This window comes from Burkholderia cepacia (assembly GCF_001718835.1).
In the GTDB taxonomy this organism is placed as follows: Bacteria; Pseudomonadota; Gammaproteobacteria; order Burkholderiales; family Burkholderiaceae; genus Burkholderia; species Burkholderia cepacia_F.
On the sequence record NZ_CP013443.1, the window covers coordinates 1021045 to 1077429 of the forward strand.

The window sequence follows — 56385 nt, forward strand, 5'->3', positions numbered from 1 at the left end:
TACGGGGAAGGGCGCTATGCTGAATCGATGCGCCGGAGCGCGTCGTGGGCGAAGGTCACCAGCTTGCCGTTGCCGAGGTGCACGGTCGTGCCCTGGGGCTGGATTTGCAGGATCGTGGCGTAGCGTCCGCCGAACCGTAACCCTGCTCCGCGCGGAATCTGAATGCGCATGTCGGCGGCCAGAGGCGGCGCGGGCTTGGTCATGCCGCAAGCAGCTTCATCGCCTCGTCCCAAGCGCGTTGCTTGAGCGTTGCTCCGGCGCCGAACCAGGCTGCGTCGAGACGATGATCATCGCTGCTGGCGCTGCGATGATGGTCGACATACTCGGTCACGGCGTTCAGCAATCCCCACGCTGTACCGGAAGCCGAGGCAAGATCCGCACCCTTGCCACGGCCGGCGTAGAGTTGCCCGACTGCCTTGATCGCGCGCTCGTTGACCGCGACTGTTTCGCGATCGGGCAAACTGGCAGTCGAGTAGGTCAGTACGCGCCGCAGGAATGCATCGGCCGCCGAGTCGGTTACCTTGCGTTCGGACAACGCCTTGGCACGGGCCATGAACGCGTCCCACGTGGAGACGGCGATGCCGAGCTGGCGTTTGACGGCAGCAGCGTCGAATTGCGATCGGTGTGAAACCTTGATTGCGCCGGCGCTGTTTCCCAAGGCGATTTGCAGCGTGTTGTTGCAGACCACACGGATCGACGTGAATTGCGCCGTCGTCGCGAGCGTGCCGTCGCATGCCGTGGCGAGCAGCAGGTAGCCATTCACCTCGTCTTTGTCCTTGAGGGTGCCGGATTGACCCGTGCGTGCAAGTGCCCACAGCTTGCGGCCTTCCTTCAACACGCCGGCCGTCTCGAGTTGGAAACCGCCGATCTCCGTCAGGTCTCGATAAAACTCCAGGATCTCTTCGGGTTGCACGACCTGATAGCGGGCGCTCACAACGCTTAGCGGCGCCTTGTTGTCCGACCGGTACAGCACTTTCTGTTCGGGAAACGCGTGAATTGAACCGAGATTGCGACCGCCAGCGGCGACGTAGCGCACTTCGGCTTCTTCGATGCGCCAGTCCATGCCGGCGGCGTGAGCCCAGACTTCGAGCGGTTGTTTCGGAGCGAGCTTGTTGCCGAGGCCGTGCCACGGCTCCTGACCGACGTAGGCCATAGAAGAAACAAGGTGCATAAAGCCTCCTGAAAAATAGACGAGGACATACAGCCCGGCGATTGCCGGACGCGGAGAGAGGTCGGGGAAGCGAGGTAGAACGAGGGGACCGTTCAGCTTTGCTTGGCGCTGAAAGCGTGGCCGCAAGCGAGGCAGTGGTGATTGTCCAGCACGTTGTCGTCGATTGCGCCACCGACAGCGGACCCGGCCGCGCAGCCCGCGGCGCTGCCGACGAGGCCGGCAATCACTGCGCCGGCGAGTCCGCCGAAGACCGTGCCGATCGGGCCGGCGATCGAGCCCACGACGGCGCCAGTCTCGGCGCCCGCGAGCGCGGCGGCCATGCCGCCCGTAGCCCCCGCAACGCTACCGATGGTGCTGCCGGCTTTGCGGGCGCGATTGCGCGTGTCGATGCGCGACGACAGGCAGCGCGGACAACGGATCGTCGGTCCGGATGGCGATGCGGCGGCCTGGGGCGCCACCGGCTTGTCTGGCTCGCCCATCAACGATTCGATCGTGTCATGCAGGTCACGTCGGGCTTCGGTCGCAGGGGATGCGTGGTCGGATTCTTCGTGTCGACCAAACGGGGGATAGCTGTCGTGCGACTCGATGGTGGCTTCGCGTGCCGCCTGGAAGACATGATCGGGATACGGCGCGAACGCTTCCCATTCGTCGGCTTCATCGACATCGGCGACGCGCGTGCCGGCGGCGCCGCGAACCGGCGAGGGCGTGACGGGGGAAAGAGGGCGTGTCGGTCGGTCCTTGGTCGCAAGCCAGTAGAAGCCGAATCCGAACATCGCGACGAGCGCGAGGCCCAGCCCGAACAGGACAAACGTAGGGGGATGAGAGATCACGGAAACTCCTGAGCGAAGTGCGCCTATGCGGTAGTACAGCGGCGGAGCAGCCGTAGCTGGCCGTGTTCAGGACAGTGATATAGAGCTGAAAGTTTCTTGAATGGTTCGATTTGCGCTTTCGTTTCAGCGCACCAGAGTCGAACTGACAGTTTTGCGAGGCTCTTGTATAAGCCGGATGGCTACCGCTAATCTTCTGATTTTTAAGAAAGGTTACGGGAAAACGATGAACCTGTTCCACGTTGCTCAGTCGGGCTGCATGTGATGGCCCATACCACGCCGCAAAAGAAAATACCGAGAAGCATAAAGGAATCGTTTTCGCCTCGGGGCTGGGCGTGCCGGCTCGGTTTGGCGACGCGTTGGATCGCAGAAATCGACGCGGACATTGTGCATCTACGCGCAGAGAATGATGCCCGTGCGTCCGTGCTTGACGTGTCGCTACGCGCTCAGCGAGGGTGGATCTGGTCGTCGCTGCATATTGAGGGGATGGAGATCCGACGGCTACGCGGACTGTCGCATCCAGATGCTGAGCGATTTGTTGCAGCAATCACCCATGCGAAGGCTGTGGCATTGCAACGGCTGGAAGCCGATCTCGGGATAGACGAGAAGACGCTGGTTCCCTTGTGGCAGGACGTAGTGCGGGAACAGGCTGAGGATCGCTACCTCACAGCACGTGATCGAGCGACTCTCCTTGATCGAATCGCAGCTGAAAAGGAGAGGTTGGATGGTGCGTTTGCACGTAGCCGAAGCCCGCATGCAAAGCGTTTCACGATCAGCGAAGAGTTGAAGCGGGCAATTCTGTATTTGCGCACTTTGAACCACGATGGCGAGCGGTTGCTGAGACAACGCAACGACGAATTCGTGGAACGCGAATTGGAGCGATGGCGCGGATTCTTCGCATATTGCGAAGAGCGGGCGCTGACGGACGAACAGGCGAGAGCGGCAATCACGTTCGAAGAAAATACGTTGCTTATTGCTGCTGCTGGTTCAGGCAAGACATCCACGGTCGTGGGTAAGGTTGCCTATGCCTTGGTGAAGGGCATTGTACGGCCGGAGGAAATCCTGTGCCTGGCGTTTAACAGCAAGGCTGCCGCAGAAATTGCCAGGAGGACCAGGGCGCGATTTCGTGCAATGATCGCTGATGCATGTCCGATTGATCCAGCGATCAAGAGTCGGGTCAGAGCGTTGGTCGACAGTGGCGTAAGGATAGAGTCACGCACGTTTCACTCGCTTGGTCGCACGATTATCAAGCAAGTCGAAGGTCGCAGTCTACGCGTCTCGGAGTCTGTCGAGAACACCGGTCGTCTAAAAAGAGCGGTCGAGCGGTGCAAGAAAGATCCGAAGTTCGCAGCAGACTGGTTGCTCCTGCAATCGGTTGCGCGGTTCCCCAATCCCCCCGAGGCACGTTTCCATTCGGAAGACGAATACTTGGAATACCTGCGCGGCATGTGGCGTCAGCGCAAGCTTGGCTACAAGAACAAGGAATTCGCTGACGGCATTCTCACTATGGGGTGTACGAAACCGGTTAGGTCCTTTGAGGAAGTTGCCATTTCTAATTGGTTATTCCTCAACGGAGTCGATTTCGAATACGAGGCCGCGTATGCAGAAGGCGCAGAAAGACTGTGTTCCGGGGCGACATGGACACCGGACTTCACATATAGCGTGCAGGATGCAGCCGGAGTATCGTTGATTGTTCACGAGCATTTTGCGCTCAATGAGAACGGAGAGGCACCGAATTTCTTCAAGAATCCAAAGGGATACGCCGAGGAAGCGGATAGAAAGAAGCGGGTATTGAGCGAGCTCGACGCCCGTCATTTCTGGACAACGAGCGCTGAGTTCAGGGATGGGACGCTATATGACAAGCTTCGGGTTCGGTTGCAGGCAGCGGGGATCGTGTTACGTCCTCGTTCCTCAGAGGAGGTTCTTGCGAAGCTCAAGGACATCGGCGTATTCGAGGACTTTGAGCTTGTTGCGCGCGCGGTCTCGCAGATTCGTCAGAACGGCTGGAACCAGCAAACGTTGATTGAACGACTTGCCGAACAACGCGAACCCGCTCGTGCGCGATTGTTTTTGCAGGTGGTGTGGCCCATTGCGGTGGCGGTGAACGAATTGCTCAAGGCGGACAAGTGCATCGACTACGACGAGATGATTCGTCGGGCTCTGGGTTATCTGCATGACAGGCCGGATCTGTTGCCGTATCGGTTCATTCTGGCGGACGAGTTTCAGGATACTGCGCCGGGGCGTGGTGACATGATTCGCAAGATGCTACATGCGCGCGAGGACAGTTTGTTTTTTGCAGTGGGGGATGACTGGCAGGCCATCAACCGATTCGCCGGGTCCGATTTGCGTTTTTTCCGCGAATTTGGCACGGCGTTCAACCGCCGCGCGGCGGCGGACAAACAATGTGCCTTAACACAGACTTTTCGAAGCAATCAAGGTATTGCCGACGTCGGCCGAACGTTTGTGTTGCGCAACGTGAGTCAGATGCCAAAGACCGTTGAGGCATACGATCGAACGCGCGAGGGGGTCATCGATGTGCGGACGTACAAGACCGAGCGGGAGCCTGACGCTCTCGTCAACGACGTATTGACGAGCTGGGTTTCACAACACCCACCTGGCAGCAAGCCGTCAGTATTCATACTGGGCCGTTATGGGAGGGACCACGCCGGTGGACTGACTGCACAACAACTCGCGGAATTTGACGAGAAATGGGCTGATCGAATCGAGCTGCTCAAAACAAAGGACAATGAACCGCCGAGTCTTTACACGACGATGCATACGTCAAAGGGATTGCAGGCTGACTACGTGTTGATTGTCGGTATGTATCGAGCCGAGCATGACTTTTTTTGTTTCCCGAGCGAGCGTGAGGATGATCCGCTGCTGCAACTTGTGCTGCCGCCAAAGGAGGCGCTATCCGACGCTGACGAACGCCGCCTCTTCTACGTTGCGCTAACTCGCGCGAAACATCGCGTTGCGTTGTTGACTCAGCAACAGTTTCCGTCGCCGTATGCTTTGGAGCTCTTGCATACTCATCGGGACGGAACGGTGTTGTTCAATGGAACGCCGGATCTGCCGCCGCAGTGCCCTCAGTGTGACCACGGGTTGGGTTTTAAGAAGTACAACCCGAAGACGAAACAGTGGTTTTACGCTTGTACTGATCGATGGGGATGTGGGACGACATGGCCGCTGTGATCTACCGCCAAGCCATTTTTCGGGCGGTCGCGCAGGGTGTGCTCGATACAGTGACAAAAGCGTCCGGCCGGAGATTTGCTATCCTAGTCCCCATCGTTTCGAGCTGAATACGCATGCATTGAGGCGCCCAAGTGGACCCAGGCCGTCAATTTGTCTTTCACAATCCCGAAGCGTTTCTTGCAATGTCCGTACAGGCGGCGCTGAGGGATACGTCCGCGGCAGATAAACCGGACTATGCTCGGTTGCCGCCGCCAGTTCGTTATCGGGCCGCAGGAGCCTTGGATGCATGGGATCGCGTCAGACTGGAGGCGCAGAAGATTTGGCAGTTCGATTTCCAGGCGATGCTGGCCGCGTACCCAATAGACAGGCTCTTCGACGAATTTCCGAGATTCGTGACGACCTGTGTTCGCTCATTGGCAGCCGGCCTGGACCCGCAGGATCTGGAAAACGCCCGCCGCAGCCTGACCTGGCAGATCTACCATGCCAGCAATGGTGCGATGTACGAACCGACCGCCGCACTCCATCGATTGCTGGACGGAGCGTATATTGCGGACGACGTACCGATCGGTCTGGTTGAATTTCCGGCGCCGGCGCTTTGCATCATTCCCAATTCTGCGTGGCAAGGATACAAAGACGATGGTATCTGCGCGATTGCATTGTTCCGGCGTAGGCTCGAATCAGGGACGACGACTGTTGATCAGTTGACGATGGTGACCTGGCAGGAATTCAGCAGCGGTGACTTTCGTACGCAATTGGTCACCTATCCGCTGGATAAGCCTGATCGCACGGTCAAACAGATACTCGAAGATCTAAATAACCAATGTGCTCCAGAGAGGCGCGAGAAGGCTCTTTTCTACTGGCAGCAGGTTTTCGACTACGTCGTAAAACTGATGTTGTATCTGAAGCTTCCGGATGCGCATGTCGAAGCCGATCTTGCCTATAGTCGGGCACCGAGGGAGTTCAAGGGACTGGGGCAGCGCAAACGTCGAGAACGACTCGCGGAGATCGAGTACTTGTACGATCGACATATCGTGGGGCCAGCAGTTCTGGATTGGGAGCCGATCGGTGCGGACGGCAGTGAGGCTGGCGCAACGCATCACGAAAAGAGTCCGCACTGGCGTCGTCCGCATTTCAAGATGCAGCCGCACGGCCCGCAATCGTCGTTGCGCAAAGTCATTTTTGTTGGGCCGACGATTGTGCGCTCCGACAAGCTTGGTTTGTAATCTCTTGGGTGGGCGGGATACCGTGGGATAGTCCCATGTGCGGGACTCGCGTTGTGTATCATCCCGACTGCTATTTGACGAACGAGCGAGCACATTTATGTACAAGGCCGTAGCCTTTGTCGTGATCGGAGTCGGCTTTTTGATTGCAGCGGCGATAAACGTTCAGCTGACGCGTGAATTCATGCGAACGTCGATCATGGTGCCGGGCGAAGTGGTGAAGTTGAACGCGGGCGGCTATCACCCGGAAATCGAGTTCGTGACGAAGGCCGGCGAACACGTGTCGTATCCGCAGGGCGGGATCGTGTCGAAAATGGCTGTCGGCGATCGACCGCAGGTGCGTTATCTCGCTGAGAATCCGATTCCGACTGCGAGGATCGATCGGTTTGATGCGATCTGGGGGAATGCGGTCTTTTTCGCTGCCTTCGGATTGGGCTTCATCGTTTGCGGGTTGATCAACCTTCCCTCACGACAATAACCAGATCATTGGGGCGCGAGCATGTCATTTCTGAGGCTGAGCAAGTGGACCTATAACACCGGAGCAGGCGGAGGCCTGAGCGTTGAGATCGTGATGGCCACGGGGGGCACGATTGTGCTGACTGACCCTCAGAAGCACGATCAGAGCTTCTACTACGGTGGTGTCGGTGTCGGTATCGGTGTGGGCCTGAAGGTACCGAAAATCAAGTTGCCGAAGTTCACGATTCCCGAACTCAAGTTGCCGCCGATCCGAGGCCGTAGCGTCGGGGCGGCGGGCTCCACGTTGGACTTCCCGAGCTACGGCAGCATCTACATGACGAGCGCGTTTCGTGGAACAGAGCTGTCGCGATCGGACTTTCAGGGCGGAACGATTTATGTCGACGGGTCGCTGTCGGCGCTCTATGGCTGGGCGGGTGATGCGATGTTGCTCGGCATGAATCCCGCATTGATGGCAGCCGGGCTATCAAACCCCGGCTTCAGTTGGCTGCTCCAACGAGCAATTTCCGAGGCTCCGGCCGTGTTGTTCATGCGTGGACAAACGGTGGGCTTCCAGGCTGGGGGAAGTATCGGGATACTTGCCGGATATGTTCACTGAGCTAGACCAACGGTTGCGTGCCAGGCTGCGGCACGCACCGCAAAAGCTCCTTGCCGCTCTCGGCCGATAACACGACGAGTTGAACGTAGCTGTTTGACTGAGAGTACGGGCCGAAGAACCCGTCCATAACAGCCGAGAACCGATGCAGGCTGACATCTCGTGTCGCAGCCTCGGAGAACGAAAGCAGGATCTCCACACCGCGAACAAATGACGGGAACTGGTTGTCGAGAGACATCCACTTGATCGCCGGTTTGTAGTCCAGGGATACGATCGCGTCGATGCAACGTTGAGCAACCACGCTGGAACGCGGGGCATGGAAACGGAGAAATTCCTTCAAGGCGGGTAGTCCGATCCGCGTCAGGTCGAGCGGATGCGGCGCCAGTGCCGACAGGACGCGCCAAAGCGCACCGCCCCGCTGCAAGGCTGCCGGCAAGGTTGGGCGAGAGAGCAGCATGATCGGGCACGCGAGTGCCGAACCCTCGTACAGAAGATCGCTATCCGGCGCACCGACCGGTAATCGGGATGGCATTTCTCCGTTGGTTGCCAGTACATCGACATCGACCTGAGGGTGTCGCGGATGAGCGGTTTGACCTTTTAGGTCGACCAACGCCAGTTGCGATTCCGCAAGTGCTCTGTCCGGCGCAGCTTCCGGATCTCGGTAGGTCAACCAATAGATGGCGGACGAATCCGTCGGCCGCGCATGACTGAATCCACGATATGGCCACACCTGTGTGCGGGGCTTCGCACGTGAAGCGATGAGGGCCTTGTCTTCGTCCGATTTCGTCCGCTCGCCCAGATAGACGGCTTCAACCGAATAGACGTTCAGCGGAATGCCGGTTGCCAACGGGATCGGAGTGATCGGATATGTGGCATCACGACTGGTTAGCTGGATTGGTGTAGCCGAGCGTTCGAACACGTTGACGACCGGCGTGCAAAACAATCGGAATGTGCTGGTGCTCAGCGTTGCCAAGATCTGAGCGGCGCCGGAATCATGGGCGGTGCCTTGCACGGCAATGTGAAGCGTCAGTCGTCGAGCTGCTTCGGCGCGCGCGGCGCGACGCATTCGACCCAGGTCGATGTCGACGAAATCAAACTTCTCGGGGAAGGCAAAATACTCGATCAGATGCCGGAACGATTGTGCGCTTGTATCGTCTTCGTTCGGCAACAATCGCTCGCCATCGGCAAATCCGGCCGGCTCAATGGGGACTTTCGACAAGCGGGTCCAGCGTCCGCTTTCGTCCACCTCAACGTAGGCGGCCGATGCACGAAGCAACAGCGTATCGGAAAGCGCGGCGACGAGCGGCCGCTCTCCGGACAGATGTACCCGCACTGGGGCGGACGGAATGGCGTCATCGAATGCTTGCGACGCGGATTCGCTTGTAAAGGTAATCGAAATGATCCCCGTCACTTCTGCCGGGATGCGCGCTGCAGCTGGCGCAAGCGTCGCTGGTGAATAGCGTGCCGAGTGAATACGCAACGGCGACAACGTGGCGTCGTAGACTGTACGGAAGCGGCACGGTGCGACATTGGCGTCCAGCATCGTGCCGCGCGTTATCGTTAGCGGTTCAGTAAGCTGACTGAACAGAACCGACGGGTCGAACGCGGCAACCGCGCATGACGGGACCGTGCGCAGGTACTGAGGATAGGCAATTTCGAGAAGTGCCTCGGTGAATTGCGGGTAATCGTCATCAAGCTTCGCATCGACACGAGCGGCGAGCAACGCGAACGTCTGTGCCATTCGGTCGACGTGCGGATCTTCGACGTGGCCGCCAGTGATGCCGAGGCGTGCTGCAATCTTCGGAAAGCGTCGAGCAAAGTCCGCCAGACTACGTGCAAGCAGTCCGACTTCACGTTCGTAATGTGATAGCAGGTGGTCCATTCGCTGCAAATATTCAATAATCCACAATAATCGGTCCCCACTTTTTGGGAGGATATCTTATCCACATTGCTCGCAGGCATATTAGAATAGCCGCGCCCAACAAAAACCGCCCCCTCCGCTGAGAGATTCCGAGGCTAGATATGCAAATGTCAGAAATTGCGAGCTTCTTCCAGCTCCAAAGCAATCGCCTGTTTACAATTGAAACGCCATTGAAAGGTCGGTCGGATCTAGTCCTTGTCGATTTTCATTGTACCGAGGGGTTATCTCATAATTTCGAGATGCATGTCCGGCTCGCGTCGCAAGACAAGAATATCGAGCTGAAGAAGCTGATCGGCCAACCGGTGACAATCACGTTGCAGTTGACCGATGCGCTCGCCAGTTCCGATGAGCGTTACTTCCACGGATACGTTGCAGCGTTTTCGCATCTCGATACCGATGGTGGTTTTGCGATGTACAGCGCAACGATCCTGCCGTGGCTCTGGATGCTTTCTCGCCGGCAGGACATTCGGATCTTTCAGGAAGAGAACACAGAGGCGATTCTCTCGCGCGTGTTTCGAGAGTACGGCAAGCTCGCGTCGTTCGAGTTCCGGCTCTCGAAGGGAACGAAGAATCGCAGCTATTGCACCCAGTACAGGGAAACCGATCTAGCCTTTGTCGAACGGTTGATGCGAGAGGATGGCATGTTCTATTACTTCGAGCATGCGAAGGATGGGCACAAGCTGATCATCGCCGATAACTCGGTGACCGCAAAGCCGATCGACGGGCGCAGTCCATCGCTGCAATACAACCAGGGCGAGGCGATGGACAATCTTGCCGTCATCACGTCATTTCAAGCGCAGCGTCAGCTTGCACCGGATACGGTCGGACTGAAGACCTTCGACTACAAAATTCCCCATGCCCGGCGATTCGTGTCGGGTGGAACGGAAGTCAATCAAGGCGACGTACCGTCCTACGAGATCTACGACTACCTCGGCGAGCATGGTTTCGCTGACAGTGACCGGGGCGAAGAGCTCGCGCGCTTTCGGACGGAAGCGCTGGCTGCACACAGCAAGACGTTCGTCGGGGTGACGACGGGGCGACGGATGATGCCGTGCCGATACTTCGAGTTGGACGATCACTACGATCACGCCAGTACCAAACAGGAAGACCGGCAATTCCTGTTGCTGACTGTGTCACACACCGGCACGAACAACTATGAGCCCGGTGAGGGGAGTTCGGCGTATTCGTGCAGCTTCACCTGCATTCGCAAGAAAATTCCGTACCGTCCGGCGTTCGAGGGCGAGCGTCCGACGATCGTCGGGCCGCAGACGGCGATCGTCGTAGGTCCGAAAGGCGAGGAGATTTATACGGATAGTCTCGGTCGTGTGAAGGTGCAGTTCCACTGGGATCGTCTCGGCAAGCGCGACCAAGGGAGCTCCTGCTGGGTGCGCGTGAGCCAGCCGTGGGCGGGCAGCGGTTTCGGGATGATTCAGATTCCGCGAATCGGGGATGAGGTGGTCGTGAGTTTCCTGGACGGAAATCCAGACCGTCCCCTTGTGACGTCGCGCGTTTACAACTCCCAGAACATGCCGCCGTGGGCGTTGCCAGCTAACGCGACACAGAGCGGGATTCTGACCCGTTCGACCAAGACCGGTAACGTCAACACGGCCAATGCGATTCGCTTCGAGGATAAGAAGGGCGAGGAAGAGGTCTGGCTGCACGCCGAGAAGGATCAGCGCATCGAGGTCGAGCACGACGAGTCGCACTGGGTCGGTAACGATCGTACGAAGAACATCGACCACGACGAAACGGTGCACGTCGGCCACGACCGAACCGAGACGGTCGATAACAACGAGACCATCAACATTGGAGTGGATCGCACGGAGACCGTCGGCAACAACGAGACGCTGACGGTCGGCGGCAACCGCGACGAGACGATCAAGGGAATGGAGAACGTTCTGATCGCGCTGACTGCAACCGAAACAGTCGGCCTCGCGAAGGCGCTGACCGTGGGCGGCGCGTACACCGTCACGGTAGCCGGCGCGATCAACACCGCGGCTGGCCTCGCGAGTGCCGAAGAAGTTGGTCTCTCGAAGACCACGATGGTGGGCAAGACCTATACGGTGACGGCCGGCGATCGCATTGAGCTGCGAACCGGTAAGGCGTCGATCGTTCTTGAAAGCAGCGGCCACATCACGATCAGTGGCACGAGCATTGACATTCTCGGTTCGGATGCCGTGAAGGTAGACGGCAAGACCGTGGACCTGAACTGAGCGCCACGACTATGGAGTTCCGTAACCTCACGCCCTTGCATGCGATGGCGTTCAATGCCGTCGACGTGCCCGGGAACGAAATTCACGTCGTGGCGCTCAAGGCGGGGTATCGGCTTGAGCCGATGCAATCGCTCGATCCCGATGGCGATACGCATCGTTGCGTGCTGCTGAGCGGCGAAGATGCCGTTCCGTTGGCGATGGCCGACGAATACGAAGGCGAGACGGGCACGGGCAGTGTGAAATGGGAGAGCGATCTTGCGCCGTTCAAGCCGAAGTGCGATGTCCTGGTCCGCGCGACGGCGCACGCCCCGCATGGCACGCCAGCTTCTTCGTGGCCCGCTCGCGTACGGGTCTTCGATGCCGGCACGATGGTCATCGACAAAGGACTTCGCGTAACGGGGCCGCGCTCATTTACGAAGGGCTGGCGAGGGTGGAAGCTCGGTGATCCTCAACCGACGACAGCGGTGCCGGTGCGCTGGGAGCAGGCGTACGGTGGAGCGAGCCTCGTTGCCCTTGCGCCGGGTGCAACGGGAGCGAGCGCGGAACTTGAACTGAACGAAGTCTGCTTCACCAACCCGCTGGGCCGCGGATGGGTGGAGAAGCGTTTCCTCGATCGGGCGACTCATAAGTCGGTCGTCGCCTCGCCGTGCGCGTCATCGATTCCAGTACCGTTGCCGAAGATTGCCGAGATTCCGGCGCCTCAGATCGAGGCATGGGACATTCCAACAACCAGTCTCGACGTTGCCGAGCACTCGGCTTCGGGGCTGGATACCAAGCAGATGAAAGAGGTCGCCGCGAGCTACGCGATGACGCCTGTCGGGTTGGGTGTTGTCGGTCGCGCCTGGACGCCGCGTTTGCAGTTTGCCGGGACTTACGACGAGACATGGCATAAGACGAGATGGCCGTACCATCCGATGGATCACGACTTCCGTTATTGGAATGGTGCGCCAGCAGACCAGCAGATCGAATGGCCCGCACCCGGACTCGCCTTTGAGCTTGCCAATCTCGCGTTGCCGGAGCACACGCGGGCAGGATTTCTGCGTGCCCACCTTCCCGGACATCGCGCGCTTGTGGCGCTTCGCTTCAATAGCGGGGAAATCGTGCCGCTCGAGATGAAGCTCGACACGCTCTTGATCGATACGGAGGACATGCGTGTATCGGCGACGTGGAGAGCGGTTTTTCCGTTGCAGCCGGCGGTACGCGTGTGTGAGGCACGTTTCGAACTCGATCGGCATGCGCCTCTGTTGCGAATGGCCGCCTTGAAAACAACGAGCGAACCGGAGGACGCGTGGCAGACAACGTAATGGCCCGCAAGGATGGCCAGTGGACCATCGTGTCGACGATGCCTGACGTATGCAAAACCCCTATGGGGAGCAGCACGCCACCCGTTCCGTATCCGGTCACGGCGAGCCTGGGCGACAGTCAGATGACGTCGAAGACGGTGTTTGCGAACGGCAATCCGATCGTCCGGTTCGATTCGAGTTTCGCGCCGGAGACGATCGGGGATCAGGCCGGCGTGGCGCATGGCGTCGAAAGTGGAACCGTCGGTGCCAAATGCTGGCCGATCGACCATAGCAAGACTGTCCGGGTCGAAAGCAAGATGGTCGTGCGTCACAGCGACCAGTTCTGGATGAACGGCAATTACGTCGGGAAGGATGCAAAGGCCGCCCGTTGGCGAGGTCGAAAAGCACAAATCGCCGAGGCACGGGAGAAAGCTGCTTCAATGCCACCGGGATCGGAGCGAAGCAAACTCGAAGCGGCGGCAAATCGCTTCGAGCAAAACAATACGGCGGTCGAAAAGGCGCGCTTGGCGGAGAACGTATACCACCCGGAGCAAGCGGCGCCAGAGGGATGGAAGAACGTCAGCAGCGACCCCGCGAAGCTGGCCCAGTTCAAGTTGAAGCCCAACGATTTTTCGATACCGGGAACAAACTTTCGTGCGCAGGTCTACGAACCCGATCCCGCAGTTTTCGGAAATGACTTCAAAACACAGGTGGTCTTTCAGGGAACGGACAAGACGAAATGGTCCGATTGGGCTAACAACCTAGCCCAAGGGGCGAACAAGAATTCTGCTTATTACGATCGTGCCGTCAAGATCGGTCGAGCGCTTCAGAACAGCGGAACAGATGTGGACATTGTGGGGCATTCGCTCGGTGGTGGCATGGGTTCCGCCGCATCGCGCGCAAGTGGATTGGCTGCGACCACGTTCAACTCAGCAGGCCTCAATCCGGCGACGGTAGCGCGCTATGGCGGGACACCGGTGGCGTCTGATATTCAGGCGTACCGTGTCGAAGGGGAGATCCTGACGAAGGTTCAGGAGGGTAGTCACGGCATGATGCCTACAGCGGTCGGTACGCCGCACATCCTTCCTGGAACGGGTGGGGCGGTTGAGCGCCACGGCATGAATCAGGTCATCGACGGCATCGAAGCACAAAAAGCAGCCGACCAGGCCACGATTGTCCAGGAGACTCGTCCTTGAGGACCAACACGACAACTTCGCCGGCCCGAAGGGTGAAGCACGCGGCGCGTTGGCGGTGGATGGCCGTAGCCGCTGTCTCCGCACTAGTAATCATCGTAAGTGGATGCAATATGAGCTCGAATTCACCCAGCAAGTATTTTGACGGCAGCTATCTGTCTGCTGCCAAGGCGATTAGCGATGGCGATGTTGCTCAATTGAAATCGGCGTTGTCCGGGATCGACGTGAACAAGCCTGGGCGACAAGAGATGACATTGCTCTGGTTCGCTATCTCGACCAAGAATTTCCCTGCGATTAGTGAACTGATCGCGCACGGCTCGAAGCCGGACACCCAGATCGCGGAGGGCCTGGGCAGTGCGATGTACTTCGCGATCACCAATGAAGATACTCGGTACCTGAAAGCGATGCTCGATGGCGGCTTGTCGCCGGACACGGTCGATAGCGATGGCACGAGTCTGTTGCAGCGGGCCATGGAAGGCAACGGCGCGATGGAGCGAGTAAAGCTGTTAGTCGAACATCACGCAAACATCAATCATCGCGACAGCATTGGCGGGACCGCACTGGATTCCGCGCTCGACGTCGGCAAGCCGGACATTGCGATTTTTCTCGTTGAGCATGGTGCCGATGTCAACGCCCATACGACGAACGGCGTGAGCGTGGCCTACTCCGTGCAGAAAGACATCGACGCACTGCAACCGGAGGCCAAGCAGGCTACGGTCACCGACATTTCGTTGGATAAGGAGGGACAACCGGTCAGAACGACACAGACGCCCCCCGCACAAGGGTTGTCGCCCGAGGGCAAGGAGCGCTTGGAAAAATTCGAGCGCCTGCGCACGCTGATGATCGAGAAAGGGGCGAAATTTCCTCCCGATCCGCCGGCGAAGGTCCGGGAGCAGATGAGCAAAAAATAAGTCGGGGAGCGCATCGTGGGTGATAAAGGCAATACTGTCGGTAGGCTCTACGGACAAGCAGCCATGTCGAATGTCGCTGCGTCGTCGGCCAATCCACCGGTCGTGGCCGAAACGCCGGCGGAAGCGGGGTGGTTCAGTCAGGCAGTGGGCTACGTTCATACTGGACTGGATGTCCTTGGGGCTATCCCGGAAGTCGGTGCAGTGTTTGACGGTGCAAACGGATTGATTTACGCAGCGGAAGGCGATTACGCGCAAGCTGCAATATCCGGCGGCTCGGCTGTTGCCGACCTTGTGCCGGGCTTGGGTACAGCGGGCAAAGCTGTCAAATACGGGGCGAAAGGCGTAGCTAAACTGGGGGCAAAGGAGGCCGCTGAGCAAGTCGCAAAGCAAGAGGCGAAAGTACTGGCCGAGAAAGAGGCCAAACAATTGGCGGAGCAGGAAGCTAAACAGGCCGCGGAGCAAGCCGCCAAAAAAGCCGAGAAAGAAGCCGCCGAGAAAGCGGAGAAAGAAGCCGCATCGAATGGTGGGAAAGACGGCGGCAAGGTCAAAGGCAAGGGGCGCTGCAACCTTCGTCCTTACCATCCGGATACCTGCAAAGCGGAAGGGAAGACCGGACACCATGTCGTGGCAGACCGAGCGTTTCGTCTGCCGGGCGCGCGTAGAGGATCTGAGCGTCGTCAGATTCCTGGAGGCATTTCCGAAGGCGACGGTTTGGTGATCTGCTTAGAGGGCAAGGATCGTACCCCGACAACTGAGCATGGTAAGGCGCACGCATTGTACGATGCAGCAGAGTTGGCGTTGGGCTTGAAGGGCAATCCGCCTGGTACGACTGAATTGTGGAAACTAGAGGCGGCAGGAGCAGCGTCGGTCGCAGCAGTAACAAAATGTAATCCAGCTTTAATCATGGCTGAGCTTCGAGCGTACCATCAATCAAAGGGAATGGGGCCCAACTTCAAGGTCCGGGCCGATCCTACTGGTGGATTAACTAAGGGTATGGAATTGAAGGATTTTGCCGAACAGATGAAGACTGGTGCAGGGGACTTCTGAGGACGATTTCTTATGGCAAAGCAAAAAACCAAGTTGACATTCGGTACTGGTTGCGCGATTAATCGAGACATGTTCTATCTGTCCAGCACTTTGGACGAGTTAGAGTCTACGGAAGACACTCCTGTTTCGCGGATGGTGTTCTATCAAGGTCAAACGACAGACAAATGGTTTTACCATGACCTTCCTGCGTGGCGTGTCGTGTCGACCTGTTACCCAGAACCCGGTCCCAATAGTGTTCGCAAGGTCTACGCACTGAGCGAGCAGGGGGACGTCGAAAGTTACAGTCGAGAGGGCTCGGTAATCGAAAAAATTGCAGATGCCGGTCTGGCGCCGGCGCCGGCGTCGGCTAACTACGGATACGTTACTCGTATTCGAGAAATTGGCGATCACCTTTATGTTTGTGGATATGGTGGCCAAGTCTATAAGCGCGGCCCTACTGACTGGGCACATATTGATGCTCAGCTCCTCCAGAAAAAGGTTGACATTGGTGGCATCGAAGATCCAAACGAGCTACTTGCGGCATTGACTAAATCTACCGATGAAACGATCGGTCTCGTTGACATCAACGGCCTCGATGAAAAATCAATCTACGTCGTCGGTAATGATGGATACATGGCATTTTTTGATGGTGCGAGCTGGATAAAATTGCCGAAAGCAACAGCGGCTCATCTCAATTGCGTCCTACCTGTCTCAGTGGATAGCGTTTGGATCGCTGGAAGCAAAGGGACCTTGCTAAAAGGCAACTTTCAGGCTGGCTTCAGTGCAGTGGCCCGGAAGAGCCTCAGTACAGACTTTTATTCGCTAGCGTGGTTTAACGATCGGCTCTTCATCGGTGCCGGCGACGGAATCTATGAGCTCGATGAAAACGGTCCACAAAGGTTGATGGTTAGCGACAAGTTCTCCTTGGACAATGTAGCGACCGTGGAAGCGAAGGACGGTGTTTTATGGGTGTTAGCGTCTCGAAGGCTAGCCCGATACGACGGGGCACAGTGGGAAGTATTCGAGAATCCTCACAATTTCCCGTGATGGCGTAAAGAGTTCACGTGTCGTTGGGTGTGAATATGGACTGGCGAAGCGCCTACGTGTTTCTGACGCGGCAAGAGCTACGGGCTGTTCGTGCCCGTAGCTCTTATGTCCCATTCTTGGTGTGAGCAGATCAGGCGGAGCAGGCGTGCTGCGCCCATGCTTCCATGAGAGGGCGCCGTTGTTCCAGTAGGTCGGTGCGGTGATACGCGGCCTCGACCTGATTTTTAACGGCGTGAGCCAGTGCGCGTTCGGCGAGATCACGGGCATAGCCGTGTTCGCTGGCCCAATCACGGAAACTGGAACGGAAGCCGTGAGCGGTCGCGACGCGGCCGGATGTATCACTTTCGGCTTTTACGCGGCGGAGAAGAGCGGTTAGGGCCATGTCGCTCAGTACTTTTTCGCGCGGTGAGGGAAAGACGAGTGTTTCGTGCAGTTGACGCTGACTGAGAGTCTTGATGAGTTCCAGCGCCTTTTCAGACAGCGGGACGCGATGCGGTTCCTTTGCTTTCATGCGTGCAGCGGGGATGATCCAAACGCGTTTCAAGAGATCAAACTCATCCCACGTCGCACCGCGGACCTCACCACTTCGGGCCGCGGTAAGTATCAGGAAGAGTAGGGCGGCACGAGTGCTATCCGTAAGCTCGTGTTTTGCGAGGTGGCTTGCGACGAATTTGGGGACTTGGCGCCACGGCATTGCGGGTTGATGCTCCGCTTTGGTCGACTGTTTGGGGAGGATGTGATCGACGACTGAGACGGGATTTGCCGCGATATGACCATGCGCCCACGCCCACTGCATGACAGCGTGCATGCGTTGGCGAGTGCGACTTGCCGTCTCAGCCTTGGTCAGCCAGATCGCGCGCAGGACGTCTGCGCAGTCGCCGGGACTGATCGCGTCGAGCTTGCGATTGCCAAGCTTGGGGAAGACGTAGGTTTCGAGCGTGCTGATCCATTGCGCGGAGTGCTTCTCATTTTTCCAGCCGGGCTTTAATTCTTCGTGCACTTGGCGTGCGGCTTTCTCGAACGTAAGGGCGGCAGCGACTACAGCGGCAGCTTCTCGATCTCGGTTGCGCTGGTCGATCGGATCTTCTCCGTTATCGATGAGCTTGCGCATGGCAAGCGCTTTGTCCCGAGCCTCAGCGATGGAGACTTCTGGATAGGTGCCGAGTCCTGCGTCCCGGCGCTTGCGGGTCACGGGGCTGGTGAAACGTAAGATCCATTTGCAGCCCGACTTCGTTGGGGAGAGCAGTAGTCCGGTTACTTTTCCGTCGAAGACCGGTTTGTCGGTTGGCTTGAGTGCTTTGGCTTGCTTGTCGGTTAGCATCGATTTTTAGCCCATCAATCAGCCCATCGCATAGCGTTGGATGGGGTTGGATCGTATAAGCGTAAATTGGATGCTTGGACGATGCAAGTGTTTGATTTATTGGATTGTGTTTGGATTCTGGTGGATTCCATTGGAGGTCGATTGGGCAGACACCCTCTCCGCCAAAATACGAAGCCCCTTGATCCGGAAGGATCAAGGGGTTTTTCGTTTGTGCCGATCTGATCGCACGGTACTCCTTCCCTGATCGGTGCATGCGCAGTCGCACCATCGAATTGCGCATCGTCTCGATTCGACCCGGCCTGGTTCCGTCTTCACCGGAGGTTGTCAATGATGAGAAGGGCATTCAGGTTGATGCTGGTTATCGGGCTGCTTTTTCATGCGCTCGGTGCCGCTGCGCAGAGCACTTATCGCCTGACCGGTGTCGCGAGGATATACAGCGTCGGCTCGGCAGTGCAGCCGAACATCGAACTGCCCGTCAATCCGGCATATTCCAGCGTTCTCGCGCTGAGGGGGGATTCGTTCTATTTGAGCTATGACGGCTCGACGCAGGATGAGTGCGGCGTGAAAATAAAAAAACAGGCACCATTCTCGTTTGACTCGGCGCCGCTCGGGAATGCTCGAAAGCTGAATGAATTCCTCGGGGACAAGTTCCGCATCAATGCGAATGGCTGGGCGACGATGTACCTGCTGCAGGACGCGACATCGCCGAGCTGTACTGCGCTCCGCTTCGCGAGGATATATGCGTCGAATTCCGAGTTCGTGTTGCTGGATGGACCCTTCATCTATGTGTTCACGCTCGAGAAGCATCGCTTCAGGGACGCGAGCAAGGGGTTCGATTGTGGAGCGGCGAGATCCGACGTGGAGCGCCTGATCTGCGGCGATCCCAAGCTGCGGAAGATGGATGCCGACGTCAATCACGGATTTGTCCTGATGCAGACGAAATACTCGAAGGAAATCTCTTATCAGGATCCTGTCCGGATGGATCAGATCAAATGGGTTTCCGGCGTAAGAAACAAATGCACGACGGTGGATTGTCTGCTGAAGGCGTATTCGTCACGAATCAGCTATATCAAGGGCAAGGTGTCGGACAGTTACCCATCGTATCCGAACGATGAGAACGATTGAGTCACGTGGTCGAGATCATGAAGGAATTCAAGCGCGTTGCAGTATTGATGATTCTCGATCCGGTCATTGCACACGCCTTTGGGTCGCTTGATGCGTTCGAGGCATTCCTGAGCGATAAATTTCATATGAATCGCAAGCCTATGAATGAAATCTATCTGCTTGGGGACGCGAATATGCCGCTTTGCTCGGGTTTGCGATTCGCGACGATTTACAAGTCGGCAGACGATCTCGTTCTGGCGAGCGGAGCGTGGATGTATGCGTTCCAGCGCGAGACGCATCCTCCCATGAACGCGGAACGGAGCTTTGATTGCTCGAAGGCCCGGACGACTGTCGAGCGTCTTGTTTGCGCCGATCCTGATCTCGTGAAGCTCGACGAGATGGTGACCCGTGGATTTGTCGCGATGCAGCTGGTCGAGTCGAAGGAAATTTCGTATCAGAATCCGGTCAGGAAAGACCAGATCAACTGGATCAGAAACGTCAGGAACAAGTGTGCGAACAGCCCTTGCCTCACCGAGGCATACCGTGCGCGCGTTCAATACATCAAGGGCCGGATATCCAGTGCCTCCCCGTCTTATCCGGAAAAAGAGTCTGGGCAGGACGGCGGTTGAGCGATGGGTGAAAACAGCGCGTCGTTCCCGACCTGGGCCGGCGCGCGCAGGCCTTGCGGCGAACGCTGCCTGCTCGCAGTCCACCACCATCCAACCGAAGCGACAGCCAGTCGCCCCCCACCCGTTCGTCCACTTGCACGCGAAGCAATACCCCCGGCCAATCGCTTTCGTCTACTTTAAGCCGCCGGCTTGCCCGCCGTTAACAGGTTTCGACAAATAGGCGTCCGTGCCGCGACGCCGCTCCCTCTCTGTCGATTCAAGGTCCCATGAAGCTGAGCTACAAGATTCCCCTCGCATTCGCCGTCGCGCTGCTGCTGATGTTCGGTGGCGCGCTGTACGGCATCCACATTCTCAATCGTTCGATCGATACGTTTGCCGACGACGTGCAGACGAACGTCGGCGACGAACGGCTCGTGTCGGCCACGCTCGTGCAGTTCAAGCTGCAAGTCCAGGAATGGAAGGACACGCTGTTGCGCGGCAAGCAGCCCGCGAAACTCGACCAGTACTGGCAGGCGTTCCAGACGCGCGAGCGCACGGTCGATACGCTCGCCGCGCAGCTCGTTCATCAGTTGCCGCCCGGCGAGAGCCGCTCGCTCGTCGAGCAGTTCATGCGTGCGCATACGGCGATGGGCGAGGGTTACCGGCGCGGGTTCGACGCGTTCAAGGCGGCCGGCTTCGAGCCGTCGGCCGGCGACGCCGCCGTGGCGGGCGTCGACCGCGAACCCGCGGCGCTGCTGGAGCGGGCCGCGAAGTCGATTGCCGACGAGAGCGCGGCGGTGTCCGAGCGCGCGGGGCGCGATGCGCAGCATGCGACGATCGCGAGCCTCGTGCTGATGCTGGTCGTGCTCGGCGTCGCGATGGTCGGTGCGTTCCTGTTCAGCCGCGCGATCCTGCGTCCGCTCGACCGTGCGGTCGCGTGCGCGCAGGCCGTCGCCGAGGGCGACCTGACGCGCGACGTCGACGCGGCCGGCCGCGACGAGATCGCCGATCTGCTGCGCGCGTTGCGGACGATGCAGGCGAGCCTGTCGGGTGTCGTGCTCGAAGTGCGTACGCACGCCGAAGCCGTCGCGACGGCGAGCGCACAGATCGCGTCGGGCAATCACGACCTGTCGGCGCGTACCGAGGCACAGGCCGCGTCGCTCGAGGAAACCGCGGCGAGCATGGAGCAGCTGACGGGCGCAGTGCGGCAGTCGGCCGAGCACGCGCAGCACGCGGCGCAGCTGGCGCACGACGCATCGAACATCGCGGCGGCAGGCGGCGGCGTGATGTCGGATGCGGTCGGCACGATGAACGGCATCGCCGACAGCTCGGCCAAGGTCGGCGAGATCATCGCGGTGATCGACGGCATTGCGTTCCAGACCAACATCCTCGCGCTGAACGCAGCGGTCGAGGCGGCGCGCGCGGGCGAGCAGGGGCGCGGCTTCGCGGTCGTCGCGGCGGAAGTGCGGACGCTCGCGCAGCGCAGCGCCGCCGCCGCGAAGGAGATCAAGGGGCTCATCGAGCAGTCGACGCAGCGGGTCGACGAGGGCGCCGTGCTGATCGGCCGTGCGGGCGAGTCGATTCACGAGATCGTCGGCGCGGTGCAGCGCGTCACGACGATCGTCGGCGAGATCTCGTCCGCGTCGCAGGAGCAGAGCGGCGGCATCCAGCAGGTGAATATCGCGGTCACGCAGATGGACGAGGCGACGCAGCGCAACGCGGCGCTCGTCGAGCAGGCATCGGCCGCGACGCAGGCGCTGGCCGAGCAGGCGAGCGCGCTGCGGCATGCGGTCGCCGTGTTCAGGCTGCCGGAAACGGCGGCGGCCTGAGCGTGCGGCGGCGCGGCAAGCCGCACCGTCGCGTGCAACGCGTCGACGGAGGGGCTCAGGCCGCCGCGCCGTACTGCGAGAGAACTTTCTCCCGGATCGACGGCTTGATGTTCGACTGAGCCATGTTGCCGCCGTAGTGCGCGACCACACGCGGATTCATCACGCGATACCAGAGCGGCGGCACGTACGCGAACAGGATCATCGTCGCGTAGCCGGCCGGCAGTTGCGGCGAATCGTCGAAATGGCGCAGCGCCTGGTACGAGCGCGTCGGATTCGCATGATGGTCGGCGTGCCGCTGCAACTGGTAGAGGAACAGGTTGGTGACGACGTGATTGCTGTTCCACGAATGCTGCGGCGTGCAGCGTTCGTAACGGCCGTTCGGCAGCTTGCGGCGGCCGAGCCCGTAGTGCTCGACGTAGTTCACGACTTCGAGCAGCGACGCGCCGTAGACGGCCTGGATCACGAGGAACGGGATCACGACCTTGCCGGCCATCGCGATCGCGATGCCCCACACGACGACGGTCATCGCCCACGCGTGCAGCACCTCGTTGCGCCAGGTCCACGGCGAATGCCCGAGCCGTTCGAGGCGGGCCTTCTCGAGCCGCCACGCGGAGCGGATGCTGCCGGTCACGGTGCGCGGCAGGAACGCCCAGAACGATTCGCCGTAGCGCGCGCTCGCCGGATCCTCGGCCGTCGCGACACGGACATGGTGGCCGCGATTGTGCTCGACGTAGAAATGGCCGTATGCGACCGGCGCGAGCGTGATCTTCGCGAGCCAGCGCTCGAAGCGGTCGGTCTTGTGCCCGAGTTCATGCGCGGTATTGATCGAGATGCCCGTCGCGGCGCCGAGCGACAGCGCGAAGCCGACGTAGTCGTACCAGGCGAGCGCGTGCGTGCCGACGATCCATACGCACGCGAAGAACGCGACGTATTCGACGAGGGTCGCGAGATAGACGATCAGCCGGTAGTAGCGCTCCCGTTCGAGGTGCGGCACGACGGCCTCGGGCGGATTGTCGCGATCGTCGCCGATCAGCGTGTCGAGGATCGGGATCACGCCGAACGCGAACAGCGGGCCGAACCACCAGAACACATGCAGGCCCGTCGACAGCGCGAGCTGGGCGGCGAGGATCGGCAGCGTGATCGTCAGCGCGCCGAGCAGCCACAGGTAACGCTTGCCATCCGACCAGCCCGAAGCCGATCCGTCGGTCATTGCCATTGTCTCCCTCCTTGCTTGAATCCGCTCGTTGGTCCGCGCCGCATGGGCGTGCGCGGCGCCGGGTCGTGGCCCGGTTCTGCCTGTTATACGACCCATGCGCGCACTTTTCCAAACCCCCGCGCTAGGCAGGACGCTCCAAACGGCGGGGTTCCGCCGGCGCATCCGGGGAAGGGCGGTCGCGCGCCGATTGAAACGGGCCGGCACTTCGCGCGCGGCGCCGGCGAGGCCGTGCGATCGTCAGACGAAACCGCGGCGGCGGCTGTGCGCACGCAGCGCGTGCGGGCCGCGCAACAAATGTTGCGATGCAATAGGAATCGCCGGCGCGAGGCGGTTTTCGTTTGATTTCCGGTCGTCGCCGCGGCGCGCGGGCAGCGCGGCAGCGACGGCTTGCATGCCGGTCCGCGCGCGTTTGGTCCTGTCCGCCAAGGTGGCGCGCCGGGTGCGGGCGAGCGGCGAGCCGGCGGTCAACGTGCGCGGCCGGGCGTGCAGCGGCGATGCTGCACCTGCACAGCAACGTGCGGGCGGCGGCGCCGGAGGGCGTCCGCAACGCCTGTTGCCTTTCGATTCGCGCTGCCATTTGAAAATTACGATTTGACTCATGCCCCGCTTTCGGTTGAAGCTAGTAGCTTGCTGTCCGAAGGGGGCTGTGCCTGCATGAGTTCGACCTTGACCGTTCGTCGTATCGTTGCCGACCAGGGCGGCGTGTATCGCGAACTCCGCGCCGCATCGCTGCGCGAGCCCTACGCGCCCGGCGAAGCGCCGGAGGCCGAATTGCTGACCGTCGAAGCGGACGCAGCGTCGGCGATTGCCGCGCAGCGCGCCGTGTCCGACGAGTCGACGACTTTCCTGCTGTATACCGAAGGCCATCCGGCCGGCATGATCGGTGCGTATTTCGACAATACGCCCGATCGGCGTGCGTTCGTCAGCGAGCTGTGGGTTGCGCACGCGGTGCGTCATCTGCGCGGCGGGCTGCTGCTCGTCGACACCGCGAGCGCGTGGCTCGCCGAGCGCGGCGCCCAGGACGTCTACGCGTGGATTGCCGATGCGAACCGCAACGCGATCCGCTTCTACGAGCGCGCGGGTTTCGGCAACACCGGCGAACACGCGCCGATCGCGCGGATGCCCGGCGCGATGAAATCGCTGTACGTGTCGCAGGTGAAGCACTGACCGACGGGCCGCGCCCGCGAGGCGGGCCCGGCCTCGGACCGGCGCGCACGATTGCGGTTCTCCGGCGATTCGCGCGCATCGGCGCGCCTTCCCTCCCATCCGGGCCGCGGCGGCCCGACACCCGATTCCCGACACCAGCGGCGTGATGCCTGTTGCACGACGCCTGTTGCACGACGCCCAAAAATAATGGCCGCGCGCGTGGACGCCTGTAAAATACGCAAAAAATTTTTGCAGAGTGTCCATGTCGCTTAAAAAATCGCCATTCTTCGAGCTGCGCAGCGGATCGGTCGATACGTTGCTGTTCACCGTGAAGACGACCGATCTCGATGCGTTGCGTACCGAACTGGTCAAGCGCTTCGAAGCGACTCCCGAGTTTTTCGCCGACGATGTCGTCGCGATCGACGTCCGCCGCCTGGCGGACGGCGAACGCGTCGCGCTGGCGGACATCCGCCAGATGCTGAACGACGTGCGGATGCGCCCGGTGGGTGTCGTCGCGCTGGCCACGCAGGGCTGGGCGGGGGAAGCCGGCCTGCCGTTGCTCGAGGCGCGCGACCGTCGCGTGCCGTCGGCGAAGGGCGCGGGCGACACGGACGCTGCGCCTGCCGTCGAGGCGGCGGCCGTTCCGGCCGCTGCACCCGAGCCGGTGCAGCCGCAGGCCGGCGGCCAGACGCTCGTGATCGACCGGCCGTTGCGTTCGGGGCAGCAGATTTACGCGAAAGGAGACCTCGTGGTGCTCGCGCCGGTCAGTCACGGCGCGGAAATCATCGCGGAAGGCAACATCCACATCTACGCGCCGTTGCGCGGCCGCGCACTCGCGGGCGTGCACGGCAATCACGACGCGCGCATTTTCTGCACGTGTCTCGAGCCGGAACTGATTTCGATCGCGGGTATCTATCGAACAACCGAGAACCCGTTGCCCGCCGACGTACTGGGGAAAGCGGTGCAGATCCGGCTCGAAGAGGAAAAACTGATGATCGAACCGCTGCGCCTGACGTAATACACGCGGTGCGCTCCGGATCGATCGGCTCTCATTGACGAACACAGGGTATTGGGTAAATGGCAAAAATCATCGTGGTGACCTCGGGCAAGGGCGGCGTGGGCAAGACGACGACGAGCGCGAGCTTTGCGTCCGGTCTCGCGCTGCGCGGCCACAAGACGGCCGTGATCGACTTCGACGTCGGCCTGCGCAACCTCGATCTCATCATGGGCTGCGAGCGCCGCGTGGTGTACGACCTCGTGAACGTGATCCAGGGCGAAGCGAACCTGAACCAGGCGCTGATCAAGGACAAGAAGTGCGAGAACCTGTTCATCCTGCCGGCGTCGCAGACGCGCGACAAGGATGCGCTCACGCGCGAAGGCGTCGAGAAGGTGCTGAACGACCTCGCCGCGATGGACTTCGAATACATCGTCTGCGATTCGCCGGCCGGCATCGAGGCGGGCGCGCTGCACGCGATGTACTTCGCGGATGAAGCGCTGATCGTCACGAACCCGGAAGTGTCGTCGGTGCGCGACTCCGACCGCATTCTCGGCATCCTGTCGTCGAAGACGAAGCGTGCGACCGAAGGCAAGGATCCGATCAAGGAACACCTGCTGATCACGCGCTACAGCCCGAAGCGCGTCAGCGAGGGCGAGATGCTGTCGCTCGAGGACATCAGCGAGATCCTGCGCATCAAGCTGATCGGCGTGGTGCCCGAGTCGGAAGCCGTGCTGCACGCGTCGAACCAGGGCCTGCCGGCCGTGCATATCGACGGCACCGACGTGGCGGAAGCGTACAAGGACGTCGTCGCGCGCTTCCTCGGCGAAGACAAGCCGCTGCGCTTCACCGATTACCAGAAGCCGGGCCTGCTGCAGCGCCTCTTCGGCAGCAAGTAACGGAGGCCGCCAATGTCCATCCTTTCGTTTCTCCTCGGCGAGAAGAAGAAGTCCGCATCGGTCGCGAAGGAGCGCCTGCAGCTCATCATCGCGCACGAGCGCGTCGGCGGCCGCCCGCCGGCCGATTACCTGCCGGCGCTGCAGAAGGAGCTGGTCGCGGTCATCTCGAAGTACGTCCATATTTCGAACGACGACATCCGCGTGAGCCTCGAGCGCCAGGACGATCTCGAGGTCCTCGAAGTGAAGATCGAGATCCCGCAGGCCTGACCCGCGTTGTTCCCGTTCCGCGCGGCGGCCCCTGCCGCCGTGCGCGTCTTACGCCCTGTTGCACTTTCGGGCACGCCGTAACACGGCGTCTGTCGGCCGTTATCGGTCCTCCCGCATTGAACGAATACGCTCGCGTAACTTGTTCAACCAGGAGGTTGTGATGGCTGTCTCATCGATTCGTCGTGTCGTTCTCGCATTCGCAGCCGTGGCTGCGGGCGCGTCCGCTCTTGCCGCACCGCTCGCTGCGCGCGCGGATGAAATTCTCGTCGCCACGCCGGTCGTCACCCGGCCGGGCGAAGTCGTCATCGCCGAGCCGGTCGCCGTGCGCACCGAGGAAGTCGTCGTCGTCGCGCCGAATGCGCCGCCGCCGGTGCGCTACGAAGTCGTGCCGGCCGCGCGCGTGGGCTACGTGTGGGATCGCGGGCACTGGCACTGGGAGCATGGCCGCTACGTGTGGATCGGCGGCCACTGGGAGGCCGAGCGCGTCGGCATGCAATGGGTGCCGGGCCATTGGGACCAGCGCGGTCCGAACTGGTTCTGGACCCGTGGCCACTGGGCATGATGGAGGCGGGCGATGAAAAGAACCGCAATCGCCATCGCGCTCGTCGCGATCACGCTGGCCGGGTGCATCGTCGTGCCGGCGCGGCCCGTGTACTACCGGCCGGCACCCGTCGTGATCTACTGAGCGTCGCGCGGGCCGGGCTGCGTCGCGGCGGGGTTCGCCGCGGCGGCAGCCGGACCGGTGCCGGTCGCTTCGCCGCCGGCAAGCCCGTCGCCGGCAAGCCCGTCGCCATTCTCGTCGCGCAGCGTGTCGAGCGGATCGGCGGGGGCGGCCGCCGCATCCTGCGGCGCGACGACGCCGGACGTTGCCGGGGCCGGGGCCGGCGCCGTCGTGGCGGTGGCAGCCGCAGCCGGCGGCGCGAGATAGCGCAGCGCGAGCGTTTCATAGAGCGGCGGCGCGAAGAAGCGCGATACGCGGCTCGACACCAACGCGGTGGCCATCAGCGAAATCACGAGCGCGTGACCGTTGATCATCTCCATCACGATCACGAACGACGTGATCGGCGACTGCGTGACGGCCGCCAGATAACCGACCATCGCGAGTGCGATCAGCATCGGCAGGCTCATGTTGCTGAACACGACGTGCAGCAGGTTGCCGAACCCGGCGCCGATCGACAGCGACGGCGCGAAGATCCCGCCGGGGATGCCCGGCAGGTACGACGCGACCATCGACACCATTTTCAGGAACGGGTAGAACACCGACAGATGCTGGCTGCCGTCGAGCAGGCCGCGTGCTTCGGCATAGCCGCTGCCGAAGGTCGTGCCACCCGATACGAGGCCGACGACCGCGATCGCGAAGCCGCACAGCGCGGCGAACGCGATCGGCCGCTCGCGATACAGGCCCAGCAGTCGCGCGGGCAGCCAGCGCCCCGTGTTGAGCAGCAGCCAGCAGAACAGCCCGCCCGCGATCCCCGTCACGATCGCGGTGACCAGCACGGCGAGCGCCAGCAGTTTCGGGAAATGGGGGCCGGCATCGATCGTACCGAAATACGTGTAATTGCCGTTCAGGCCGAGCGCGACGACGCCGGCGAGGATGATCGCGGTGATCAGCACGCCGCTGGCGCGCGCGGAGAAGCTGCGTGTCAGCTCCTCGATCGCGAACACGATCCCGGCAAGCGGCGTATTGAACGCGGCCGACAGCCCGGCTGCCGCGCCGGCAAGCACCAGTTGACGTTCGATCTGCGCGTTCGAGCGCGGGTAGAAGCGTCGCAGGTTGAACATCAGCGCCGCGCCGACCTGCACGGTCGGCCCTTCACGGCCGATCGTGAAGCCGCCCAGGATGCCGAGGAACGACACCAGCACCTTGCCGAACAGAATGCGCAGCGTCAGCAGCCGGGAGCCGAACGCGCTCGGGCGCGCATGCAGCGTCGCGATCACCTGCGGGATGCCGCTGCCCTCGGCGCCGCGGAAGAAGCGGCGGGTCAGCCAGACCGAGCCGGCTGCGATCGCAGGGGTCAGCAGCAGCGGCAGCCAGGGCGCATGCTCGCGCATCGTGCGGAAGCTTTCGTAGCCCCAGTCGATCAGTCGCGCGTAGAGCACGGCCGCGAGGCCGACGACGATCGCGCCGAGCCAGAAAACGCCGTACTGGCGCCACAGGCGCCGGGTGCGGCGGGTGAGGGCGGGAAACAATGGCTGGGAACGTTGCATCGGCGCGGCCGCTGGCAAAGGACCGATTATAAAAAAGGAACCCGCGCCGTGACGTGTTTAACAAGCCGTTACAATGAAGATACATTTTGTTACAGATGTAAGTTGATTGTAGCCCTCATGTCGTCCCGGCTTCACTAGTATCCCTAAATTCCCCGCTCTCGCAATTCGAACATAAACGTGAAACGCATCCTCATCGTGAAAGTGACGTCGCTCGGCGACGTCGTCCAGACACTGCCCGTCGTCGCGGACCTGCATCGCGCCTTTCCCGGCGTGACGGTCGACTGGGCGGTGGACGAATCGTGTGCGGAGGTCGTGCGCTGGCATCCGGGCGTGAGCAACGTGTTGTGCGCGCCATTGCGGCGGTTCAAGAAGCTGCGCGGCGGCGCCGACCTGAAGGCGATCTCGGCGTCGATCGGCGCGCTGCGGGCGCACCGCTACGATGCGGTGATCGACCTGCACGGCGTCTACAAGAGCGCGATCATTTCGGTGCTGGCGCGCGCCGCGCGCCGCGTCGGCTACCAGACGCAGGATCTCGGCGAAACCGGCGCACGCTTCGCGTATTCGCATCGCTTCGGCCCCCGGCCGGACTGCGACGCATGGCACGGGATGCGCGTGAGCGCGGGCGAGGCGTTCGGCTACGCGCCGCAGGGCGCCGCCGATTACGGGGTCGTCGCGCCCGACGACGCGTGCCTGCCGACCGCTGTGACCGACGGCGCACCGTTCATGCTGATGTTCCATGCGACGTCCAACCCCGACAAGAAATGGCCGGCCGATCACTGGGCCGCGCTCGCCACGCAGATGATGGCGCGCGGCGTGCGCGTGCTGTTGCCGTGGGGATCGGCTGCCGAGCACGACGACGCGCAGGACATCGCCGCGCGCGCGCCGGGGGCGGTCGTGCTGCCCGCGATGACGGTGCGCGAACTCGGCGCGGCGCTTGGCCGGGCTGCGCTCGTGGTGGGGGTCGATACGGGGTTCGTACACATGGCGCACGCGTTGCAGCGGCCGACCGTGATGATTTTCGTCGCGACGTCGCCCGAGCACTGCGGGATCGGCGGCGCGCCGAATGCCCTGTCCATCGGCAAGGTGGGCGCCGCGCCGTCGGTCGACGACGCGCTGCAGGCAGTCCATTCGGTCGGTCCGGCTTTCGGCGTGCCGATGCACGCGCAGGCGGCGGCCTGAGCGGCCGGGCGCCGGCGCGCGCTCAGGCGAGCAGCGCCTCGACCGTGACGACGGCGGCGATCGCCGCCACGTTCGCCAGCAGCGCCTCGAACACGAGGCCGCGCCACGTCTTCGGCCGGAAGCGCAGCGCGAGCAGCAAGGCACCGCCCAGCGCGAGCGACAGGATCAGGACGAGATCGGCATTGCCGAGGCGGATGTTCATGGGGGGCGGCTCCGTGGCGATGGCGGCGCGGCAGGCGGCGCGCCCGCAATCGAGTATAGGCAGCGCCGGCCACCGCACAACCCGGGTCGCCCCGGAGCCTCAGACGAGCGACGCGTCGCGCGTTTCGCGCATCAGCAGCACGCCGATCAGGCTGATGGCCGCCGCAACCGACACATACCCGCCTACCCACGACAGCCCGCCGTGCGCCGCCAGCAGTTGCGCGATATACGGCGCGATCGACGCGCCGAGGATCCCGCCGAGGTTGTACGCGACCCCCGCGCCCGTATAGCGGACGTTGGTCGGGAACAGTTCCGGCAGCAGCGCGCCCATCGGCGCGAACGTCACGCCCATCAGGAACAGCTCGATCGTCAGGAACAGCGCGACGAGCGGCATCGAGCCGCTGCCGAGCAGCGGTTCCATCGCGAAACCGGACAGCAGCGCGGCGATCGCACCCGCGACGAGTACCGGTTTGCGGCCGAAGCGATCGGATGCCCACGCGGACAGCGGCGTCGCGAGTCCCATGAACACGACCGCGAAACACAGCAGGCCGAGGAAGCTCTGGCGCGGAATATGCAGCGCCGACACGCCGTACGACAGCGAAAACACCGTCGAGATATAGAACAGCGTGTAGCAGACGACCATCGCGAGCGCGCCGAGCAGCGTCGGCTGCCAGTGTTGCGTGACGAGGGTCGCGACCGGCACGCGCACGCGCTCGTTGCGATCGAGCGCGGCCTGGAACGCGGGCGTTTCGGTGATCTTGAGTCGCACGTACAGGCCGAGCGCGACGAGCACCGCGCTGACCAGGAACGGGATGCGCCAGCCCCAGCTGCGGAACTGCTCGTCGGACAGCGACAACGCGAGCGCGAAGAACAGGCCGTTCGACATCAGGAAGCCGACCGAAGGCCCGAGCTGCGGGAACATGCCGAACCAGCCGCGCTTGCCCTGCGGTGCATGCTCGGTCGCGAGCAGCGCGGCGCCGCCCCATTCGCCGCCGAGGCCGATCCCCTGGCCGAAGCGCAGCACGCACAGCAGCACCGGCGCGAGCGTGCCGATAGCGTCGTAGCCGGGCACGAAGCCGATCGCGGTGGTGGAAACACCCATCACGAGCAGCGACGCGACGAGCGTCGATTTGCGCCCGATGCGGTCGCCAAAGTGCCCGAACAGGAACGAGCCGATCGGGCGCGCGATGAATGCGATGCCGAACGTGACGAATGCGGACAGCGCCTGTGCGGTCGCGGAGCCGTGCGGGAAGAAGACGGGGCCGATGACGAGCGCGGCGGCCGTTGCGTACACATAGAAATCGTAGAACTCGATCGCGGTGCCGATGAAGCTCGCGAACACGATGCGCCGGTGGCTGACGGCGCCGGCCGAACCGGTTGCGTGTGCAACGGTCGGGGGGGATGCGGACATGGATGTCTCCGTTTTTTGGTCTTGATGAACGCCCGGTGATGCGCGCGGCCACGCAGGCGGATGCCTGCCCGGACCGTCGAGCGGGAGAAGGTGGCGGCTGGATGCGCGCCGTGGCGCGGACGTCACCCGCCGGTCGACGATGGAGACGGGTACGTCGCCGCCGTGATCGGCTCGCCTGCCGGGTGAGGCGCGAGCCCGCGTGCGGCGTGATGGCCGCGCGATTGCGGAAAATTATAGCCAGCGCTGCCGCGCACCGGCAATCGCGGTGCCGCGGCCGTTCAGTCGATCGATTGCGCCTGCGCCGACGCGGTGCTTTTCAACTGGAAGTGGCCGTCGTCGTTGAAGAGCCAGCCTTCCATCATCTCGAGCCGGCCGTTGCCGTCGAGCAGTCGCGACGGTGGCGGCGGCAGCGGTGCCGAGCGGCGCAGCGACGCGAGCGCGAGCGCTTCCGCTTCGCTGTCGCCGTTGCTGCGGTACACCGATGCGTGCACGAGCTGGCCGCTGCGATCGATCGTGAACGCGAGCACGACGAGCGAACGGAGCATGGCCTGCGGCGTGCCGTGCAGCATGCCGGATGGATTGCGTTCGGCGACGTGTTCGGCAACTTCGGTGCGGTACTGGGCGAGTGTGGCGCTGCGTATGACCGACGGGATCGTCAGGACCGCGCGCGGGGGCGGCGGCGTGATCGTGCACGCCGCGAGCAAGGCGACGACGGCCGCGGCGGCAACACGCAACCGGACGACGCCTGACAGGGGGATGGCGAACATGGCGTGGCGCCGGGGAACACGATAGACAAATGATAGTCGCGCGATCCATCGCGCGACATCGGGACAAACGTATATCGCGCGGCGCGCGTGGTTGCGACGGCTGATGACGCGCGCCGCATCTGCGCCGTGCCTGTCGGCTGATCGTCAGGCGACGCGTGCCGGCCCGCTCAATACCCGTGCGTGACGAGCGACAGGACCGACAGGTCGGGGTGGGTGCCGTCGATGATGCTCTTGCCGATATGCACGGCTTCGTGGACGGCTTCATCGAGGCTTGCGAAGCTTTCCTCGCCGTCCGCATGGAACGGCACGGCGTGGCCGGGCAGCGCGGGATTCGCGCCGGGATGGCAGACGTAGCCGGTGTAGGTGAAGCGCGTGTCGTTGCCCGGCATCGAGGTTGGCACGACGTGGATCTCGAAGCCTTCGTAGTAATCGACGTGGCGGATCGGAGTCGACTGTTCGGACATGGCGGTCTCCGTGTGCGGCGCGGGCGGGTAAGCCCGTGCGGCAGCGAATGCGCGGCGGCGTTCGTGTCGCCGTTCTGATCCGAATTCTAGGCGATGGCTACGCAACGGGGCAGGCAGGGAATACCGCCACGCGTCGTGCCGCATGCCGTGCGGCGGCGCAAACAAAAACCCCGTCATTCAGGGAATGGACGGGGTTTGGCGAACCTTGCTGGCGGAAGCGGTGAGATTCGAACTCACGGACAGTTTCCCGTCGCCGGTTTTCAAGACCGGTGCCTTAAACCGCTCGGCCACGCTTCCACACGAGGCGGCATTGTAACCGAAATGCCGCCCCTGTCGACCGGAGTTGGCACTTCAGTGCTTACTCCGGTCCCATGCTTTGCGGTCATGCTCAATCGTCGCGCAGGAACAATTCCTGCAGGTCGTTGAGGAAACGCTGGCCGAGCGGTGTCGGCGCGATCTGCGCGAAATCGCGTGCGATCAGCCCGCGCCGTTCCGCTTCCTGCAGTGCCGGCTCGATCGTGCTCATCGGCAGGCCGGTGCGTTCGGCGAAGCTGTGCACGGGGAAGCCCTCGACGAGCCGCAGCGTATTCAGCATGAACTCGAACGGCAGGTCGCGCGCGCCGACTTCACGCTCTTCCTGCACGGCCGTGCCAGCCATCGCCTGCTCGATGAAGGTCGCCGGATGTTTGTAGCGCGCCTGCCGCAGGATCCGGTTCGGGAACGACAGCTTCGTGTGCGCGCCCGCACCGATCCCGAGATAGTCGCCGAAGCGCCAGTAGTTCAGGTTGTGCTTGCACTGATGATTCGGCTTTGCGTACGCGGACACTTCGTAGCGCCCGTAACCGGCCTCGGCCGTGCGCGCATGAATCCATTCCTGCATGTCGGCCGACGCGTCGTCGTCGGGGACGACCGGCGGGAACTTCGCGAACAGCGTATTCGGCTCGAGCGTCAGGTGATACAGCGACAGATGCGGCGGCGCGTACGACAGCGCGGTTTCGATGTCGGTACGGCATTCGTCGAGCGTCTGGTTCGGCAGCGCGAACATCAGGTCGAGGTTGAAGTTGTCGAAGTTCTTCGCGGCGATCTCGACAGCCGCGCGCGCCTGCCCGGTGTCGTGAATCCGGCCGAGCGCCTTCAGGTGCGTTTCGTTGAAGCTCTGGATGCCGACCGACAGGCGGTTCACGCCGCTTGCACGGAACTGCGCGAACTTCGCGGCCTCGAACGTGCCCGGATTCGCCTCGAGCGTGATCTCGGCATCGGCGTCGAGCGGCAGCAGCGCACGCACGTCGGACAGCAGCCGGTCGAGGCCGGCGGCCGACAGCAGGCTCGGCGTGCCGCCGCCGATGAACACCGTATGCACCTGCCGGCCCCACACGAGCGGCAGCGCCTGCTCGAGATCGGCGCGCAGCGCGTCGAGATACTCGGTTTCCGGAAACCGTTCGCCTTTCCACTCGTGCGAGTTGAAATCGCAGTACGGGCACTTGCGCACGCACCACGGGAAATGCACGTACAGCGCGAGCGGCGGCAGCGACGTGAGCCGCACCTGGCCGGGCGACGTGAAGGTCGCGACGACGCGTGCGCCGGTTTCCGCGGCCTGGCTCATGCAACCTCCCGCAGCGAAGGGGTATCGGGCACGCTCATGCCTCCTCCGCGAGCCGCGCCAGCAGCGCCTTCAGCGCCAGCGCGCGGTGGCTGTGCGTGTTCTTCACGGCCGGTTCGAGTTCGGCGGCCGTCGCGCCGAGCGACGGCAGATAGAAATACGGGTCGTAGCCGAATCCGTGCTCGCCGCGCGGTGTGTCGACGATCTCGCCCGCCCAGCGCCCTTCGGCGAACAGCGGCTCGGGGTCGTCCGCATGGCGCACGAGCGCGAGCACGCAGCAATAGTATGCGCGCCGGTCGTCGACGCCGCGCAGTTGCTCGACCAGATACGCGTTGTTCGCCGCATCGCCCTTGTCGCGGCCCGCGCGCTGCGCATAGCGCGCCGAATAGACGCCCGGCGCGCCGCGCAGCACGCGCACGCACAGGCCCGAATCGTCGGCGATCGCCGGCAGCCCGGTGAGCCGCGACGCGTGACGCGCCTTCGTCAGCGCGTTCTCGATGAAGGTGCCGAACGGCTCTTCCGCCTCGGGCACCGCGAGGTCGCCCTGCGGGACGATCTCGATGCCGACCGTCGAGAACAACGCGGTGAATTCGCGCAGCTTGCCGGCGTTGTTCGACGCGAGGACGATGCGCGACAGCGGCGCGATGGTGTGGTCGTCCGGCATGTCAGGCGCCCAGCACGTCTTTCTGAAGCTGCACGAGCCCGGCGATCCCGCCTTGCGCGAGATCGAGCAGCGCGTTCATCTCGGCGCGCGAGAACGGCACGCCTTCGGCCGTGCCCTGGACTTCGACGAAGCCGCCGGCGCCCGTCATCACGACGTTCATGTCGGTGTCGCAGCGCGAATCTTCGGCGTAATCGAGGTCGAGCACGGGCGCGCCTTCGTACACGCCGACCGAGATCGCGGCGACGTGGTCGGTGATCGGCGAGCGCGTGAGCTTGCCGGCCGCGATCAGCGTCGACACGGCGTCGTGTGCGGCGACGAACGCGCCGGTGATGCTCGCCGTGCGCGTGCCGCCGTCGGCCTGGATCACGTCGCAGTCGATGTGGATCGTGCGCGGGCCGAGCGCCTCGAGGTCGAACACGGCGCGCAGCGCGCGGCCGATCAGGCGCTGAATTTCCTGCGTGCGGCCGGTCTGCTTGCCGCGCGCGGCTTCGCGATCGCTGCGCGTGTGCGTCGCGCGCGGCAGCATGCCGTATTCGGCGGTCAGCCAGCCTTGCCCGCGGTCGCGCAGGAAATCGGGCACGCGTTCGGAGACGCTCGCGGTGCAGAGCACCTTGGTGTCGCCGAATTCGACCAGCACCGAGCCTTCGGCGTGTTTCGTGTAGTGGCGCGTGAGGGCGACCTTGCGCAGTTCGTCGGCGCGGCGGCCGCTCGGGCGGGAAACGGAGGACGTCATGTGGGAATCGCGGAACGAGAGGAAACCCCGATTTTAGCGCCGAACGGCGGGCTTGCCCGGCGGGGTGGTTCTCAAAAATGGGATAATGCGCGCTTCCCGCCCCGCGCTTTCCGATGCGCCGGGCGCCTCGACATATCCCCGCCCGCGAGGGCACCCAGACGGCGAGACGAACCATGATCTACAGCATGACGGGCTACGCGAGCGCGACGCGCGAACTCGCGACGGCCACCGGCAACGGCGGCACCAGCGTGTCGGTCGAACTGCGCACCGTGAACTCGCGCTTCCTCGACCTGAATTTCCGGATGCCGGACGACGTGCGTGCGTGCGAACCCGCGCTGCGCGAAATGCTGATGAACAAGCTGTCGCGCGGCAAGGTCGACATCCGCATCAACCTGCAGCGCGGCGAGCAGAGCATCGGCGCCGGCGCGCTGAACCAGTCGGCGCTCGGCCAGCTCGCCGAGCTCGAGCGCTCGGTGCTGGACACGTTCCCCGGCGTTGGCCGCCTGCGCGCGGGCGAGATCCTGCGCTGGCCCGGCGTGATCGCCGAAAGCGGCGTGTCGGCGGAAGCGATCCGCGACGCGGTGCTCGCGTGCGGCAAGGAAGCGATCGGCGAGCTCGTCGTCGTGCGTTCGCGCGAAGGCGCGCAACTGGCGACGATGCTGCTGTCGAACGTCACCGAGATGGAAGCGATCGTCGCGCGCATCACGCCGCTCGTGCCGGAGCTGATCGCGAAGCATCAGCAGAAGATCGTCGAACGGCTGCAGGAAGCGCTCGGCATCGCGGCGCCCGAAGGCAGCGCGACGATCGTCACGCGCGAGGAAGCAGCGGAGCGCATTCGTCAGGAAGTGACGATGTACGGAATCCGGATCGACATCGCGGAAGAGCTGTCGCGGCTCACCGCGCACCTGAACGAAACGCGCCATGTGATCGAGAAGGGCGGCCGCGTCGGCAAGCGTCTCGACTTCATGATGCAGGAACTGAATCGAGAAGCAAACACGCTCGGCTCGAAGGCGGCGGCGAAGGAACTGGCCGACGCGTCGATGGCGCTCAAGCTGTTGATCGAGCAGATGCGCGAGCAAGTGCAAAACCTGGAGTAAAGCAACATGACGGAATCTACCCGCGACGCCCACGCGTCGCATTCGCTGCACGGCGGCGTCTATCCCGGCAACCTGTTCATGGTCGTCGCGCCGTCGGGCGCCGGCAAGTCGACGCTCGTGAATGCGCTGCTGTCGAAGGACAGCGACATCTGCCTGTCGATCTCGTACACGACGCGCAAGCCGCGCCCGGGCGAGCAGGACGGCCGGCACTATCACTTCACGACGGTCGAGGATTTCCGCGCGCGTCACGCGGCGCACGAATTCCTCGAGAGCGCGGAAGTGCACGGCAACTACTACGGCACGTCGCGCGTCTGGATCGAAGAGCAGATGAAGAACGGCCACGACGTGCTGCTCGAGATCGACTGGCAGGGCGCGCTGCAGGTGAAGAAGCAGTTCCGCAACGCGGTCGGCATCTTCATCCTGCCGCCGTCGCTCGACGCACTCGAGGAGCGCCTGAAGAAGCGCGGCCAGGACGAACCGAACGTGATCACGCGCCGTCTGCTCGCCGCCGGCAGCGAGATCGCGCACGCGTCGGAAGCGGAGTACGTGGTGATCAACGAGAATTTCGAGCGCGCGCTCGCGGAGCTCGAATGCATCGTCGCGGCCACGCGCCTGCGCTTTGCTTCGCAGTACGCGCGACACACGGAGCTGTTCATCGAGCTCGGCATCCATCTGCCCCACGCGGAATGACCGGGGGACGAGGGACATAAGGTAGAATAAGGACTATATTCAGAAGGAATTACCAACATGGCTCGCATTACCGTCGAAGACTGCCTGAAGCAAATCCCGAATCGCTTCGAACTGGCGCTCGCCGCCACCTATCGCGCGCGGCAGCTCGCGCAAGGCCATACGCCGAAGATCGAAAGCCGCGACAAGCCGACCGTCGTCGCGCTGCGCGAAATCGCTGCCGGCCAGGTCGGCGTCGAGATGCTGAAGAAGGTGCCGGTGTAACGCGCATCCGGCCCGTTCCAGCCATGTAATCCACGCGCGCAACGACTCGACCTGGAGGCGAATATGAGCACCACCCCATCGTCCGCCTCCGCGGATTCGACCACCGAAGCCACGGCCCAGTCGCCTGCGCGCCAGTACATCGACGCGGTCCTCGAACAGTCCTTCCGGCATCTGTTCGGGCCGACCGCCACTCCGGAGCAGCCGCGCAAGCACGGCGTCGTTTCGATCGCGAAACTGACGGCCGTGCTGGCCGAGTATCTCCCTCCGGAAGAAATCAAAGAGGTCAAGGCGGCGTTCCACTTCAGCGACGAAGCCCACCTCGGTCAATATCGCCAGAGCGGCGAACCCTACATCACCCATCCCGTCGCCGTCGCGGAAATCTGCGCCGGCTGGAAGCTCGACGCGCAGGCCGTGATGGCCGCGCTGCTGCACGACGTGATGGAAGACCAGGGCGTGACCAAGAGCGAGCTGGCCGAACGGTTCGGCCCGAAGGTCGCCGAACTGGTCGACGGGCTGTCGAAGCTCGACAAGATGGAATTCCGCAGCCGCGAGGAAGCGCAGGCGGAAAACTTCCGCAAGATGCTGCTCGCGATGGCGCGCGACGTGCGCGTCATACTCGTCAAGCTCGCCGACCGCCTGCACAACATGCGCACGCTCGGCGCGGTGCCGATGGAAAAGCGCCGCCGCGTCGCGCGCGAGACGCTCGATATCTACGCGCCGATCGCGCACCGCCTCGGGTTGAACAACACGTATCGCGAGCTGCAGGACATGAGCTTCGCGAACTTCAACCCGCATCGCTACGCGACGCTCGAGAAGGCCGTGAAGGCCGCGCGCGGCAACCGCCGCGAAGTGATCAGCAAGATCCTCGAGGCCGCGCAGCGCGCGATGGCCGACGCGAAGATCGACGCCGAGATCACCGGCCGCGAAAAGACCATCTACAGCGTGTACCGCAAGATGCGCGACAAGCAGCTGTCGTTCTCGCAGGTGCTCGACGTGTACGGTTTTCGCGTCGTCGTCGACAGCCCGCTCGACTGCTACACGTGCATCGGCGCGCTGCACGCGCTGTACAAGCCCGTGCCCGGCAAGTTCAAGGACTACATCGCGATCCCGAAGATCAACGGCTATCAGTCGCTGCATACGACGCTCGTCGGCCCGTTCGGCGCGCCGATCGAGTTCCAGGTGCGCACGCGCAAGATGCACGAGATTGCCGAAGCGGGGGTCGCCGCGCACTGGCTGTACAAGAACGGCAGCGCCGATCTCAGCGACGTGCAGAAGCGCGCGCACCAGTGGCTGAAGTCGCTGCTCGACATCCAGAGCGAAGCTGGCGATTCGAGCGAATTCCTCGAGCACGTGAAGATCGACCTGTTCCCCGACGCGGTCTACGTGTTCACGCCGAAGTCGAAGATCATGGCGCTGCCGCGCGGCGCGACGGCGCTCGATTTCGCGTATTCGATCCACAGCGATCTCGGCAACCAGTGCGTGGCCGTGAAGATCAACAACGAACTGCTGCCGCTGCGCACCGAGCTGAAGAGCGGCGACATCGTCGAGGTGATCACCGCGCCGTATTCGAAGCCGAACCCCGCATGGCTCGGCTTCGTGCGTACCGGCAAGGCGCGCTCGGCGATTCGTCACTACCTGAAGACGATGCGCCTGAACGAGTCGGTGCAGCTTGGCGAGCGGCTGGTCGACCAGAGCCTGAAAGGCTATGGCCTCGCGCTGTCCGATGTCGAGCCGGAGGTGTGGGAGAAGCTCGTGCAGTGGACGGGCAACAAGAGCCGTCAGGAAATCTTCGCGGACATCGGCCTCGGCCGTCGCGTTGCCGCGGTGATGGCCAAGCGCATCGAGGTGCTGATGAGCGGCCGCGACGCGGACGACGATCTCCCGAAGTCCGAGCGGCATCCCGCGCACCATGCGCCGCCGGTCGTGATTACCGGCACCGAAGGGATGTCCGTGCAGTTGTCCGCGTGCTGCCGGCCGATTCCGGGCGACGCGATCATGGGTTACATCGGCATCGGTCTGGGGATGGCGATTCATACGACCGATTGCCGCGTAGCGCAGCGGATTCATCGCCGCGACCCGGGCCGCTGGATCGACGTCGAATGGGCGCCGCAGCCGGGCCGTCTGTTCGATGTCGCGGTGAAGGCGCTCGTGAAGAACACCAAGGGCATCTTTGCGCGCGTGGCGGCGGACATCACGTCGGCCGACGCGAACATCGTGCATATCGCGATGGACGAGGATCTGACACACGAATCGACGGTGCTGCGCTTCGTGATCCAGGTCAGCGACCGCGTGCATCTTGCGAACGTGATGCGGCGCGTGCGGACCAATCCGGATGTGATGCGGATCATGCGCGAGCGTTCGACCGACGACGGCGCGCACGCGCGCCATGACGGCGGCATGCGGATCGAGCGCGAGCGCCAGGATTACTGATGCGCGGGTGCTCACGCAAGCGATGCGACGGCGGCCTCGGGCCGCCGTTCTTGTTTGTGCGTCGGCAATGTGATCCGGATTCGAATCGCTGCGGTGGGATCGAGCGGAGAGGGGCAAAGAAAAAGGGCTTTCCCGGAGGAAAGCCCTTTTAAGGTGGCGCGGCTGGCAGGATTCGAACCCACGACCCCTTGGTTCGTAGCCAAGTACTCTATCCAACTGAGCTACAGCCGCACGCAAAACGGTACTGCTTGACTGTCGGAACCTTCTGCGATGGGAAGGCCCCCAAAAAAGTGGCGCGGCTGGCAGGATTCGAACCCACGACCCCTTGGTTCGTAGCCAAGTACTCTATCCAACTGAGCTACAGCCGCACGCAAAACGGTACTACTTCAAACTGACAGGGCCTTCGGTTCAGAAGGCCCTCGAAAAAGGTGGCGCGGCTGGCAGGATTCGAACCCACGACCCCTTGGTTCGTAGCCAAGTACTCTATCCAACTGAGCTACAGCCGCACGCAGAAGCGGAAGTATAGCAGGGTTGTATAAAAAGGGAAGCCTTATTCGCAAATTGTTGGGCATGGGCTTGTGGGCCGGTCCATCGTGTACCCTTGAAGTATCCGCAATCCACGTTTGAACATTGCATCATGAACAAGGCGTTTGTCAAAGAGTCGGACGGCGACGACGACGATCTCGACCAGGCCCAGCCCGCGATTCCGGCGGGCGCGAAGAACTACATCACGCCGGCCGGCCACAAGCGGCTGAGGGACGAGCTGCTGAACCTGATCGACGTCGAGCGTCCCGAGGTCGTGCGGCTCGTGTCCTGGGCCGCATCGAACGGCGACCGGTCGGAGAACGGCGACTACATCTACGGCAAGCGGCGGCTTCGCGAGATCGATCGCCGCATCCGCTTCCTGACGAAGCGGCTCGATCTTGCCGAAGTCGTCGATGCGAGCCGGCAGGAGAATGTCGACCAGGTGTTTTTCGGCGCAACGGTCGATTACGAGACGCCGGATGGCGAGGATCATACGATCACGATCGTCGGGATCGACGAGGTCGATCTCGACCACGGTCACGTGAGCTGGATCTCCCCGGTCGCGCGTGCGCTGATCAAGGCGAAGATCGGCGATACCGTCATGCTGATGACGCCGGCCGGCCCGCAGCCGATCGACGTGCTCGACGTGCACTACCCGGAGCCGGGCGCGGCTTGAACGCGTCTGCGCTGTCGCGCAACGAAAAAAGCGCCCCGATGGGGCGCTTCGTCATCCTGCGGTGGCAAGCGTCCGGCGACGCTCCTCAGAAGCGATGGCGCATGCCGGCCGTGACCGCGATCTGCTTGTTGGTCGATGAAGCCGTGCCGAGCCCATTGATATTCGCGCGGAGCGGCAGGCCATCCGAATTGACCTTCTGGTACTCGCCCTGCAGGTAGACGTCGGTGCGCTTCGACAGCGCATAGTCGGCTTGCAGGTTGAACTGGTGCCATTTCGGCGACTGGCCGACGATGCGCCCGTCGGTGTACGTGTAGGAGCCGGCGAGCGACAGCGCCGGCGTCAGCGCGTAGCGGCCGTTGAGTTCGTAGTTGCTGAAGCGGGTGCCGCCCGACAGGCCCGTGATGCCGCCGGACACGCCGGACTGCCCCGCGCTGATCGCGCGGATGCCGGTGAGGCGCGTCTGCGTGAACACGAAGCCGACCGTAGCCGGGCCGAACCCATAGTTCAGGCCGGCGCCCCAGGTGCGCTGACGGCTGGCCGCAAACGTCCAGTCGCCCGCGACTGCGCCGGGATCGCTGACCGCCTGCGCCAGTCCGTTCACATTGTTGTTCAACTGCATGTACGCGGCCGCGACGTTGAAGCCCAGGTAGCTGTACGACACGCCGCCGCTATACGCGCGGTTGTTCGCGAACGCCGTCGAGTTCGAGAACCCGTACAACGCGCCGAACTTGAGGCCGCCGTAGTTCGCGCTCTGATACTTGACCGAGTTGTTGATCCGGAACGAGTTGTTCAGGTTGTCGTTGTCGAACGGGTGGGCGAACTGCGTGCCGCCGTACTGGGTGCCCGTCAGCGACAGCGGCCCGAGATAGTCGACGACGCTGTCGTACTGCCGGCCCAGCGTCAGCGAACCGTAGCTGTCGTGTGCGAGGCCGACAAACGCCTGCCGGCCGAATTCGCGGCCGTTCTGCTTCAGCGCGCCGTTGTTGATGCCGAAACCATTTTCCAGCGTGAAGATCGCCTTCATGCCGCCGCCGAGATCTTCGGTGCCGCGCAAGCCCCAGCGGCTGCCGTTGACCGAACCGCTCGTTTCCTGCCAGGCGCTGTGGCCGCCCTGATTGTTCGTGTAGGTGATGCCAGCGTCGATCAGGCCATAGAGCGTCACGCTGCTTTGTGCGTGCGCGACGGTCGCGAACACGCCAGACAGTGCTGCAACAATCAGGGTTTTTTTCATGGATCTGTCTCCAAACAGGATGATGGGACGCGAACCTGTTGCTGGCCCCGGCGTGGCGCGCAGTTTGTGCGCTGGCGCCGGACGGGCTTGATACCCTTTGTCTCAAAATTCAATTGCAGTGTAAGGAGCGGCTCCGAGCGGGAAGGGGGACACTTTAAGCAATACTGTATTTTGAATTTGGCAATGATGGGCGAGTGGCTCGAAAGCCCTGTCCATCAAGGGTTTGCTGCATTGCCGCGAGAATTCGATGTGACACGTGAGCGCAGCGGGGCGTTGCGCGGCCGCGACAGGCGGCTATCCGGCGACGCCTATTGCACGAGCGTCATTATTGTCGCTTCGGCAATAGAGGTTTGTGTGGAGCATGGATAATGAAAGGTTGTTCTCTCGCTATACTGCGATCTCTGCTTTCCGAAGCAGACTTTTTCGTTGACGGAAAAGATCTCCAAACCTTTGTCGGCGCGACTTCCCAGTCGCGCTTTTTTTTCGTCCGTCGACTTCGCTTGCTATTGTTCGTACCAGCGGCGCCTGCGCCTGCGCGGCGGCGGCGCGTCCTTGGTTTCGTTCGGGGGCGGCGTGTAGGTCCAGTCTTCCATCACGTAGTGACGGGCATCGAGGGGCGATGCAAGCAGGTTCTGCCAATGATCGCCGTGCCAGGTCGTATCGAATTCGGCCTCGCAAGGCTGTTCACGTGCAGGGTCGGCAAGGGCGCGGGACTTGCGGCGTACGCGCCCGAGCCGGCTCGCGAAGCGCTTGATTCCGTCCAGCCACATGGCTTTCTCCGTTGCGTCAGTGTGGCTTCAGCATCGCAACGTCGTTCGTGATTTGCAACCCGTAGAAATACCGAGCATTTTACCGATACGATTCGACCCCGGTAGGTTTTTCTCTGCGCGGATTATCGGTGAATCGTACCCGGTAACAATGACAGCGTTTGGTGCGAAATCCATTTGCAGAAGCGGATCAGGTACCGATTCCATCGGCAAAGGCATTTTTTTTATAAAGCGTCCAATAAAAATCCACTTGACGCACCCGGATTGTCCAATTTATAAAGTCAGCACTCCGTCCTCGGGCGGCGTATGTAGCTGAAATCAGATGCGACGCTTCGGATTTCGGGAAACGGCTATAAAAATAGCTTTTTTGATCTAATCGAGTGGGGAATGAAGATATGGATACCGGTATCGTGAAATGGTTTAACGATGCTAAAGGTTTCGGATTTATTACGTCGGACAATGGCGGTGAAGATTTGTTTGCGCACTTTTCCGAAATCAAGATGGACGGCTTCAAGACGCTGAAGGAAAACCAGCGTGTTTCGTTCGACGTGAAAGTCGGGCCGAAAGGCAAGCAGGCAGCGAATATCCAGGCGGTCTGACGCGCCACGCATTGCCGATCACGTCCGGCCCCCGCTTCGTCGGGGGCTTTTTGCTTTCAGGCGCGAAATCGGCGTGCATGGGCTCAGGCTGGCCGCGGACGGGCCTGCCGGTGCATACTCACGGAAGCGTCGCTTTCCTGTTCATTCATGTCCGATTTCCCCCGTCCGTCCGATCCCGCCAGCGAACAGCCGCTCGTTTTCGTCGACCTTGAAACCACGGGCGGCTCGCCCGCCGAACACCGCATCACCGAAATCGGCGTGGTCGAAATCGGCCCGCTCGGCGTGTCGACGTGGACGACGCTCGTCAATCCGGGGCAGTCGATTCCCCCGTTCATCCAGCAATTGACAGGTATTTCGGACGAGATGGTGCGCGACGCGCCGTCCTTCGCATCGCTGGCGCAGGCCTTGTTCGAGCGGCTCGACGGCAAGCTCTTCGTCGCGCACAACGCGAGCTTCGACCGCGGCTTCCTGCGGGCCGAATTCGAGCGCATCGGGTTGGCATTCAATCCGGACGTCCTGTGCACCGTGCGCTTGTCGCGTGCGCTGTTCCCGCGTGAAACGCGGCATGGGCTCGACGCATTGATCGAACGCCACGGCCTCGTGCCGGCCGCGCGCCACCGGGCGCTGGCGGATGCCGACCTCCTGTGGCAGTTCTGGCGCCAGTTGCACGACATCGTGCCGCTCGAGCGGCTGCGCGACCAGATCGCGCGCACGACGCGCCACTTCCGTCTGGCGGGCGGACTGACCGAGGCGCGGCTCGACACCGCGCCGGCGGGATGCGGCGCCTATGCGTTGTTCGGCGAAGCGGACGAACCGCTCTATGTCGGCCGCAGCGTACGCGTGCGGCAGCGGCTGCGTGCACTGCTGACCGGCGAGCGGCGCTCGTCGAAGGAAATGCGGCTTGCGCAGCAGGTACGGCGCGTTGAATGGCGCGAGACGGGTAATGAACTGGGCGCGATGCTCGCAGAAGCGCAGTGGGTTGCGCGGTTGCGTCCGACATTCAATCGTCGTCCGGCAGACGCGGCGCGCGCGGGTGTGGCGGCGCCGTGGCCGTTCGAAGGTGCCGTTGCATTCGAGGCGTGCGGCGAGCGCCGCCTGTTTCATGTGATCGATGGCTGGCGCTATCTCGGCGTCGCGGAATCGCTCGACGCGGCCGCGCGGCTGGCCGTCGACGAAGCGGCCGGGACGTTCGAGCCCTTCACCCACCGCCTGCTGCAGACGCATCTCGCGCGGGGCCTGCAACTGATTCCGCTCGCTGCACTCACGCCTGCGGGTCAGGGCGCGGCGCGCCGATCACCGGCCCCGGCCTGACGGGTCAGCCGATCGCGCTTGCGCCGCCGGCCGAGCAGACGTGCGACAGCGCGGTGTTGAGCGCTTGTGCCTGGTTCGCGTCGTAGCGCGTCAGTGCCTTCCAGTTCGCGATACTGCGCGCGAGCCGCAGCTGGCAGTCGGGTGCGGCACGCAGCGGCTCGACCTGTGCTAGTCCGGTCAGCATCGCCTGCGTCAGCCGGTCGAGCGCCGGGCGCGTGCTGGTCGCGAGATCGGGGGGCGTGCCTTCCGGCGGCCGCGTCGCGCGCCAGGTTGCGAACAGGGCGTTCTGTACATCCTTGCTCGCGGCGATCTGATCCTCGAAGAACCGCCGGGCGAATGCCGGATCGATGCCGACCTGCGTCGCGCGCTTCTCGACGGACGTGAGCAGCGCCGCTTCGCGCGGCCGGTCCTCGATTGCCTTGTGATTCGCCCATTTCCATCGAGCCACCGGCTCAGCGAGCGCGAGGCGCTGCGACGCGAGTGCGACGATGTTGGTGAGGGCGGTGTCGTCGCCGTCGGCGGCGGCGATGCGTGGCGAGGAGAAGAGGGCGAGGCCGAGTGCTGCCGCGGCGAGGCCGGCGCGAATTGCTTGCTTCATCGGAACGATCGGGAAAGCCGGGCGGGCCGGACGTGGAAAACCAGAAGGATAGACGAAGACAGTCGCGCGGCGTAGCGACGCGACAGAGGAATCAGCAGGCGAGCTGATCCGGCACCGTCAGGCTGTTGCGGCCCGGGTGCGATGCGTACGGCTGCGGGAACGCAGCGATGAACCCCACGATATCGGCTTGCGGCACGTGGCGGTTACAGAACCGAACAGGCGTTCACTTCGGCGAGTACAGCTTGTGCTGCTCGTCGAAGAATGCCCGTACGTGGTCGGGCAATTCGGCGAGGAATTCCACGCCGACGGGTTCCGGATCCGGGCTCATCACTTGCTCCGGCGGTGGCATGCGAGTGGGTCTTTCGTCCATGGTCATTTCTCCAGCAGGTTCGATGATTATCATCCTCGCGCTTGGATTTATGCCAGTGGCGAATCGTTAGATTTTGTCTCTGTTGTATTAACGGCACATGTGTTTACCCGCGCGCGCGGATACCCGCCATACGGTCTGCGGAATCGGCGATGGCCGGGCCGCTTGTTATACTTGCGCGCACTTTTTCCTGGGCCCCGATGAAACGAACGACGCGATGGATCGGCCTCGTATGGCTGGCGCTGGTGCTGAACGTACTGTCGCCCGTCGTCGGCTACGCGCGCATGGCGTCGAGCGGGTCAGGGGGCCTCACGCTCGAACTGTGCAGCGCGGCAGGCGCCCGCAAGGTCGTGCTCACGCAGTCGGGCGACGATCGCAGCGCATCGTCGTTCGACCATGCCGGCGTGCCGCACTGCGTGTACTGTCCCGGCTTCGCGGCGAACGTGGCGCTCGGTTCGAGCCTGCCCGCGCTGCCGGGCTTCGTGCGGGCGTTCACGGTCCGCACGCCGGCCGCGTCTTTTCCCGTCGTCACGCGCAGGGGCATCCGTCTCGCGCAACCCCGCGCGCCGCCTGAAAACGCCCCGATCTGATTTCGCGCGCGCCTGACGGCGCGCTCCGCACGCGGCGCCGGCCGTGCGCCGCGCCGTTTCGTGCGCGCCGCGCCGCCGGCGTCCGGCGGCGTCCGATCACGTTTTCAGGAAACCTTCCATGTCATTCATCGTTGTCGCGCGGCCGTCGCGCGGCCGGCTCGCGCTCGCATGCGCGGCCGCTTTCGCGTGGCCTGCCGCCTTTGCGGCGCAGCCGGACGGCGGGCGCGCCGACCCGATCCAGGCGCCGGCCCCGCAGACAAGCCGCGCCGCCGTGCCGGCGCCGGCCGCAACCCCGCCCGCGCCGGCCGAGGCCGCGGCCGGCGACACGCTCACCACCGTCAGCGTGACCGCGCAGCGGCAACCGGTCGATCCGGATACGCCGGCCGTCGTCACATCGATCACGCGCGAGCAGATCGAATCGCATACCAACGTCACCACCGAGGACGCGCTCAAGTACGCGCCGAACCTGATGGTCCGCAAGCGCTATATCGGCGACCGCAACAGTGTGTTCGCCGGTCGCGACTTCAACGAACTACAGAGCGCGCGCGGGCTCGTCTACGCCGACGGCGTGCTGCTGTCGAACCTGCTCGGCTCGAGCTACGCGTACCCGCCGCGCTGGTCGCTGATTCCGCCCGACGATATCGCGCGCGTCGACGTGCTCTATGGCCCCTTTTCCGCGCTGTACCCGGGCAACTCGATCGGCTCGACCGTGCTGCTCACGACGCGCCGGCCGGAAAAACTCGAGGCGTCGCTGTCGACGCAGTTCTTTGCGCAGCGCTACCACGACGGCTACGGATTCGCGGACAGCTTCGGCGGCAATCACCAGACCGCGCGGATCGCGAACCGCGTCGGGCGGTTCTGGTTCGCGCTGTCGCTCGACCGGCTCGAGAACGCCGGTCAGCCGATGCAATATGCGAGCCCGAACGCGAGCTACAACCCGAAGCTCGGCGCCGCCGTGCCCGTGACGGGCGCTGCGACCGACATCGGGCCCAACGGCAAGCCGCGGACGATCGTCGGCGCGCAGGCGATCGAGCGGACCGAACAGCTCAACGAGACGGTCCGGATGGGCTACGCGTTCACCGATCGCGTCGATGCGACGCTCACGCTCGGGCATTGGGAGAACCATTACCGGCAGCACGGCGAAACCTTCCTGCGCGATGCGGCCGGCAATCCGGTCTACGGCGGCAACGTGTCGATCGGCGGCCGGAGCATGACCGTTGCGCCGAATGCCTTCGCGCCGCAGCGCGGCGACCAGGAGAACTGGCTGTACGCGCTCGGGCTGAACGGCCGGCTCGATTCCGGCTGGCGCCTGTCGGGCGTCGTGTCCGCGTACGACGTGTCGCGCGACGTGCAGCGCTTGGCGTCGACCGTGCAGGGCGGCGCAGGCACCCTGATCCAGGGAGACGGCACCGGCTGGCGCACGCTCGACCTGAAGGCGGAGGCGCCGGAAGTGAAGGGCCACACGTTCACGTTCGGCTATCACTACGAGAACTACTTCCTGCGCAACGTCACGTACAACACGGCCGACTGGCTGGCCGGGCCGACCACGTCGCTCGCGAGCACCTATCGGGGCGACACGCGCACGCAGGCGCTGTTCGGGCAGGATGCGTGGCGCTTCGCGCCGGGCTGGCTCGCGACGCTGGGGCTGCGCTACGAACGCTGGGATGCGTACGGCGGCGCGCTCGGTAACGCGAGCAGTACGCTCGCTTATGCGGATCGCGGCGCGAATGCGCTGTCGCCGAAAGTCGCGTTGCAATGGGATGCGACCGACGTCTGGCGCTTCCGGCTGTCGTTCGCGACCGGCACGCGTTTCCCGACGGTCGGCGAACTGTTCCAGGGCACGATATCGAACAACACGATCGTCAACAACAACCCGAACCTGCGGCCGGAAAAGGCGATCGACTGGGACTTCACGGCCGAACGCGACGTGGGTGCCGGCGTCGTGCGTGCCAGCGTGTTCCAGAGCGACCTGCGCGATTCGATCTACAGCCAGACGACGGTGTCGGGTGCGACGACGGTGACCAACATCTCGAACGTCGATCGCGTGCGCGTGCGCGGTGTCGAACTCGCGTTCAGCGGCGAGAACGTCGGGCTGAAAGGGCTCGACGTCGATGCAAACGTGTCGGCGAGCAATGCGCAGATCCTGTCCGACGCGGCGAATCCTGCATATGTCGGCGCGCGCTTTCCGCGTATTCCGCGCATGCGTGCAAACCTGCTCGCGTCATATCGCTTCGACGAACACTGGCTCGCGAGCGTCGGCGTGCGCTATTCGGGCCGCCAGTTCAACACGCTCGACAACAGCGACGTGAACCCGGACGTTTACGGCGGCACGAGCTCGTTCACGGTCGTCGACCTGAAGGCGCGCTACCGCTTCGACCGTCACTGGACCGCATCGGCCGGCATCGACAACCTGACTGACCGCCGCTACTACGTGTTCCATCCGTATCCGGGCCGTACTTTCTATGGAGAACTGAAGTGGTCGCTGTGAGATCGCTCGCGGCAGGCTGCGCGCTCTGGCTCGCGGCGCTGTCGGTCGCCGGCGCGCATGAGGCCGCGAAGCCCGCCGATCCGCATGCCGCACACATGGGCGCGCAGGCAGCGAGTGCGCCGCAGAAGCAGCCGCTCGCGACGGGCGCCGCGTTCGATGCGCGGCATCGGCTGTGGGTCGCGTGGGTGGAGGGCGAGCACGTGGTCGTCGCGCATTCCGACGACGCGGGCCGCACGCTGTCGGCGCCCGTCACCGTCAACGCGATGCCCGAGCCGATCTATACGAGCGCCGAGAATCGCCCGAAGCTCGCGGCGAGCCCGGATGGGCGCGCGATCTACGTATCGTGGTCGATGCCGCTCGACGCGCCGTACACGGGGATGGTGCGCTTCTCGCGCTCGCTCGACGGCGGCGCGACGTGGAGCGTGCCGATCACCGTGCACCGCGACCGGCAGATGATCACGCACCGCTTCGACATGATGGCGGTCGACCCGGCGGGCCGGATCTATCTGGCGTGGATCGACAAGCGCGACCTGGGCGCGGCGAAGGCGGCCGGGCAGGTATACGACGGCGCGGCCGTCTATTACGCGGTGTCGCGCGACGGCGGCGCGTCGTTCGAGCCCGAGCGCAAGGTCGCCGACCACACGTGTGAGTGCTGCCGGATCGCGATGGCGATCGATCCGGCCGGGCGCGTCGAGGCCGCGTGGCGCAACGTGTTCCCCGGCCAGATTCGCGATCACGCGCTCGCGGTGCTGCCCGCGTCGGCCGACGTAGCGGTCGCGCCGCGGCGCGCGACGTTCTCGAACTGGCACGTCGAGGCGTGTCCGGATCACGGTCCGGCGCTCGCGATCACGGCCGACGGCATGCGTCATCTCGCGTGGTTCGGCGTCGTCGACGGCCGCGCGGATGTGTTCTATTCGCGAATCGGCGCCGACGGGCAGCCGCTCGGCGCCGCCTGGGCGTTCGGCGCGCATCCGGCCGTGCCCGGCGAGCAGGCGTCGCACGCGGCGCTCGTCGCGCGTGGCGACGTCGTGTGGCTCGCGTGGAAGGCGTTCGACGGGGACACGATGCAGATCAAGCTGCGCCGCTCGGACGATCGCGGCGCGCACTGGTCCGACCCGCGCGTGATCGCGTCGACGTCGGGCGCGAGCGACAACCCGCAACTGCTCGACGACGCGGGGCGTGTCTATCTGTCGTGGCGCACGCGCAATGACGGTTATCGCCTGATCGCGGTGGAGGGTGGGCAATGAAGCGGCTGTTCGTGCTGGCGACCCTCGCGGTCTGGTGCATGTCGGCGCTCGCGGGCGTGCTGCAGCCGCTGCGCGCCGCCGACGTCGCACGGCTGTTCGAGACCGCGCGCGAGCACCCGCTCGCGATCGAGATCTGGTCGCTCGACTGCGGCTACTGTCGTGAGAACGCCGCGCATCTCGTCGCGTGGCAGCGCCGTCACCCGGAGGTGCGCGTCGCGATGATCGCAATGGATGCGTACGACGAGAACGGCGCGGCGATCGAGCAGGCGCTCGCGCAGATGAACCTGCCGTCGCAGGTCGCACAGTACGCGAACGCCGACGCGATGCCGGAACGCCTGCGCGCGACGCTCGATGCGGGATGGCGCGGAGAACTGCCGCGCACCGTGTGGATCGGCCGCGATGGCGCGCGCGACGCGCGCAGCGGACTGTTGACGCCTGCCGTGCTCGACGGCTGGCTGCGCGGGACGGGGCGTCGTTGAGAGAAGGGCGCGCGGCATTCGCGCCGCGCGCCGGTGAAGCGCACGCGCGCCCGCAGGCGCGCGTAGCGGGTAGTCAGGCCGCTCGCTTGAATAGCCGGATCACGAACAGCAGGATCACCGCACCGACGACCGCGACGATCACCGATCCGATGAAACCGCTGCCGACGCTGATGCCGAGCAGCCCGGCGAGCCAGCCGCCGATCACCGCGCCGACGATCCCGACGATGATGTCGACGATGAGCCCGAAGCCGCCGCCCTTGACGAGCACGCCGGCAAGCCAGCCGGCAATTGCGCCGATGATGAGCCACATTATCAAGCCATGAGTCATGGTGGTCCTCTCCTGGTAACGAGTCGATATGACCGGACGTCATGCGGGAGCCGGCAACCCGGTATGGGTGGCACGTCGATCTCGCAGCGCCGCCCACGCAATGTAACGCGATAGACGGGTCGGAATCGTTAAGTAATGTTATGCACCCTTAACCGGATTTTCCAGGGAATTTGTCAGCGCAAAGCAGTGCAGGTCGGGTGAAATGAGTCTGTAAGAAAGGAGGCGACGTGCGTACGGGCGCTTCTCGATTGGAAAGGAATGCGAAGCGATCGGCGGTGTGCGGACGATATCGGAGCGACTGAGCGGGGATCGTTAGCGGGCTGCGTTCGTTGCAATTGTGGCATCGCAGCGAACGATGCTCCCGAATGCGGCGCTCGCCATCCAGATCAGGCCGTACGTCCCGTGTATGCCGGTGTTTCTCAGGCCGTAGAGGTCCAACGTCCATTCGGGAAGCGCGCAGACCCCAGATCAGTGCGGCGCTGCTCGCCGCCGAGCCATCGACCGGGGCCCCGCCCATTTAGGCATGACATTCGAGGCAAAGAACGCCTTGTATCTTGTTCAAGGTGCCGTTCGCTGATTGGAGAGGGGGAGGCGACTTGTGTCGATGCCTGGAAAGTAAAAAGGGCCTAGCCTTGCGGCTAAGCCCTTGAATACTTTGGTGCCGGAGATAGGAGTCGAACCTACGACCTTCGCATTACGAATGCGCTGCTCTACCAACTGAGCTACACCGGCAGCAGAGAAATGAAATTATATGGTGATTTCCGGGATCTTGGCAATAGGTTTTGCGAAATTTTTTTCAGCTTTTTTCGGCTGCTTCGCAAAACCCCTGTTTCGACAGGTCTTCCGATTTCATTTCACCGCGATGTGGCCCCGTAGAGCCGCATCGCGAGGCGCGATTGTACGTGCGTCTTGCCCGCACGTCCAGTGCTGCAGTGCAAATTAATTGCCTTCGGTGTGATACCTGGTCACGCGCTCGACCTCGTTCTTCGAGCCGAGGAACACGGGCACGCGCTGGTGCAGGCCCGTCGGCTGGACTTCCATGATGCGCTGCGTGCCCGTCGTCGCGGCGCCGCCCGCCTGTTCGACGATGAACGACATCGGGTTCGCTTCGTACATCAGGCGCAGCTTGCCCGGACGATCGGGCGTGCGCTTGTCGGCCGGGTACATGAAGATGCCGCCGCGGTTCAGGATCCGGTGCACGTCGGCGACCATCGATGCGATCCAGCGCATGTTGAAGTTGTCGCCGCGCGGGCCGTCCTTGCCGGCGTTCAGTTCGTCGACGTAGCGCTTGACCGGGTCGTACCAGTGGCGTGCGTTCGATGCGTTGATCGCGTATTCGCGCGTGTCGGCCGGGATCTGCATGTTGCTCTGCGTGAGCACCCAGGAGCCGACTTCGCGGTCGAGCGTGAAGCAGTTCACGCCGTTGCCGGTCGTCAGCACGAACACCGTCTGCGGGCCGTACACGGCGTAGCCGGCCGCAACCTGCTGCGTGCCCGGCTGCAGGAACGATTCCTCGGTTGCCTGCTTGCCGTCCGGGCAGCGCAGCACCGAGAAGATCGTGCCGATCGACACGTTCACGTCGATGTTCGACGAACCGTCGAGCGGATCGAACACGAGCAGGTATTCGCCGCGCGGGTAATTCGCCGGGATCGGGAAGAAGGTTTCCATTTCTTCCGATGCCATCGCGGCGAGGTTGCCGCCCCATTCGTTCGCGTCGAGCAGGATCTCGTTCGACAGGATGTCGAGCTTCTTCTGCACTTCGCCCTGGACGTTCTCGCTGCCGGCGGTGCCGAGCGCCTCGCCGAGTGCGCCCTTCGACACGTTGTAGCTGATCGCCTTGCACGCGCGTGCGACGACTTCGATCAGCAGGCGCAGGTCGGCGGGGAGGTTGTTGGTCTCACGTTGCTGTTCGATCAGGAACTTCGACAGCGTGGTGCGGCGGGCAATGGACATGACAGACTCCAGAAGGCCAAAGAATCCTTGAATGGCCGCAATTTTACCCGTCGCGCCTCCCGTACCGCCGGCTTTTTTCGTCCGGTTACATGGCCGGGTGGTCACATCAGCTCGATTTCCGGCAGCGCCACGGCGCACGTCGCGCGCATCGTCGACACGAAATCGGCCGCGTACGGCCGCGACGAAAACGCGGGCAGCGTGGCCGCGTACAGCTCGCCGGACAACGTCGTGCCGTCGCCGCGCAGCACCGGGCGCGCGCTCACGTAATGCTTGTCGAGATAGGTGGCGACCGCCCACAGCGGCAGCGCCGCGACCCCGCGCCGGCTCGCGACGAGCTGCAGGATCGCGACCGTCAGCTCCGACGTGCGCCGCTTCGGCGCGATGCCGGCCGGCACGAGGACCTGCCGCATGATGTCGAGCATCTCGTCGGGGACGGGGTAGGTGATCAGCGTCTCGGCGCGGAAATCGTCGGCGCAAAGCGCGGGCTTCGCTGCGAGCGGATGCGCGTTGCCGACGAGGCCGACGATCTGGAAGCGGAACAGCGGATGATAGTCGACTGCCTCGGCCGGGTCCGCCTCGGCGACGATCGCGAGATCCGCGCGGTCCTGGTGCAGCAGGCCGACCGGGTCCGCATGGAAGCCCGACACGATGTCGAGCTCGACTTCCGGCCAGCGCTGGCGGAACGCGTCCATCGCCGGCATCAGCCAGTCGAAGCAGGTATGGCACTCGACGGCGATCCGCAGCGTGCCGCCCGTGCCCTGCGCGAGGCGCGCGATATCGCGCTCGGTCTCCTCGATCGCGGGCACGACCTGCTCGGCGAGCGCGAGCAGTCGCTTGCCGGCCGGCGTAAACGTCAGCGGCGCCGATTTGCGCACGAACAGCGGCAAGCCGAAGTGCGCCTCCAGCGCCTTGAGCTGATGCGACAGCGCCGACTGCGTGAGGCACAGGAACTGCGCGGCGCGCGACAGGTTGCCGGTGTCGCGCAACGCGACCAGCGTCTGCAGATGACGGAATTCGAGCGGTGAGCGGATCATCGACGAGCCCGCTTCGCGATGCGATGTTGAAATTTATTCATGTTCAATCGAAAAAACTTTCGTTTGAGTAATGATAAGGCAAATCCGATACTCGCTGGACTATTGGAGGATCGAGATGAGCACTGCACACGTATTGGGTTTCCCGCGCATCGGCGCGCAGCGTGAACTGAAATTCGCGCTCGAGCGCTATTGGCGCGACGGGCAGGGGGCCGACGCCGAGCGCGCGCTGGTCGACACCGGCGTCTCGCTGCGCGCCGCGCACTGGGCCGCGCAGCGAGACGCGGGGCTCGACTGGGTGACGGTCGGCGATTTCGCGTGGTACGACCACGTGCTGACGACGCTCGCGCACGTCGGCGGGCTGCCGACGCGGTTCGGCTTCGAGGCGCGCAAGCTGTCGCTGGCCGACTATTTCGCGGCCGCGCGCGGCAACGTCGCGCAGCCGGCGATGGAAATGACGAAGTGGTTCGATACGAACTACCACTACATCGTGCCGGAATACTCGCCGTCGACGACGTTCGGCGCGGGCGTCGAATGGCTGTTCGACGAAGTGCGCGAAGCGCAGGCGCTCGGCCATCCGGTGAAGGTCGCGCTCGTCGGCCCGCTGACGCTGCTGTGGCTCGGCAAGGCGCGCGACGGGCTGGCCGACCGGCTGTCGCTGCTGCCGCGCCTGCTGCCCGCGTACCAGGCGCTGCTCGCGCGCCTGAAGGCCGACGGCGTCGAATGGGTGCAGATCGACGAGCCGATCTTCGCGCTCGACCTGCCCGGCGCGTGGCGCGACGCCGCGCCCGCCGCGTACGCCGAACTGGTTGCGCATGCGCCGCGCGTGCTGCTTGCGACCTACTTCGAATCGGTCGACGCGCACGCGACGCTGCTGAAATCGTTGCCGGTCGCGGGGCTGCACGTCGATCTGGTGCGCGGCGCCGCGCAGCTCGACGCGATCCTGGCCGGCTATCCGGCCGACAAGGTGCTGTCGTGCGGGATCGTCGACGGGCGCAACGTGTGGCGCAACGATCTCGACCGGTCGCTCGCGCGGCTCGCGGCGGCGCGCGCGCAACTGGGCGAGCGGCTGTGGATCGCGACGAGCTGCTCGCTGCTGCACGTGCCGGTCGATCTCGGCAATGAGCCGAAGCTGGACGCCGAGCTGAAGCAGTGGCTCGCGTTCGCGGTGCAGAAGGCGCGTGAAGTCGCGGTGCTGCGCGATGCGTTTGTGAAGGGGCGCGAGGTCGTCGCCGGCGAGCTCGACGCGTCGCGCGCGGCGGCGCAGGCGCGCCGCACGTCGACCCGCATCCACAACCCGCTCGTGCAGCGACGCGTCGCCGCGCTGACGGATGCCGATGCGCGGCGCGCCGCGCGCTACGACGAGCGGGCGCGCCGCCAGCGCGCGCGCTTCCGGCTGCCGCTGCTGCCGACGACGACGATCGGCTCGTTCCCGCAGACGGCGGAGATCCGCAAGGCACGCGCGGACTTCAAGGCGGGCGCGCTCGACCATCTCGGCTACCTCGAGGCGATGCGCGAGCAGATCCGCATCGCGATCGGCAAGCAGGAGCAGTACGGGCTCGACGTGTACGTACACGGCGAAGCCGAGCGCAACGACATGGTCGAATACTTCGGCGAGCTGCTGTGGGGCTTTGCGATTACCGCGAACGGCTGGGTGCAGTCGTACGGTTCGCGCTGCGTGAAGCCGCCGCTGATCTACGGCGACGTGTTCCTGCCGGAGGCGATGACGGTCGGCTGGGCGCAGTACGCGCAAGGCCTGACGGACAAGCCGATGAAGGGCATGCTGACCGGCCCCGTGACGATCCTGAACTGGTCGTTCGTGCGCGACGACCAGCCGCGTGCGACCACCGCGCTGCAGATCGCGCTCGCGCTGCGCCAGGAGACGGTCGACCTCGAGCGCGCCGGCATCGGCATGATCCAGATCGACGAGGCCGCACTGCGCGAAGGGCTGCCGCTGCGCGAGCGCGACCGCGCCGCGTATCTCGACTGGGCGGTGCGCGCGTTCCGGGTGGCGGCGTCGGGCGTTGCCGACG

The 56385-nt window shown here is 63.5% G+C and carries 53 protein-coding genes and 5 tRNA genes (1 of these 58 only partly in view); 31 read left to right on the forward strand and 27 right to left on the reverse strand.

Going from position 1 to position 56385, the window contains the following annotated elements; translation table 11 throughout:
* Positions 1–14: 14 nt before the first annotated feature.
* The 3 genes from WT26_RS08105 to WT26_RS38355 all read right to left on the reverse strand — a co-directional run bounded on the left by WT26_RS08105 (position 15) and on the right by WT26_RS38355 (position 2001).
* The gene (locus WT26_RS08105) at positions 15–203 is read right to left on the reverse strand and encodes a hypothetical protein (RefSeq protein ID WP_069272565.1); all 189 of its coding nucleotides are present in this window, start codon (positions 201–203) and stop codon (positions 15–17) included.
* Positions 200–1171 carry a DUF932 domain-containing protein gene (locus WT26_RS08110; protein WP_069272566.1) on the reverse strand — a complete coding sequence of 324 codons (972 nt, stop codon included), beginning with the start codon at positions 1169–1171 and terminating at the stop codon, positions 200–202. Before WT26_RS08110 ends, WT26_RS08105 begins: the two co-directional genes overlap by 4 nt.
* A gap of 92 nt (positions 1172–1263) precedes the next feature.
* Positions 1264–2001 carry a hypothetical protein gene (locus tag WT26_RS38355; RefSeq protein ID WP_231130466.1) on the reverse strand — a complete coding sequence of 246 codons (738 nt, stop codon included), beginning with the start codon at positions 1999–2001 and terminating at the stop codon, positions 1264–1266.
* Between the two features lie 261 nt (positions 2002–2262).
* Between WT26_RS38355 and WT26_RS08120 the strand changes: the two genes are divergently transcribed.
* The 4 genes from WT26_RS08120 to WT26_RS08135 all read left to right on the forward strand — a co-directional run bounded on the left by WT26_RS08120 (position 2263) and on the right by WT26_RS08135 (position 7482).
* On the forward strand, positions 2263–5190 hold the full coding sequence (locus tag WT26_RS08120; protein WP_230461611.1) for a UvrD-helicase domain-containing protein: 2928 nt from the start codon (positions 2263–2265) through the stop codon (positions 5188–5190).
* Positions 5191–5321: 131 nt separating this feature from the next.
* Positions 5322–6413: a hypothetical protein gene (locus WT26_RS08125; protein ID WP_069269967.1), complete on the forward strand. Its 1092-nt coding sequence runs from the start codon at positions 5322–5324 to the stop codon at positions 6411–6413.
* Between the two features lie 97 nt (positions 6414–6510).
* A complete protein-coding gene (locus WT26_RS08130) occupies positions 6511–6888 on the forward strand; it encodes a DUF3592 domain-containing protein (RefSeq protein ID WP_059806606.1) in 378 nt (125 codons plus the stop codon).
* A gap of 21 nt (positions 6889–6909) precedes the next feature.
* A complete protein-coding gene (locus WT26_RS08135) occupies positions 6910–7482 on the forward strand; it encodes a hypothetical protein (RefSeq protein ID WP_069272567.1) in 573 nt (190 codons plus the stop codon).
* A gap of 1 nt (position 7483) precedes the next feature.
* On the opposite strand, the gene tssF is transcribed toward WT26_RS08135, so the two are convergent.
* On the reverse strand, positions 7484–9361 hold the full coding sequence (gene tssF / locus WT26_RS08140; protein ID WP_069272568.1) for a type VI secretion system baseplate subunit TssF: 1878 nt from the start codon (positions 9359–9361) through the stop codon (positions 7484–7486).
* 140 nt (positions 9362–9501) lie between these two features.
* Here tssF and WT26_RS08145 point away from each other — a divergent pair, with 140 nt between their 5' ends.
* The 6 genes from WT26_RS08145 to WT26_RS37210 all read left to right on the forward strand — a co-directional run bounded on the left by WT26_RS08145 (position 9502) and on the right by WT26_RS37210 (position 17073).
* A complete protein-coding gene (locus tag WT26_RS08145; protein ID WP_069272569.1) occupies positions 9502–11613 on the forward strand; it encodes a type VI secretion system Vgr family protein in 2112 nt (703 codons plus the stop codon).
* Positions 11614–11624: 11 nt separating this feature from the next.
* Positions 11625–12917 carry a DUF2169 family type VI secretion system accessory protein gene (locus tag WT26_RS08150; protein WP_069269970.1) on the forward strand — a complete coding sequence of 431 codons (1293 nt, stop codon included), beginning with the start codon at positions 11625–11627 and terminating at the stop codon, positions 12915–12917.
* Positions 12902–14092: a PAAR-like domain-containing protein gene (locus tag WT26_RS08155; protein WP_063893166.1), complete on the forward strand. Its 1191-nt coding sequence runs from the start codon at positions 12902–12904 to the stop codon at positions 14090–14092. The genes WT26_RS08150 and WT26_RS08155 overlap by 16 nt, the downstream gene beginning before the upstream one ends.
* Before the next feature lie 110 nt (positions 14093–14202).
* Positions 14203–15000: an ankyrin repeat domain-containing protein gene (locus WT26_RS08160; RefSeq protein ID WP_069269971.1), complete on the forward strand. Its 798-nt coding sequence runs from the start codon at positions 14203–14205 to the stop codon at positions 14998–15000.
* A gap of 15 nt (positions 15001–15015) precedes the next feature.
* Positions 15016–16047, forward strand: coding sequence for a hypothetical protein (locus WT26_RS37205; RefSeq protein ID WP_155774638.1), 1032 nt, complete (start codon positions 15016–15018; stop codon positions 16045–16047).
* Positions 16048–16059: 12 nt separating this feature from the next.
* Complete coding sequence (locus WT26_RS37210; protein ID WP_155123086.1) at positions 16060–17073, forward strand: hypothetical protein; 1014 nt, start codon at positions 16060–16062, stop codon at positions 17071–17073.
* Between the two features lie 130 nt (positions 17074–17203).
* Here the strand turns inward: WT26_RS37210 and WT26_RS08175 are convergent, their stop codons facing one another.
* Positions 17204–18394 carry a tyrosine-type recombinase/integrase gene (locus tag WT26_RS08175; RefSeq protein ID WP_069272571.1) on the reverse strand — a complete coding sequence of 397 codons (1191 nt, stop codon included), beginning with the start codon at positions 18392–18394 and terminating at the stop codon, positions 17204–17206.
* A gap of 327 nt (positions 18395–18721) precedes the next feature.
* Here WT26_RS08175 and WT26_RS08180 point away from each other — a divergent pair, with 327 nt between their 5' ends.
* The 3 genes from WT26_RS08180 (at position 18722) to WT26_RS08190 (ending at position 21935) form a co-directional block, all read left to right on the forward strand.
* A complete protein-coding gene (locus WT26_RS08180) occupies positions 18722–19519 on the forward strand; it encodes a lysozyme inhibitor LprI family protein (RefSeq protein ID WP_059953839.1) in 798 nt (265 codons plus the stop codon).
* 5 nt (positions 19520–19524) lie between these two features.
* Positions 19525–20127 carry a lysozyme inhibitor LprI family protein gene (locus WT26_RS08185; RefSeq protein ID WP_069269976.1) on the forward strand — a complete coding sequence of 201 codons (603 nt, stop codon included), beginning with the start codon at positions 19525–19527 and terminating at the stop codon, positions 20125–20127.
* 266 nt (positions 20128–20393) lie between these two features.
* Positions 20394–21935 carry a methyl-accepting chemotaxis protein gene (locus tag WT26_RS08190; protein WP_069272572.1) on the forward strand — a complete coding sequence of 514 codons (1542 nt, stop codon included), beginning with the start codon at positions 20394–20396 and terminating at the stop codon, positions 21933–21935.
* A 55-nt stretch (positions 21936–21990) separates the two neighbouring features.
* Here WT26_RS08190 and WT26_RS08195 read toward each other — a convergent pair whose 3' ends face one another.
* Together WT26_RS08195 and WT26_RS38360 are read right to left on the reverse strand one after the other, a co-directional pair.
* Positions 21991–23151 (reverse strand): alkane 1-monooxygenase, encoded by a 1161-nt coding sequence (locus WT26_RS08195; protein WP_069272573.1) that lies wholly within the window; start codon positions 23149–23151, stop codon positions 21991–21993.
* Between the two features lie 237 nt (positions 23152–23388).
* A complete protein-coding gene (locus tag WT26_RS38360) occupies positions 23389–23619 on the reverse strand; it encodes a hypothetical protein (protein WP_059946974.1) in 231 nt (76 codons plus the stop codon).
* 102 nt (positions 23620–23721) lie between these two features.
* Between WT26_RS38360 and WT26_RS08205 the strand changes: the two genes are divergently transcribed.
* The 5 genes from WT26_RS08205 to WT26_RS08225 all read left to right on the forward strand — a co-directional run bounded on the left by WT26_RS08205 (position 23722) and on the right by WT26_RS08225 (position 27019).
* Entirely contained in the window at positions 23722–24318 is a 597-nt protein-coding gene (locus tag WT26_RS08205; protein WP_335622460.1) for a GNAT family N-acetyltransferase, read from the forward strand.
* A gap of 241 nt (positions 24319–24559) precedes the next feature.
* Entirely contained in the window at positions 24560–25315 is a 756-nt protein-coding gene (minC, locus tag WT26_RS08210; protein WP_069272574.1) for a septum site-determining protein MinC, read from the forward strand.
* A 59-nt stretch (positions 25316–25374) separates the two neighbouring features.
* Positions 25375–26190 (forward strand): septum site-determining protein MinD, encoded by an 816-nt coding sequence (gene minD / locus WT26_RS08215; RefSeq protein ID WP_042978309.1) that lies wholly within the window; start codon positions 25375–25377, stop codon positions 26188–26190.
* Between the two features lie 12 nt (positions 26191–26202).
* Positions 26203–26457, forward strand: coding sequence for a cell division topological specificity factor MinE (minE, locus tag WT26_RS08220; RefSeq protein ID WP_006486661.1), 255 nt, complete (start codon positions 26203–26205; stop codon positions 26455–26457).
* A gap of 160 nt (positions 26458–26617) precedes the next feature.
* Positions 26618–27019, forward strand: a complete 402-nt coding sequence (locus WT26_RS08225; RefSeq protein WP_069272575.1) for a YXWGXW repeat-containing protein — start codon at positions 26618–26620, stop codon at positions 27017–27019.
* A 116-nt stretch (positions 27020–27135) separates the two neighbouring features.
* On the opposite strand, the gene WT26_RS08230 is transcribed toward WT26_RS08225, so the two are convergent.
* Positions 27136–28665, reverse strand: a complete 1530-nt coding sequence (locus WT26_RS08230; protein WP_069272576.1) for a chloride channel protein — start codon at positions 28663–28665, stop codon at positions 27136–27138.
* Between the two features lie 177 nt (positions 28666–28842).
* On the opposite strand from WT26_RS08230, the gene waaC reads away from it, so the two are divergent.
* Complete coding sequence (gene waaC, locus WT26_RS08235; protein ID WP_069272577.1) at positions 28843–29844, forward strand: lipopolysaccharide heptosyltransferase I; 1002 nt, start codon at positions 28843–28845, stop codon at positions 29842–29844.
* Positions 29845–29866: 22 nt separating this feature from the next.
* Here waaC and WT26_RS08240 read toward each other — a convergent pair whose 3' ends face one another.
* From WT26_RS08240 to rph, 8 genes are all read right to left on the reverse strand, one after another.
* Positions 29867–30046 (reverse strand): hypothetical protein, encoded by a 180-nt coding sequence (locus WT26_RS08240; RefSeq protein ID WP_069272578.1) that lies wholly within the window; start codon positions 30044–30046, stop codon positions 29867–29869.
* A 99-nt stretch (positions 30047–30145) separates the two neighbouring features.
* Positions 30146–31456, reverse strand: coding sequence for an MFS transporter (locus tag WT26_RS08245; protein ID WP_059667432.1), 1311 nt, complete (start codon positions 31454–31456; stop codon positions 30146–30148).
* 278 nt (positions 31457–31734) lie between these two features.
* Positions 31735–32223: a TonB family protein gene (locus WT26_RS08250; RefSeq protein WP_069272579.1), complete on the reverse strand. Its 489-nt coding sequence runs from the start codon at positions 32221–32223 to the stop codon at positions 31735–31737.
* Between the two features lie 167 nt (positions 32224–32390).
* Positions 32391–32687 carry a hypothetical protein gene (locus WT26_RS08255; protein WP_069272580.1) on the reverse strand — a complete coding sequence of 99 codons (297 nt, stop codon included), beginning with the start codon at positions 32685–32687 and terminating at the stop codon, positions 32391–32393.
* A gap of 209 nt (positions 32688–32896) precedes the next feature.
* Positions 32897–32984 (reverse strand) — tRNA-Ser (locus WT26_RS08260).
* Positions 32985–33075: 91 nt separating this feature from the next.
* The gene (gene hemW, locus WT26_RS08265) at positions 33076–34290 is read right to left on the reverse strand and encodes a radical SAM family heme chaperone HemW (protein ID WP_059529544.1); all 1215 of its coding nucleotides are present in this window, start codon (positions 34288–34290) and stop codon (positions 33076–33078) included.
* A 34-nt stretch (positions 34291–34324) separates the two neighbouring features.
* Complete coding sequence (rdgB, locus tag WT26_RS08270) at positions 34325–34951, reverse strand: RdgB/HAM1 family non-canonical purine NTP pyrophosphatase (protein ID WP_027788105.1); 627 nt, start codon at positions 34949–34951, stop codon at positions 34325–34327.
* A gap of 1 nt (position 34952) precedes the next feature.
* Positions 34953–35684: a ribonuclease PH gene (gene rph / locus WT26_RS08275; RefSeq protein WP_027788104.1), complete on the reverse strand. Its 732-nt coding sequence runs from the start codon at positions 35682–35684 to the stop codon at positions 34953–34955.
* A 173-nt stretch (positions 35685–35857) separates the two neighbouring features.
* On the opposite strand from rph, the gene WT26_RS08280 reads away from it, so the two are divergent.
* The 4 genes from WT26_RS08280 (at position 35858) to WT26_RS08295 (ending at position 40162) form a co-directional block, all read left to right on the forward strand.
* Positions 35858–36781: a YicC/YloC family endoribonuclease gene (locus WT26_RS08280; protein ID WP_059529547.1), complete on the forward strand. Its 924-nt coding sequence runs from the start codon at positions 35858–35860 to the stop codon at positions 36779–36781.
* A 6-nt stretch (positions 36782–36787) separates the two neighbouring features.
* On the forward strand, positions 36788–37471 hold the full coding sequence (gene gmk / locus WT26_RS08285) for a guanylate kinase (RefSeq protein ID WP_059529550.1): 684 nt from the start codon (positions 36788–36790) through the stop codon (positions 37469–37471).
* A 57-nt stretch (positions 37472–37528) separates the two neighbouring features.
* A complete protein-coding gene (rpoZ, locus tag WT26_RS08290; RefSeq protein WP_006025620.1) occupies positions 37529–37732 on the forward strand; it encodes a DNA-directed RNA polymerase subunit omega in 204 nt (67 codons plus the stop codon).
* A gap of 63 nt (positions 37733–37795) precedes the next feature.
* A complete protein-coding gene (locus WT26_RS08295) occupies positions 37796–40162 on the forward strand; it encodes a RelA/SpoT family protein (protein ID WP_069272581.1) in 2367 nt (788 codons plus the stop codon).
* 154 nt (positions 40163–40316) lie between these two features.
* Here WT26_RS08295 and WT26_RS08300 read toward each other — a convergent pair.
* The 3 genes from WT26_RS08300 to WT26_RS08310 form a co-directional block, all read right to left on the reverse strand.
* Positions 40317–40393, reverse strand: a tRNA-Arg gene (locus tag WT26_RS08300).
* 60 nt (positions 40394–40453) lie between these two features.
* A tRNA-Arg gene (locus WT26_RS08305) sits at positions 40454–40530 on the reverse strand.
* Between the two features lie 61 nt (positions 40531–40591).
* A tRNA-Arg gene (locus tag WT26_RS08310) sits at positions 40592–40668 on the reverse strand.
* Positions 40669–40799: 131 nt separating this feature from the next.
* Between WT26_RS08310 and greB the strand changes: the two genes are divergently transcribed.
* Positions 40800–41363 (forward strand): transcription elongation factor GreB, encoded by a 564-nt coding sequence (gene greB / locus WT26_RS08315; RefSeq protein WP_069272582.1) that lies wholly within the window; start codon positions 40800–40802, stop codon positions 41361–41363.
* A gap of 85 nt (positions 41364–41448) precedes the next feature.
* Here the strand turns inward: greB and WT26_RS08320 are convergent, their stop codons facing one another.
* Both WT26_RS08320 and WT26_RS08325 read right to left on the reverse strand, forming a co-directional pair.
* Positions 41449–42594: a porin gene (locus tag WT26_RS08320; RefSeq protein ID WP_069272583.1), complete on the reverse strand. Its 1146-nt coding sequence runs from the start codon at positions 42592–42594 to the stop codon at positions 41449–41451.
* Positions 42595–43097: 503 nt separating this feature from the next.
* Entirely contained in the window at positions 43098–43364 is a 267-nt protein-coding gene (locus tag WT26_RS08325; RefSeq protein ID WP_069272584.1) for a hypothetical protein, read from the reverse strand.
* Between the two features lie 392 nt (positions 43365–43756).
* Between WT26_RS08325 and WT26_RS08330 the strand changes: the two genes are divergently transcribed.
* The gene (locus WT26_RS08330) at positions 43757–43960 is read left to right on the forward strand and encodes a cold-shock protein (protein ID WP_011351289.1); all 204 of its coding nucleotides are present in this window, start codon (positions 43757–43759) and stop codon (positions 43958–43960) included.
* Positions 43961–44107: 147 nt separating this feature from the next.
* Positions 44108–45271, forward strand: a complete 1164-nt coding sequence (locus WT26_RS08335; RefSeq protein WP_069272585.1) for an exonuclease domain-containing protein — start codon at positions 44108–44110, stop codon at positions 45269–45271.
* A gap of 4 nt (positions 45272–45275) precedes the next feature.
* On the opposite strand, the gene WT26_RS08340 is transcribed toward WT26_RS08335, so the two are convergent.
* Entirely contained in the window at positions 45276–45869 is a 594-nt protein-coding gene (locus WT26_RS08340; RefSeq protein ID WP_069272586.1) for a chorismate mutase, read from the reverse strand.
* Between the two features lie 223 nt (positions 45870–46092).
* Positions 46093–46197 carry a chorismate mutase gene (locus WT26_RS37990; protein WP_162269111.1) on the reverse strand — a complete coding sequence of 35 codons (105 nt, stop codon included), beginning with the start codon at positions 46195–46197 and terminating at the stop codon, positions 46093–46095.
* Between the two features lie 239 nt (positions 46198–46436).
* Here WT26_RS37990 and WT26_RS08350 point away from each other — a divergent pair, with 239 nt between their 5' ends.
* The 4 genes from WT26_RS08350 (at position 46437) to WT26_RS08365 (ending at position 51040) form a co-directional block, all read left to right on the forward strand.
* Entirely contained in the window at positions 46437–46826 is a 390-nt protein-coding gene (locus WT26_RS08350) for a DUF2946 domain-containing protein (RefSeq protein WP_069272587.1), read from the forward strand.
* Between the two features lie 118 nt (positions 46827–46944).
* Positions 46945–49314, forward strand: coding sequence for a TonB-dependent receptor (locus WT26_RS08355; protein ID WP_069272588.1), 2370 nt, complete (start codon positions 46945–46947; stop codon positions 49312–49314).
* Complete coding sequence (locus WT26_RS08360) at positions 49302–50561, forward strand: sialidase family protein (RefSeq protein WP_069272589.1); 1260 nt, start codon at positions 49302–49304, stop codon at positions 50559–50561. Before WT26_RS08355 ends, WT26_RS08360 begins: the two co-directional genes overlap by 13 nt.
* A complete protein-coding gene (locus tag WT26_RS08365) occupies positions 50558–51040 on the forward strand; it encodes a TlpA family protein disulfide reductase (protein WP_059535984.1) in 483 nt (160 codons plus the stop codon). Before WT26_RS08360 ends, WT26_RS08365 begins: the two co-directional genes overlap by 4 nt.
* A gap of 73 nt (positions 51041–51113) precedes the next feature.
* On the opposite strand, the gene WT26_RS08370 is transcribed toward WT26_RS08365, so the two are convergent.
* From WT26_RS08370 to WT26_RS08385, 4 genes are all read right to left on the reverse strand, one after another.
* Positions 51114–51368: a GlsB/YeaQ/YmgE family stress response membrane protein gene (locus tag WT26_RS08370; RefSeq protein WP_059529576.1), complete on the reverse strand. Its 255-nt coding sequence runs from the start codon at positions 51366–51368 to the stop codon at positions 51114–51116.
* A gap of 656 nt (positions 51369–52024) precedes the next feature.
* A tRNA-Thr gene (locus tag WT26_RS08375) sits at positions 52025–52100 on the reverse strand.
* Between the two features lie 207 nt (positions 52101–52307).
* The gene (locus tag WT26_RS08380; RefSeq protein ID WP_069272590.1) at positions 52308–53321 is read right to left on the reverse strand and encodes a class 1 fructose-bisphosphatase; all 1014 of its coding nucleotides are present in this window, start codon (positions 53319–53321) and stop codon (positions 52308–52310) included.
* 101 nt (positions 53322–53422) lie between these two features.
* On the reverse strand, positions 53423–54355 hold the full coding sequence (locus WT26_RS08385; protein WP_059491578.1) for a LysR family transcriptional regulator: 933 nt from the start codon (positions 54353–54355) through the stop codon (positions 53423–53425).
* A gap of 115 nt (positions 54356–54470) precedes the next feature.
* Here WT26_RS08385 and metE point away from each other — a divergent pair, with 115 nt between their 5' ends.
* On the forward strand, positions 54471–56385 hold the 5' portion of the coding sequence (gene metE / locus WT26_RS08390; RefSeq protein ID WP_069272591.1) for a 5-methyltetrahydropteroyltriglutamate--homocysteine S-methyltransferase. It continues 389 nt past the right edge of the window; the window shows 1915 of its 2304 coding nt (coding positions 1–1915); it begins with the start codon at positions 54471–54473; its stop codon lies off the right edge, out of view.

Coding starts and splice junctions, on each gene's coding strand:
- minC (WP_069272574.1), top strand. CDS start 24,560: ATGTCGCTTAAAAAATCGCCATTCTTCGAGCTGCGCAGCGGATCGGTC.
- WT26_RS08335 (WP_069272585.1), top strand. CDS start 44,108: ATGTCCGATTTCCCCCGTCCGTCCGATCCCGCCAGCGAACAGCCGCTC.
- WT26_RS37990 (WP_162269111.1), bottom strand. CDS start 46,197: ATGAGCCCGGATCCGGAACCCGTCGGCGTGGAATTCCTCGCCGAATTG.
- WT26_RS08325 (WP_069272584.1), bottom strand. CDS start 43,364: ATGTGGCTGGACGGAATCAAGCGCTTCGCGAGCCGGCTCGGGCGCGTA.
- WT26_RS08355 (WP_069272588.1), top strand. CDS start 46,945: ATGTCATTCATCGTTGTCGCGCGGCCGTCGCGCGGCCGGCTCGCGCTC.
- WT26_RS08120 (WP_230461611.1), top strand. CDS start 2,263: ATGGCCCATACCACGCCGCAAAAGAAAATACCGAGAAGCATAAAGGAA.
- WT26_RS08340 (WP_069272586.1), bottom strand. CDS start 45,869: ATGAAGCAAGCAATTCGCGCCGGCCTCGCCGCGGCAGCACTCGGCCTC.
- greB (WP_069272582.1), top strand. CDS start 40,800: ATGAACAAGGCGTTTGTCAAAGAGTCGGACGGCGACGACGACGATCTC.
- WT26_RS08175 (WP_069272571.1), bottom strand. CDS start 18,394: ATGCTAACCGACAAGCAAGCCAAAGCACTCAAGCCAACCGACAAACCG.
- WT26_RS08250 (WP_069272579.1), bottom strand. CDS start 32,223: ATGTTCGCCATCCCCCTGTCAGGCGTCGTCCGGTTGCGTGTTGCCGCC.
- WT26_RS08145 (WP_069272569.1), top strand. CDS start 9,502: ATGCAAATGTCAGAAATTGCGAGCTTCTTCCAGCTCCAAAGCAATCGC.
- rdgB (WP_027788105.1), bottom strand. CDS start 34,951: ATGCCGGACGACCACACCATCGCGCCGCTGTCGCGCATCGTCCTCGCG.
- WT26_RS08240 (WP_069272578.1), bottom strand. CDS start 30,046: ATGAACATCCGCCTCGGCAATGCCGATCTCGTCCTGATCCTGTCGCTC.
- WT26_RS08225 (WP_069272575.1), top strand. CDS start 26,618: ATGGCTGTCTCATCGATTCGTCGTGTCGTTCTCGCATTCGCAGCCGTG.
- minE (WP_006486661.1), top strand. CDS start 26,203: ATGTCCATCCTTTCGTTTCTCCTCGGCGAGAAGAAGAAGTCCGCATCG.
- WT26_RS08350 (WP_069272587.1), top strand. CDS start 46,437: ATGAAACGAACGACGCGATGGATCGGCCTCGTATGGCTGGCGCTGGTG.
- WT26_RS08295 (WP_069272581.1), top strand. CDS start 37,796: ATGAGCACCACCCCATCGTCCGCCTCCGCGGATTCGACCACCGAAGCC.
- WT26_RS08245 (WP_059667432.1), bottom strand. CDS start 31,456: ATGTCCGCATCCCCCCCGACCGTTGCACACGCAACCGGTTCGGCCGGC.
- WT26_RS08280 (WP_059529547.1), top strand. CDS start 35,858: ATGATCTACAGCATGACGGGCTACGCGAGCGCGACGCGCGAACTCGCG.
- hemW (WP_059529544.1), bottom strand. CDS start 34,290: ATGAGCCAGGCCGCGGAAACCGGCGCACGCGTCGTCGCGACCTTCACG.
- WT26_RS08320 (WP_069272583.1), bottom strand. CDS start 42,594: ATGAAAAAAACCCTGATTGTTGCAGCACTGTCTGGCGTGTTCGCGACC.
- WT26_RS08190 (WP_069272572.1), top strand. CDS start 20,394: ATGAAGCTGAGCTACAAGATTCCCCTCGCATTCGCCGTCGCGCTGCTG.
- WT26_RS08230 (WP_069272576.1), bottom strand. CDS start 28,665: ATGCAACGTTCCCAGCCATTGTTTCCCGCCCTCACCCGCCGCACCCGG.
- tssF (WP_069272568.1), bottom strand. CDS start 9,361: ATGGACCACCTGCTATCACATTACGAACGTGAAGTCGGACTGCTTGCA.
- WT26_RS08130 (WP_059806606.1), top strand. CDS start 6,511: ATGTACAAGGCCGTAGCCTTTGTCGTGATCGGAGTCGGCTTTTTGATT.
- WT26_RS08150 (WP_069269970.1), top strand. CDS start 11,625: ATGGAGTTCCGTAACCTCACGCCCTTGCATGCGATGGCGTTCAATGCC.
- rph (WP_027788104.1), bottom strand. CDS start 35,684: ATGACGTCCTCCGTTTCCCGCCCGAGCGGCCGCCGCGCCGACGAACTG.
- WT26_RS08160 (WP_069269971.1), top strand. CDS start 14,203: ATGAGCTCGAATTCACCCAGCAAGTATTTTGACGGCAGCTATCTGTCT.
- gmk (WP_059529550.1), top strand. CDS start 36,788: ATGACGGAATCTACCCGCGACGCCCACGCGTCGCATTCGCTGCACGGC.
- WT26_RS08105 (WP_069272565.1), bottom strand. CDS start 203: ATGACCAAGCCCGCGCCGCCTCTGGCCGCCGACATGCGCATTCAGATT.
- minD (WP_042978309.1), top strand. CDS start 25,375: ATGGCAAAAATCATCGTGGTGACCTCGGGCAAGGGCGGCGTGGGCAAG.
- WT26_RS08370 (WP_059529576.1), bottom strand. CDS start 51,368: ATGACTCATGGCTTGATAATGTGGCTCATCATCGGCGCAATTGCCGGC.
- WT26_RS08255 (WP_069272580.1), bottom strand. CDS start 32,687: ATGTCCGAACAGTCGACTCCGATCCGCCACGTCGATTACTACGAAGGC.
- WT26_RS08380 (WP_069272590.1), bottom strand. CDS start 53,321: ATGTCCATTGCCCGCCGCACCACGCTGTCGAAGTTCCTGATCGAACAG.
- rpoZ (WP_006025620.1), top strand. CDS start 37,529: ATGGCTCGCATTACCGTCGAAGACTGCCTGAAGCAAATCCCGAATCGC.
- WT26_RS08180 (WP_059953839.1), top strand. CDS start 18,722: ATGATGAGAAGGGCATTCAGGTTGATGCTGGTTATCGGGCTGCTTTTT.
- WT26_RS08135 (WP_069272567.1), top strand. CDS start 6,910: ATGTCATTTCTGAGGCTGAGCAAGTGGACCTATAACACCGGAGCAGGC.
- WT26_RS08385 (WP_059491578.1), bottom strand. CDS start 54,355: ATGATCCGCTCACCGCTCGAATTCCGTCATCTGCAGACGCTGGTCGCG.
- WT26_RS08365 (WP_059535984.1), top strand. CDS start 50,558: ATGAAGCGGCTGTTCGTGCTGGCGACCCTCGCGGTCTGGTGCATGTCG.
- WT26_RS08330 (WP_011351289.1), top strand. CDS start 43,757: ATGGATACCGGTATCGTGAAATGGTTTAACGATGCTAAAGGTTTCGGA.
- WT26_RS08195 (WP_069272573.1), bottom strand. CDS start 23,151: ATGGCAATGACCGACGGATCGGCTTCGGGCTGGTCGGATGGCAAGCGT.
- WT26_RS08110 (WP_069272566.1), bottom strand. CDS start 1,171: ATGCACCTTGTTTCTTCTATGGCCTACGTCGGTCAGGAGCCGTGGCAC.
- WT26_RS37210 (WP_155123086.1), top strand. CDS start 16,060: ATGGCAAAGCAAAAAACCAAGTTGACATTCGGTACTGGTTGCGCGATT.